The following is a 57,671-nucleotide window of genomic DNA, read 5'->3' as shown; positions in this document are numbered from 1 at the left end:
TCCCTGAATCCATGTATAGCTTAGCCCTGCGCCCCAAAAAACGTGGTGATGAGCAGAAGCTTTCTGATGTTTTGGCTAAGATTGCCGCAGAAGATCCGACACTGAAAATTGAGCATCGCACTCGTACCAATGAAACAGTCTTGAGTGGACAGGGTGAATTCCACCTCAAAATTGCGCTCGAAAAAATGCTTAAAGTGTTTAAGTTGGACGTTGAAACCAGTCAGCCAAGCGTTGAATATTTCGAGACCATAACTAAGCCAGCAGAAGCGCAATATCGTCACAAGAAACAAAGTGGCGGAGCTGGGCAGTTTGGAGAGGTTCAGCTAAAAGTAAAACCGCTAGCAAGAGGCGCAGGATTTAAGTTTGTCAATAAAGTGGTAGGTGGTGCCATTCCAACGGCATTAATCCCTGCTGTGGAGAAAGGCATTCAACAGGCCCTTGAAGAAGGGGCTATTTCCGGTAACCCAATTCGTGATATTGAAGTGACGGTTTTTGATGGCAAATACCATTCAGTAGATTCAAAAGAAATTGCCTTTGTTATCGCAGGTAAGAAAGCCTTTTTGCAAGCGGTTGAAGAGGCAGGTCCAATAGTACTGGAGCCGATTGTGGATTTAACACTTGAGATACCGACTGCGTCAGTAGGTGATGTATCTGGCGACTTGTCCGGCAATCGTGGATTGATTGTTGGCAGCGAACAGGGGGCGTTTGGTAGTACGTTACTGGAAGCCAAGTCGCCAATTAACGAACTACAAGATTACTCGAGACGCCTCAAAGCACTGACGGGTGGCGAAGGGCGATTTAGTATGACGCTTAGCCACTATGAACCGGCACCGCCAACGATACAAAAGAAAGTATGTGAAGGCGCTGATTGATTCTGATATTTCCTAAACGATGAAAAAAAGCCCCGCACCTCGAATGAGGTTGCAGGGGCTTCCAACCGACGTTGTTGTTATTCTTCAAACGCTATAAGTTAGGATCTGTCACTCTCTTGTTGTGATTCTAGTTTAGTTGTAGTTTGGTCATTTTCCGAATCCGTGGCTTGTTCTTGCTGCTCCATCTCTGCGATTTGCTGCTCAAGTTCTTTAATTCGAATTTCTGCTTCAAGCTCGGCAACACGTTTTTCTGATTCGCTGCGCGTATCTTTGTCCAAGCTTTCGGCAAGGATCTCAGTACGCTCGGTTTCTCTCGCTTCTGCGGTATCTTTCATAGAGCCCGATACGCCACCGGCAACCGCACCCATAGTGCCTGCTTTTACTGCGACTTCAGGGCTACCAGTTAAAGCACCTGCTGTGACGCCAATAAGCGCACCACCAATAGCACCACGATTACGCGCTGCATTTCGATTCTCTTCCTCGCCATCCGTAGCCTTATTAGACGCGCATCCCGTTGCGAATATAGCCATAACGATCGCGAGTGCTTTTAAAGAATTAGACTTAAACATAGTTGAGTACCTATTGTGCGGCCACGAGCAAACGTTGCTGCGCAGCTAACGTTTAATGTTGGTTGCTTTGGATGAGTCTTACTATAAAAGCAGAAGAGAGTAGGAGCGATAGAGCGGAGAAGATAGCTGATATTTACTTTGTAAATATCAGCTAAGAGAAAAAATGGTGTTGAATTGGGCTTAGTGGACGGCTTCTTCACTATCAAGGTGGAAAGAAGGCAAACGCCATTTAAACCGAACCGCTGCCATGCGCAGGGTATAACCGATCACTAAGGTAACTATCGTTGTGGTCAAAGTGCTCACACCGTATTCCAGAAGAACAAGGTACAAACAAGCAGCGATGACGGAGATCGACGCGTAAAGCTCTTGGTGTAGTACCAGAGGTGTCTGACGGCAAATCAAGTCACGCAACAAGCCACCAAAAACTCCGGTTACTAATCCGGAAACGATACAGATAAACGGGTGTAATCCCATGCCAAGCCCGACGTTAGTGCCAATGATGGTGAAGACAACAAGACCGAGTGCATCTAAACGAATGAACACCCCTTTGAACTTGATGATCCATTTGGCAAGCCCAGTAGTGAGAACACCTGCCACACAAGTGATGGCGAGAAATTCAGGATGTTTTACCCAACCAAGAGGGTAATGGCCAAGCAGAATATCGCGAACGGTACCACCGCCAATAGCGGTAGCACTCGCTACTAACATAACTCCAAACCAGTCCATATTGCGACGGCCAGCGCTCAGTGCGCCAGTCATTGCTTCGGCGGTAATCCCAATAATATATAAGACACTTAGCAACATGACACGATACTCGAAAATAAAAGATGCGCTAGTGTAGTGGCATAAAGGCGTTGTGACGAATGAAATATTATATAAAGGAAACGTTTTTCTGATTAATAAAACTAATGATACGACTTGTTCCCTCACCTCAAGACTTTACCTCTAGCAAAATTCCATAGACAATACGCCACAATTGTTTTCGCTTAACTGTCACTATGCAGCATCAGTACCAAGATTTAATTACTATTTTTAACCAAACTTTCTATCAGGAATACAACACTAAGCTAGAGCTTGGTGGAGATGAGCCTATCTATTTACCTGCCGACGAAACAACGGAATATCATCGTATTGTCTTTGCACGAGGTTTTTACGCTTCAGGCTTACATGAGATTGCACACTGGTGTGTGGCGGGACCTGAAAGAAGATTATTGGAAGATTTTGGCTACTGGTATCATCCAGATGGGCGTACTCAGGAAGTGCAGAGTGAATTTGAGAAAGTAGAAATTCGCCCTCAAGCTTATGAATGGATTTTATCCGTCAGTGCAGGGTTCCCGTTTACCGTAAGTTGTGACAATCTAAGCGGCGACTTTGAGCCAGATAGAGTGGCGTTTATGAGTAAAGTACATGACGAAGTAATGGCAATACTTTCCGAAGGTATTCCTAAGCGGGTATTGGCACTTTCTCAAGCACTAAGACAGTTTTATCAAATCCCTGAACTTAGCCGTGACCAATTTGCGGTTCGTTAGAGTAAACTAGGAAAAACCTAAACTATGATCATCGAATATGAAGAAAAACTTCTAGAGACCATTGATTCTCGCATCCAAGACGCATCCGAAGATGAGTTGTTTGCTGGTGGGTATCTTCGCGGCCACATTTCGTTGTCAGCGGCTTCTTGTGAGGAAGAAGGGGTGGTGGATTTGGCTGAGTTCAAAACTCGTATTCAGGCTAGTATTGATGAAGCGAAATCTGAATTGTCTCCAGCCGATAGAATCATAGTGAACGATCTTTGGACCGAACTACAAGCCGCGATCTAATCTTGTTCGAAAAAATCGATTGATTTGATTGGTTTTACTCGCTTGTTGAAAACGATGGATAGGTTAACCTTTAAACAACTTCTTAAAACGTTGTCACTAATAAGGAACTTGTCATGAAAGTAATCGCATTCGGAGCCAGCACGAGCAGCACTTCTATCAACAAAGCATTAGCTACTTATGCTGCAAATCTGATCGAAGGCGCGGACGTTGAAGTACTCGATCTTACCCAGTTTGATGTGCCAATGTTTAGCGAAGATAAAGAAAAAGAAATTGGCCAAGCCGAAGGGGCAAAGGCATTCTTAGCGGCTATTCATCAAGCTGATGCTTTGGTGGTGTCTTTTGCTGAACATAACGGCCATCATCCAGCGGCTTATAAAAACCTGTTTGACTGGGCAACGCGCATTGAACGCGAGGTGTTTAAAGGCATTCCGGCGGTTTATTTGGCTACCTCACCTGGTCCAGGCGGAGCAAGTAACGTTCTTGCGGCTGCGGTTAACTCTGCACCTTATTTTGGCGGCAATGTTAAAGCCACAGTCTCAGTGCCAAGTTTCTACGACAACTTTGACTTGGAAGCGGGAAGTCTGCGCAATGTAGAACTGGTTGAGCAAATTCAAACTGCTGTTAAACAGTTATAAGTAAAGGCGCCAAATGGCGCCTTTACTCTATCAGATCGTCTTATATTGATTTAAAACTCGTATGCTGCTGAGATTTTAATGTTGCGTCCAGGCTCATAGTCGTCCAACGTAAACCCTCTTGCAGTTCCAGATCGTGAAGCATGAGAGACGTACTGCTCATTAAAGATGTTATCAATACCAAAGGTTACCGAAAGCTCAGGCGTTTGGTTAGGAACCCATTGTGCGTAGAAATTGTGAACATTGTAACCTTGCTTAATAGGCGCTCCATCCTGAACGTTCGTTTCATCAAGTACCACTATGGATGTCCATCCAATTAGCGTATCAACGGCAAAAATATCATATTCCAAGGTTACGGCAATACTATCCCCAATGTCCGCACTGCGTCCTGCAGCGTTGACTACGGGCCCACCGTTGGTCAAATCTTTGTTGTCCGACTTGGAGTATGATGCTTTCGAGCGGAATGCTTGATAGCTGTATGTACCGCTTAGCTCAAAGCCGCGGTATTGGGCGTCGCCTTTGTTGTAAATGTTGTAAACATATGGGCGACCACTACCTTCTGCGACGATATAGTCATCTATACGAGTATTAAATAGAGTTAAGTTACCGCCAATAAAGTGTTCCGAGATATGTCGATTGAACTTGAGTCCACCTTGAGCGTTGTAACCTGTTTCTGGTTTGATATCGTCGGACAAATAAGCCACATCCTGATATCGAATAAAGGTCTCTAACAGTTCTGGTCCTTTAAAGAGTGTTCGCCCACTGGCAAATAATGTCCATCCATCCACAAATTCCCAATCTGCTGCCAAAGCCCATGTGAAGTCAGAAAATGTCTTGTCGCTGGTTGTGGCTTCACGTTTATAGTTGTCGTAACGACCTCCAAGCGTTACTGCAAACCTATCTGTAGCATAAAACTTGTCTTCGATGAATGCAGCGCTGGAAATAGCGCTTTCATCCATAAATTCGACCCCACCGTAGGCACTTTTTGACTGTTTGTCGACATAATCGACACCGTAAGTGAGTGAGTTGTCGAAGCCAAAGACCGGTAGTTGAGATTGCACTTTAGCGTTGAAGCCCTGATTACGGTTTTCAGCGCTATTGTTGGAATGTCGGTTGCCCGGCCAGCGCCCACTGATGGCGCTCTCATCGCGCTCTATCTTGGTTTTACTGTAAAACGCATTTACCCGACCTATATGTTTCTCTTTGTTGAGTTCGTAATTAAGCGTAATGGTATTACGGTCATAAGTTGTCGGAATGAGATCGTCCTGAGTGAGCCCTATATTGGCGTTTCCACCCATATCAGGGCGAGGGTTGTAATCACCTTTGTCACGATAGTAGTCATAAGCCAGTTCAAAGCGGTGTTCGTGAGTGGGTTCAAATCCTAGTTTACCCAGAATGTTATAAACATCACCTTCGGAGCCATAAGTTTGATTACCATCACCATCTTTAAAATTACCACGGCTTACACCGTGGCCGTATACCATATAATCAACTTTCTCTGACATCAGTCCATAAAGAGTTAGCGAGCCTTGCTTACTGTTGTTGTCAGCATAGCCACCAAACACACGGGCGCCAAACTGATCAGAACCTCGAAGCAAATCCCGTGCATCTTTCGTTTCAAAATAAACCGCGCCACCAATGCCACTTTGAGTAACAGAGTTATTGCCAACTTGAATGTCTACTTGTTTGATGATGTCAGGGTTGAGTGTCAAGTTACCGATGTGATGGAACATATTTGCGTGCTGCGAAGCGCCATCTAAACGAATATCTAAATCAGTTTCACCAAATCCGCGAATATTAATTCGCTGGTTTACCGAGTGCGTACCGCCAACATCGACACCGGGTATATCTCGTAATAAGTCGGACATATGATCGGCTTGGCGTAGTGACATATCTTCAGCAAACACTGACTCCGAGCTACTGGAGACTTTTGCTCCCCAGACCACAACGGTTTCTTCAAGTGGGGTATTTTCGTTATTGATAGCGGTATCCGCTAAAGATTGGGCACTTACTAAAGCAAGAGCCACCGCTAAGCTGGTTTTAGATAAGTCGTGATAGGGCTTTGAGGGTAGACAAACATTCATAAAATTAACCAATGACGTAAATGATAATAGTTTGCATTTATGATAAGTTTGTAATTTGGTCGTGAATAGCAAAAACAATTATGAGAAATCGTCCAACAGTTATGAGTTTTATAAAGAGGAATGGCAGTGGAATTGGCCAATAGTGTTTTTAAGAAAGTGGTAATGACAAAAAGAGTCGCTGACAACGACCTTGAGGCGATTGTTAGTGAGACACCTTCCCGACGTTCGCAATTGGCTAGAGGGGTGTTTATCTCACACCCTTCTACTATTGAGGAAGGGTATGTTCTTCACGGAGGTATCAGTGAAGAATTAATGAATACCAAAGTAGTTTCTGTCGCCACGCCAGCTCTCATCGTAACTGTGCTACTCGAGGGGAGGCTCAGCTTTGGGTACGATGACCTCTGTTTTGATTTATCGGGAACGAATCAATCGCAAGCGATAGCGGTTAATCTGACGAAGCCAGCAAGTTTTCGAAGAGATATCATCAAGCAATCGACATTAAAGAAAATTAACATCTTGTTTTCTCACCAGTGGTTGCAATCTAGGCTGGGGAGCGGGTCTTGTACACTGAATCAATTTCTCAATACTCATAAGGCACATATCGACGTTCATTATTCTGAAGAATTGGATCGGATAGTTCGTAGTCTTATTGAACCAAGACAAAACAGCAATTTTAATGACACGATCTCAAGAGATATTGCGACATTGCAGTTGGTTAAAATCGTCACGGATGAAATTGAGCAGCGTTTACCAATCTCCAACTTGTCACAACAGAAACGGCCAGATAGTGTGGCGCAGTTGATTAAACACATTGAGTACAATTTAGATCAGGATCTAGGTTTGGAAGAACTCGCTCGCTCGATGGCAATGAGTGTTTCTAAGTTACAAAGAAAATTCAAGAATCAGATTGGCATGACGGTCATAAGTTATGTGAGAGCGCGCAAATTGGAGCGCGCTAAGCAGTCTATTGAACAGGGAGGACTATCCATATCCGAAGCTGCATACGAAGCGGGCTATCATCATCCTTCTAATTTTACCTTAGCGTTTCGCAAGCACTTTGGGCAGTGCCCGTCCAAACTGATAGTGGAAGAGGTCGAATAAGGTGAAGCGACGAATCGTGATGTTCTATCAATATTGACGATTTCATTTGATGTTTATCAAGCTGAAGGAGTACCCTAGCAGCAAACTAAAATCATAAGGATGTATCATGATTAAGCTTGCGATAGTAGGAACCAATTGGATTAGTGAGAAGTTTGCTCAGGCGGCACTAGAAAGTGAAAAATTCATCGTGCGTGGCGTTTATTCTAGAGCGTTAGAAACAGCAAAGCGTTTTGGTGAGCCTCTTGGAGCGACGTTGTTTTTTGATAGTTTAGATGAGCTTGGATTATCGACAGACATTGATGCAGTTTATATTGCTTCTCCTAACAGTCTGCACTGCCAACAAGCGATTCAACTTATGCGCGCGGGCAAACACGTGATTTGTGAAAAGCCGTTAGCTTCGAATATTAAAGAAGTTGAGCAGATGTTTGAGGTTGCCAAAGAGAATGGCGTTGTTCTAATGGAAGCCTTCAAAACGGCGTACTTACCTAACTTTATTGAGTTAAAAAAAGCCACGAAGGAATTAGGCCGCCTACATAAGGTTCATTTGACCTATTGCCAATATTCCTCACGTTACCAAAGATACCTTGACGGCGAAAATCCAAATACGTTCAATCCTGAGTTTTCTAACGGCTCTATTATGGATATTGGTTTTTATTCCGTTGCGGCAGCGGTTGAGTTGTTTGGCGCCCCAAACAAGATTCAAGCGTCTGGGCATTTACTGGAGTCGGGCGTTGATGCGCATGGCAGTGTGTTGCTAAGTTATTCGGACTTTGATGTGACGCTGGAGCATTCAAAGGTGAGTAACAGTTACGCGGCGAGCGAGATTCAAGGTGAAGAAGCGAGCTTACTACTCACTCACTTTTCTGAGTGTCTAGGCTTTGAAAAGCGAGAAAGAAGCGGTGAAATCACCAGCGTGTCGCTTCCACAAGTAGAGAACAGCATGATGTATGAAGCTGAGGCGTTTGCTTCTATGATCACTGCGCAAGAAATGGATCCGCATGCGGTGCAGCGTTCATTGGATATTTCGAGAATAATTACCGAAGTACGATTGCAGACCGGTGTGGTGTTCCCGGCTGATAAATAATCGATAGAAAAAGCAAAGGAGCCGATAAGATATCGGCTCCTTTCGTTTATGCTTTCTGATGACTTGAATCAGTTGACGTCGCTAAAGAGCGTTCTATGAGTTTGGATTTTCCAAGGCCAATGAACACCATCACGGTGGCGACGACAATGCAGATAGCACCGACACCGACTTGTCCTTGAAAGTCACCAGTTGCCGTAGCTGACTGGGCGACAATTGGCCCAAGTGCAAGACCTACTGTACCAATCTCTGGCCCGTAGGAACTGAAATACCCTGACTTATCGGTGGTGGCTAATGCGGTGTAGTAACGTGCGTACATCATGTTCCATAGCATGATATAAAATGCTGAAAAACCGAGGAAAGAGGTGGTGTCATTGGTGCTAGCCATACCAAAGCAGACTGCGGCATTGATGATACTTAGCGAGACAATTATCGTGGTATGACTGTACTTTTTATCCACTACAGCCGTCAAAATACCACCAACAACTGCCATTACTGAACCAACCGCTAACACCAAACCAACATCTTCAGTGGAAGCTTGCATATCATCGCCAATAATTTCGATGTACGGGTAAATAATTCCTAGACTCAAACTGTACACAAGAAACGCGCCGCCGACCCATATCATCGGGACGACAAATGTTTTCTTATCCACCTTGCTCTGACTACCCTCTGATATCTCAAGATCTTTGTCGAGACGGCCATTATCTGGGTAGAACCAAAATGCCACTAGACAAAGAGCGGATGCGAACATGAAGAATTGATATAGCGCATTCAAACCATAGGTAGCCATTAACTCTGGAATGAGGATAAACCACGTGATCAGCCATACATTCAGAGCTGCAATCATATAGCCAAAATTCCGACCAGGGTGACGAGTCACACTCATTCCGACAAGACCTAGTGAGTAACCAATACCCTGACCACTACCTGCAATGAGGCGACTTAAGATAAAACTGTCAAAATCTTGTGCCGTCATACTTAAATAGTTGCCCACAATCAATGCAAGTGCAGCAAGGTATCCAATATAGCGCCAATTAGTACGACGAATGAGTAGCAACGAAAAGAGAAGTGATGAAAGGGCGGTGGCTAATAATTCGTACATGGCAATACTTTCGATTTGTGCGTCATTTAATGACATCACTTCGGCCGCACCACCTAGCATAAAAGGTAGAAAGTTAAAGGCATTTGGGGCGAACATTACCAGCATCATGGCTGCAATGATCAGGGCTTTGGAGTCGATAGTCCTAGCGGGGCTCACAAAGTGTTTTAACATAGTTATCTCCTATCCATCCTAGATTAGGGTTGTTAATGATATGTTAATCATGAGTGCTATTGATGAATTACAGTAGTACCCTTATGGGTTACAAAAATGTTGCAATTGTACTTATTGTGTAAATTGCTACTGCCTTCAATATCTGTTTATCGAACACATATTGAAGGCGGGGAGATTTAGAGGGGAGCGCTATCTATTGGCGTGTTATCGTTTAACTCAAAGTGACGATCAACCGAGAACATAGTCTTTAAAGTGATCTCGCAGATCTTTTTTACTGAGTTTGCCAGTGGCGGTGTGAGGAAGTTCGTTAATAAACTCAACGGCGTCGGGGATACAGAACTTCGCCACTTTACCATCGAAGTGAGCCAAGAGCTCTGATTCCGTCACAGTCACATCATGAGTGACTGCAATAAGCAGCGGGCGTTCACCCCACTTGTTGTGCGAAACACCGATCACTGCAGCTTCCTTGATATCAGGGTGCCCTACAGCGATATTCTCCAGTTCAATTGAGCTAATCCACTCGCCTCCTGACTTAATAACATCTTTTGAACGATCGGTGATTTGCATGTAACCATCAGGATCAATGCTGGCTACGTCTCCGGTATCAAAGTAGCCGTTGCTATCAACACTTTCTCCTTGCTTGTAATACCCTGACGCAATCCACGGGCCTCGTACTTTGACCGAACCAAATTGGTGACCATCCCACGGCACCTGATTGCCTTGCCAATCTTCTATTCGCATATCTACGCCAAACACAATGCGACCTTGTTTAAGCTGGTACCCCATCTTTTGTTCATCAGCAAGTGAACGTAGCTTTGGCTTGAGTTTATTGAAGGTACCAAGGGGGCTCATTTCGGTCATACCCCAAGCATGGTGCATCGAGACATTAAATAATTCATCGAACTCCCTTATTAATACTTCAGGACAAGCAGAGCCACCGACGACGATTCGCTTGAGACTTGGTACTTGAAGCTCTGATTGTTTTAAATGCTCCAACAACATCAGCCACACAACAGGCACACCCGCTGTCATGGTCACGCCTTCATTGTTGATAAGCTCAGTCAATGTAGCTCCATCTGCCATTTTGGGGCCGGGCATCACGAGTTTAGTCCCAGTCATCGGGGCACTGTACGCCAGACCCCATCCGTTAACATGAAACATAGGTACGATAGGCATTACGCACTCATCGATGGAAAGCCCAAACGCATCAGGTAGAGCACTGCCTAATGAGTGAAGGACTGTCGACCGGTGTGAGTAAAGCACGCCTTTGGGATGGCCTGTTGTCCCCGAGGTATAGCATAAAGAACTGGCGTCATCTTCTTCTAGCTCGGGCCAAGTAAATACAGTGCTTCGGTCTGCGATAAAACTTTCGTAGTCCAATAGGTTTTCGATTTGAGATTCAGGTAAGTGAGCGTGATCCGTTAGTGCGATGAAGTGGTTAACGGTAGAGAGTTTGCTTTGCAGTTTTTCAATAAGAGGTGTGAAGATGGGGTCAAAGAACACTATGGTGTCTTCTGCATGATTGATGATGTACTCAATTTGTTGTTCAAAGAGTCTAGGATTGACGGTGTGTAATACTCCCCCAGAACAAGAGATGGCGTAGTACAACTCAAGATGTCGGTAGTCATTCCATGCAAGCGTAGCGACGCGCTGACCTTTTTTTAATCCCAGTGATTTGAGTGCATTCGCCAATTGTCGAGTTCGTGAAAAGGCGTCCGACAAGGTATAGCGGTGCCTAGGGTTGTCGTAGGTCACCGAGACTATCTCGGTATCGCCATTGACGCGGTCGGCGTGACGCATGATTTCAGTGATGGTGAGAGGGACGTTCATCATCTGTCCTTTCATTATGCAACTCCATTTGTGTTGATGAAATGTAAACAGTATGTGATCGCTTTCCTTTTGGGTATGTACCCTGATGGGGTTACGTGCTCGAAGTGACTTAAGGGGTCTATGTTCTAACTCGGTTCAATCTGTGATGGTCTTCATCAAAACGCAGGTATTTTACTTTTTATCATCAACAATATTTGCCATCGTGTACTAAATAATGCCCAAAAATAGTCGCAAGTTTGACAAATCGAATAGGTCATTGGGTCATCGTTTGAGATGTTGAATTGGTGGATTTGAGCTAGTGCCCCTGACGTGGTATTTCATCAGGGAGCGATACGTGATAAGGAGTGTCTATGTCAGTTATTATGGACGGGTGGATGGAGTTTAGCCATCGCTATCCTCCTCTTATTGAAGCAATCGGTGAGCAGAGCTTTTTGGAAAAACTGTCTCAGCTCATTACCAACATTGTTGACTATGAAAGTCTAGTGGTTATGGGCTTTAGCGAAGATAAAGCCCCAGTGGTCATCTATAACGATACCAACTTCTTTGCCGAACAGAGCAGAGATAAAGAATTTATGGGGGCGTTAGTTTTGGATCCGTTTTACCAACTGATCCGCAAAGGCGTGAGAGAGGGGGTGTATAAACTGGATGAAATCGCCCCAGATGAGTTTTATAGCAGTGATTATTACCATCAGATATACAAGAAGACTGGCTTACAGCAAGAAATAGGCTTGATTGTTACTTGTACCGAAGGGTTCACTTTGGTGCTTTCTGCTGGGCTGAGAAATAAACAGAGTGTTGATTGTGATGAGAAGCGACGTCTGAATTTGTACTTTGACATGCTTAAATCAGCCATTCGTAAACATTTTGAGTTGGGAAGCCCAGAAGAGAGAACGATTGGGCATCAGCTCAATGACATTTTTAGTAATTTTGGGAAAGACTTCTTAAGTGAAAGGGAATGCCAAGTGACGCAACTGGTTCTGCAAGGCTATTCAACCAAAGCGATTGCTCCATTGTTAGAAGTCAGCACCGAAACCGTCAAAGTGTATCGAAAGCGGATTCATAACAAACTAAAGATATCTTCCCAATCTGAGTTGTTTTCTCTTTTTCTTGAGGCGGCATCAACGGTTCCCGCTGATAGTAATATCGATCCATTGACGGTCTATTTCGGAGGCAAACATGTCCATTGATGATGAGAGTAATGTCACCTCATTGGGGAATTCAATTTCTACCGAAAGCGCGGAACAATGATGATGTTGGAACAGGCAAGCAGCAATCAAGTAGTAGCAATCAAGTTTGCTAGTGACACATCTCCTTATCTGAACTCACGCTTGAGCCGCGTGAAAACATCAGTTTCCCCGACCTCCTGGTAGTCAGAGGTCGGGTCTTTTTGTGATCTCTATCCTAGGGTTTCTGTACGTCATTCACTTGTATGTGATTATGTTCACATTTAGGTTTTTTTTGACATTTGATAATTCTACAGCAAGGGTAGAATGAAAACGAATTGTTAAACTTGATGCTAGATGGTTGGCATAATGTGCTGAATAATCGTTAATAAATAGAACTATCAATATTAATTTCTAGCTATATTTCTCTGAGCAGAGAGAAGTTGTCAATTTACCTTCACATTGCAGTATATTCATCTGATTTTTACCTGTTGTAGGAGAATTATGCCATTTTTGCTACAAAAATATGGCAAATTAGTTCGAAGGTTGGTAATGTGAACCGCAATCTTTGTATGGATTTAGAATTAAATGCTCAAAAAGTGAGCTAAATAAATCTAAAATGCTGTCCGTTCTAGCAATCTTACGAAGAAGTCATGGATGCAAAATTAAAACTTGGAGTTAAATGCATGTATAAGAATAAAATCACGCAAGCCCTTCTTCTAGGTGCTGGCATGGCAGTGGCTGCCACTTCTTTTTCTACTCTTGCCGCAGATGTACCAGCGGGCACTAAACTAGCAGAGAAACAAGAGCTTGTTCGTGGTAACGGTACCGAGGTAGCAACACTCGATCCACACAAATCTCAAGGTGTTCCAGAGTCACACGTAATTCGTGACCTTCTTGAAGGCCTAGTGAACCAAGATGCAAATGGTAAGACTATCCCAGGTGTTGCCGAAACTTGGGAAACGGCAGACAACCAAACTTTCACTTTCCACCTACGCAAAGACGCAAAATGGTCTAACGGCGATCCTGTAACGGCAAACGACTTCGTATACAGCTTCCAACGCGCAGTTGATCCAGCAACAGCATCTCCATACGCTTGGTACATGGAATACACCAAGATGGCAAACGCTAAAGACATCGTTGCTGGCAAGAAAGACAAGAGCGAACTAGGTGTTAAAGCAGTAGATGACTACACGCTAGAAGTGACGCTAGATACAGCAGTACCTTACTTCGTAATGATGATGGGCCACACAACGGTTAAGCCAGTTCACCAAGCGACGGTAGAAAAATTCGGTGACCAGTGGACTAAGCCAGAGAACTTCGTTGGTAACGGTGCGTTTGTTCCTAACAAATGGGTAGTTAACGAGCGTCTAGAGCTTGTACGTAACGACAACTACTGGGATAACGACCATACTGTTCTTAATAAAGTAACGTTCTTGCCTATCGAGAACCAAGTTGCTGAAATGAATCGTTTCCTTTCTGGCGAACTAGATTTCACATACGAAGTACCTAACGAGCACTTCCGTCGTCTACAAAAAGAGTACCCACAAGATGTAAACATCAAGGGTAACCTATGTACTTACTACTATCAGTTCAATGCACAAAAAGCACCGTTTAACGACGTTCGCGTACGTAAAGCAATGTCTTATGCAATGGACCGAGATATCGTTACTAAAGCTATCCTTGGCCAAGGTCAAAAACCAGCTTATTTCCTAACGCCAGAGATCACTGCAGGCTTCGACCCTGTAACTCCTGAGTATGGTCAGCTTTCTCAGAAAGAGCGTATCGCTGAAGCGAAGCGTCTTCTTGAAGAAGCAGGTTACACGAAGAGCAACCCTCTAGAGTTCAACCTACTTTACAACACATCTGAAAACCACAAGAAGATTGCTGTTGCAATCGCCTCTATGTGGAAGAAAGAGCTAGGCATCAACGCGAAGCTTGAAAACCAAGAGTGGAAGTCTTACCTGGACAGTAAAGACACAGGTAACTTTGACGTTGCACGTGCTGGTTGGTGTGGTGACTACAACGAAGCGTCTTCATTCCTAACACTAATGGTTAGTCAAAACACAACGGCGGGTCAGCACTATAAGAGTGCAGAATACGATAAGATCATCGATAAAGCCCTACACTCTACTTCTGAAGAAGAGCGCACTCAGCTATACATCGATGCAGAGAAATTGCTAGCGAAAGATATGCCAATTGCTCCTATCTATCAGTATGTTACAACACGTCTAGTATCACCTCAGCTTGGTGGTTACCCAGAAGGTAACGCTGAAGATAAGATCTACTCAAAAGATCTATACATCAAAGCAAAATAATCCCCTATAAAAAATATAACTAACTAAGACCTGTGTGTGCGTAAGCACACGCGGTGTCTATTTTATTTTAAATTGTCACAGACTGGATGGATGAGTTTATGATTAAATTCATACTTAAACGGATATTTGAAGCGATACCAACACTGTTGGTATTAATTACTGTCTCCTTTTTCCTGATGCGATTCGCACCAGGTAACCCTTTTTCAAGTGAGCGCCCACTTCCACCGGAAGTTATGGCGAACATTGAAGCAAAATATGGCCTTGATAAGCCAGTATTCGAACAGTACACCACGTACTTGACCAACATCTTACAAGGTGATTTTGGTCCATCTTTTAAATATCAAGATTACACCGTAAACGAGCTTATTTCGGTTGCTTTACCTGTATCGGCCAAAGTAGGTCTGATTGCCTTCATCTTTACCGTTATCATGGGGGTAACCGTAGGGACTATTGCTGCTTTACGGCAAAACACTTGGCTCGATTACACGATTATGTCTACGGCCATGCTTGGGGTCGTTATGCCTTCTTTCGTATTGGCACCAGCATTGATTTATCTGTTCTCACTGCATTGGAATCTTTTCCCTGCTGGTGGCTGGCATGATGGTGGCTTTCAATACATCGTGTTACCCGTGATCGCCATGTCACTGCTTTATGTTGCAACGTTTGCACGTATTACTCGTGGCAGCATGATTGAGACATTGAACAGTAACTTTATCCGCACAGCTCGCGCAAAAGGCTTGAGCTATCGTTATATCGTTCTTAAGCACGCTCTTAAGCCTGCACTGTTGCCAGTAGTATCGTACATGGGCCCAGCGTTCGTAGGTATTATTACCGGTTCGGTAGTAGTAGAGACTATTTTCGGATTACCTGGTATCGGTAAGCTGTTTGTAAACGCAGCCTTTAACCGAGACTATTCGTTAGTAATGGGGGTCACCATCTTAATTGGTTTCCTATTCATTCTATTTAACGCCATCGTAGATATCTTGCTTGCGATGATCGACCCGAAAATTCGTTACTAAGGGAGTGTGGTAATGATGCTAACGAAAAAAGAAAACTTGGAAGCGGTAGAGAAGTTTTCCGAGAATTTAGAAATTGAAGGTCGTAGCTTGTGGCAAGACGCGCGTATCCGTTTTATGCGTAACAAAGCTGCGATGGTGAGTTTATTTATTCTAACCCTGATGACATTAGCAGTGATTTTCCTGCCAATGTTTGCTCAATACGCGTTTGATGATACGGATTGGTATGCCATGCATGCTGCACCAAGTGCTGAGCACTGGTTTGGTACTGATAGTCTTGGACGTGACCTTTATGTGCGTACATTAATGGGTGGCCGTATCTCTCTAATGGTAGGGGTTCTAGGTGCATTTGTTGCGGTACTGATTGGTACACTTTACGGTGCAACATCAGGCTTTATTGGTGGTCGTGTTGACCGCGTTATGATGCGTGTACTTGAGATTTTGTACGCTGTACCGTTTATGTTCTTGGTTATCGTTCTAGTAACATTCTTCGGTCGTAACATTGTGCTTATCTTTGTGGCTATCGGTGCGATTGCATGGCTGGACATGGCGCGTATTGTACGTGGTCAAACTCTTAGCTTACGCAGCAAAGAGTTTATCGAAGCGGCACACGTTTCGGGCGTGAGTAATTGGAAAATTATCACACGTCACATTGTCCCTAACGTACTTGGTATCGTAGCGGTGTATTCAACACTACTTATCCCAAGTATGATTTTGACAGAATCTTTCCTTTCATTCCTTGGCCTTGGCGTACAGGAGCCGATGACCAGTTGGGGCGCATTGCTTCAAGAGGGTTCTCAAACAATGGAAGTGGCTATTTGGCAGTTAGTTTTCCCTGCTATTTTCATGGTCGTAACCTTGTTCTGCTTTAACTATGTTGGCGATGGTCTTCGTGACGCGCTGGATCCAAAAGACAGATAAGAACTAGAAGAAAGGATTGAATATGAGCTTATTAGATGTCAAAGATCTGCGTGTTGAGTTCACCACGCAGGACGGTATTGTTACCGCTGTAAACGACTTGAATTTCTCCCTCAACCAAGGCGAAACGCTGGGTATTGTAGGTGAGTCCGGTTCAGGTAAATCGCAAACTGTATTCGCTATCATGGGCTTGTTAGCGAAAAACGGTATCATTTCGGGTAGTGCACAATTTGAAGGGCGTGAAATCCTCAACTTGCCAGAAAAAGAACTGAACAAAGTTCGCGCTGAGCAAATTGCGATGATTTTCCAAGACCCAATGACGTCGCTTAACCCATATATGAAAGTTAGCGACCAACTGATGGAAGTACTTATGCTGCACAAAGGCATGGGTAAAGCGGAGGCATTCGAAGAGTCTGTTCGTATGCTTGAAGCGGTAAAAATTCCAGAAGCGCGCAAGCGTATTACTATGTATCCACATGAATTTTCAGGCGGTATGCGTCAACGTGTGATGATTGCGATGGCGCTATTGTGTCGTCCAAAACTGCTGATTGCTGACGAACCGACAACGGCATTGGATGTAACGGTTCAGGCTCAGATCATGGACCTTCTGAACGAGCTTAAATCGGAGTTCAACACAGCTATTATCATGATTACGCATGACTTGGGTGTTGTTGCAGGTTCATGTGACAAAGTACTAGTTATGTACGCAGGTCGTACGATGGAGTACGGCACGGTAGATGAAATCTTCTATAACCCTAGCCACCCTTATGCGGAAGGTCTGTTAAAGGCAATCCCTCGTCTGGACACGGAAGGGGAGATCCTACCAACGATTCCAGGTAATCCACCAAACTTATTACGTTTGCCACCGGGCTGTCCTTACCAAGAGCGCTGCCACCGTGCAACTCCACAGTGTAGCGTGTCTGCGCCAACACTAGAGAACTTTGGACAAGGTCGTCAACGTGCGTGTTTTTCTGATTGGGAGGCTTGGGCAAAATGAATGCAATGACAAACAACAAATCACTATTACTTGATGTAAAAGAGCTAAAAGTACACTTCAGCATTGCATCGAAATCAGCTTGGCCTTGGTCAAAGCCGGCTCAGCTTAAAGCCGTAGATGGCGTAAATGTTCGTCTATACGAAGGTGAAACACTGGGTGTAGTAGGCGAGTCAGGTTGTGGTAAGTCTACGTTTGCACGCGCCATTATCGGTCTTGTAGAAGCGACAGATGGTGAAGTGATGTGGCTTGGTCAAGATTTGACTAAGATGCAAGCGGTTCAGCGTCGTGACACTCGCAAAGAAATCCAAATGATTTTCCAAGATCCTTTGGCATCACTTAACCCTCGTATGACGGTGGGTGACATCATTGCCGAGCCATTAGAGACCTTTTATCCAGAGCTCTCAAAACAGGAAGTGAAAGATCGCGTCAAAGAAATGATGGCAAAAGTAGGCCTGCTACCAAACGTGATTAACCGTTATCCGCACGAGTTCTCAGGTGGTCAGTGTCAGCGTATCGGTATTGCGCGTGCACTAATCTTACGTCCTAAGATGATTATTTGTGATGAGCCTGTATCGGCATTGGATGTATCTATCCAAGCTCAGGTGGTTAACCTACTGAAAGAGCTGCAAAAAGAGCTAGGCTTGAGTCTAGTGTTTATTGCGCATGACCTGTCAGTCGTGAAGCACATTTCTGATCGTGTTTTGGTAATGTATCTTGGCAATGCTGTTGAGTTAGGTGAGGCAGAAGCATTATTTGCCAATCCGTCGCATCCTTATACTAAAGCGCTAATGTCAGCGGTTCCGATTCCAGATCCAAAAATTGAGCGCACTAAAACCATTCAGATGTTGGAAGGGGATCTACCATCTCCGATCAGTCCTCCATCAGGTTGTGTGTTTAGAACACGCTGCCCACAAGCAACGGAGCAGTGTGCTCAACAGAAACCAACAATTCAGGGAACGGACGTACACGCAGTGTCGTGCCTAAACGTCAGTGTTTAGGGAATCCCACTAACCAGCAAGGAATGGCTCTAGTTGTTTGTGTGTGAATAATTAGAGCCGCTATTTTCAGCCTGTGACGGGCCTAAGCGCGGCAACTTTTTTGGTCGCGCTTTTTTTGTTCTCACCAAAAGATCATTCAAGTTATTCGAACGACTTCTTTCAAACCATCCCCTCAAGTTCTTCATGCTCGCTTCATATAATGTCATCACTAAATGAAGAGAAGGAATGAAAGCATGGGGAAATTGGTTGAAGGTGTTTGGCATGATGTGTGGTACGACACTAAGACGTCTGGCGGTAAGTTTGTGCGTGAAGATGCTGGCTTTCGTCATTGGATAGACAATAGCCCACAAGCAGAATTCCAGCCTGAATCTGGTCGCTATCATTTATACGTATCACTTGCGTGCCCTTGGGCTCATAGAACACTGATCTTTCGCGCTCTTAAAGGTTTGGAACCGCACATTGATGTTACGGTCGTGTGTCCTGACATGCTTTCAGAAGGGTGGTCTTTTGGACTTCCTGAACCTCTATTTGGATTCACCAAACTTCACCAAATTTATACACAAGCTAAACCGGACTATACCGGTCGAGTTACTGTACCTGTTTTGTGGGATAAAAAGACCAACACTATTGTGAGTAATGAGTCATCGGAAATCATCCGAATGTTCAACTCGGAGTTCAACCATCTGACAGGTAATAGTGACGATTTTTATCCGGAGAAATTGCAGTCCGCGATTGACGAGTGGAATGAGTTTATCTACCCAAACATTAACAATGGGGTATACCGTTGCGGTTTTGCAACTACTCAGGAGGCGTATGAAGAAGCTTACAATAGCTTGTTCGATGCTTTGGATAAGGTAGAAGCGCAGTTGGCGACCCATCGATACTTAACGGGTGACCAGATAACGGAAGCTGATTGGCGATTGTTTACCACATTAGTGCGTTTCGATGCGGTGTATGTGGGGCACTTTAAGTGCAACAAAAAACGTATCGCTGATTACGAAAATATCCAAGGTTTCCTCAAAGAGCTATACCAAGTTAAAGGTGTTAAAGAGACCACGGATCTCTACCATATTAAACGCCACTACTACTTCAGTCATACGGGTATCAATCCAACTCAAATTGTTCCTGCTGGCCCTGATTTGGACTTGGATTCGCCTCATGGAAGAGAGCGTTAAATTGCATACAATAAAAAAGCCTCCGATGATGGAGGCTTTTTTCATTCAGTTAAAGGGCAAATTACTTTTGCTCTTGACCTGATTGAATCGCAGTTAGTGCTACTGTGTACACGATATCGTCTACTAGTGCGCCACGAGAAAGGTCGTTAACTGGCTTGCGCATACCTTGCAGCATTGGACCGATAGAAACTAGGTCTGCTGAACGCTGTACCGCTTTGTATGTTGTGTTACCAGTGTTTAGATCTGGGAATACAAATACAGTCGCTTTACCAGCAACTGGAGAGTTAGGTGCTTTAGAAGCCGCTACGTTCTCCATGATCGCTGCATCGTACTGTAGAGGACCGTCGATGATAAGATCAGGACGTTTCTCTTTTGCTAGTTTGGTTGCTTCACGTACTTTATCTACATCAGCACCTTTACCAGACTCACCAGTAGAGTATGAGATCATTGCAACGCGTGGGTCGATACCGAATGCCGCAGCAGAGTCTGCAGATTGAATAGCGATTTCAGCAAGTTGCTCAGCTGTTGGGTCAGGGTTGATTGCACAGTCACCGTACACTAATACTTGATCAGGCAGCAGCATGAAGAAGATTGAAGATACGATAGATGTACCCGGAGCCGTTTTGATGATTTGGAACGGAGGAACGATAGTATTTGCTGTTGTGTGAACAGCACCAGATACTAGACCGTCTACTTCGTTTGCTTCAAGCATCATTGTGCCAAGGTAAACAGAGTCTTGTAGCTTCTCACGAGCCACAACTTCAGTCATACCTTTCGCGCCGCGTAGTTCTACGAGACGAGCAACGTAGTTTTCACGTACCGCATCAGAATCGATGATTGTAACACCTGCACCTAGTTCAACACCTTGTTGTGCAGCTACGCGCTTGATTTCGTCTGGGTTACCAAGAAGCACACATTCCGCGATGCCACGCTCAGCACAGATAGCCGCAGCTTTAACTGTACGAGGCTCATCACCTTCAGGAAGAACGATACGTTTGCCAGCTTTACGAGCAAGTTCTGTTAACTGGTAACGGAATGCTGGTGGGCTTAGCTTACGAGTACCGATAGTACCTTCAAGTAAAGAGTCAATCCATGGACCGTCGATGTGACCAGCAACGTGCTCGTTAACGAACTCGATACGCTCTTTATCGTCTGCAGGTACTTCTAGGCTAAAGCTCTGTAGGTTCAGAGACGTTTGCCATGTGTTACCTTGAGCCTTAAAGATTGGCAGGCCAGTGTCTAGTGCTGGCTTGATTAGGTCAGCAATTTCAACAGGAACATCGTAGCCACCTGTTAATAGGATAGCGCCGATTTCTACACCGTTCATTGCAGCAAGTGCCGCAGCGACGATAACGTCTGGACGGTCTGCTGAAGTAACAAGTAGAGAACCTGGTTTGAAGTGCTCGATCATGTTCGGTAGAGAACGTGCACAGAACGTGATGCTCTTAATACGACGCTTCTCGATATCGCCCGCGTTAATTACTTCGGCATTTAGGTGCTGAGCCATGTCGATTGCACGCGTTGCAATTAAATCGATCTTCCAAGGCACGCAGCCAAGAACGCGGATTGGGCTAGTGTTGAAGATTTGCATTACTTCAAGGTTAGCTTGCTGCGCGGTGTCTGCGTCATCAAAGATTTCAGAAAGATCTGGACGAGTACGGCCTGCTTCATCAACAGGAGCGTTTAGCTTGTTGATGATAACGCCAGAGATGTTCTTGTTTTTAGTACCACCGTAGTTAGTACATGCAACTTCGATACGCTCTTTAAGCTGACTTGGGTTGTCAGTACCTGGCGTTGCTACGAATACGATCTCTGCACCAAGTGTTTTTGCGATTTCTGCGTTAACTGCGTTCGCAAATGGGTGTTTACGAGTCGGTACTAGACCTTCGATAAGCGTTACTTCAGCGTCTTTGCTTACTTGATTGTAACGTTCAACAATTGTCTCAAGTAGTACATCAACTTTTTCGCTACCGTATAGGTTCTCAACGTCAGACATTGGAAGTGGTTGGCCCACTTTCATATCGCTGCTGTTACCAACGATAGTTGAAGTTAAGTCTGGTTGATCGCCACCGTGGCGAGGCTGAGCGATAGGCTTGTAGAACGCAACGTTCACACCTTTGCGCTCCATAGCACGCAATACACCCATGCTAACACTGGTAAGACCTACGCCAGCGCTAGTTGGTACAAGCATAATAGTACGGGACATTCTTTGAGTACCTCAAACTATATGTAGGGAAGAAACTCAGCGTGGTGAACGTCCTTTTAGGAGAAAAACAGACGGTCGGCTGAGCCCAATAAGAAAACTGGCTAACCTAAGTTAGCCAGTTTGAAAATTAAAGACCCGCTAGACGCGCAGTGTCTTCAGCAATTACTAGCTCTTCGTTAGTAGAGATAACCATTGCAGGGATACGGCTGCTTGCAGCAGTGATAGTGCCTTCGCCGCCGAAACGAGCTTTAAGGTTAGCTTCACCGTCAACTTCGATGCCGAATACGCCTAGACGGTTTAGAACCATCTCACGGATTGGTGCAGAGTTTTCACCGATACCACCAGTGAACACGATAGCGTCTAGACGACCGTCAAGAGATGCAGTGTAACCCGCTACGTATTTCGCTAGACGGTGGCAGAACACGTCCATTGCACGAGTTGCTTCTTCTTTCTCACCGTAGTTGTCTTCAACGAAACGGCAGTCAGAAGTCACTTCAGTTAGACCTAGAAGGCCAGACTCTTTAGTTAGCATGTTGTTGATTTGCTCAACAGAGTAACCTAGTGCGTCGTGTAGGTGGAAGATGATCGCTGGATCGATATCACCACAACGAGTACCCATTACTAGTCCTTCAAGAGGAGTTAGACCCATTGAAGTATCTACAGATTCGCCGTTCTTGATAGCGCAAACAGAAGCACCGTTGCCTAGGTGGCAGTTGATGATGTTCAGTTCGTTAGCTGGCTTACCAAGTAGTTCAGCTGCTTCACGTGCGATGAATAGGTGAGACGTACCGTGCATGCCGTAGCGACGGATGCCGTGCTCTTTGTACAGGTTGTACGGTAGAGCGTATAGGTAAGACTCTTGAGGCATAGTTTGGTGGAACGCAGTGTCAAATACTGCTACGTTCTTAAGCTCTGGGAAGTTGTGCTTCGCCGCTTCGATACCGATGATGTGAGCTGGGTTGTGAAGAGGTGCAAATGTTGCAGAGTCTTCGATACCTTTAAGTACATCGTCTGTAATTAGCGCAGAAGATGTGAATTGCTCACCACCGTGAACGATACGGTGACCGATAGCGCCTAGGTTAGCTTTTAGCTCAGGTTTAGAAGCAAGGATAGTTTCTACCATGAATGCTAACGCTTCTTCGTGAGCAGCGCCGTCGCCTAGTTGAGCTTCGTGTTTACCATCAAGTTTCCACTTGATACGAGCTTCTGGAAGGTGTAGACATTCAGCAAGGCCTGTTAGGTGCTCATCACCGTTTTCTGCATCAACGATGGCGAACTTAAGAGAAGAACTACCGCAGTTTAAAACTAAAACCAGCTTAGACATTAGAGGTTACCTGTATTTTATTGATCATGGATCATTGGGGTATAAAACGTATCTCAAGGCTGAGAAGGTACAAAAGATTTACCATTCAGTCTTGGTCAAAAATTCATCAATTGCCGTATAATAATATGCGATTTCTTCATTAAAATCACATTTGCGTCCTTGCGACGTTCATCTCTTGGTTGCCTTATTTGTAAATAAAGACAACAATGAGATTGAGGAAACGCAAAGAATAACGATAATGACAGAAGATAACAAAATAAATTTGAAAGAATATTAACTTCAGTCAATATTTTGCTGATTTAGTTGAAGAGTTCAACTTTTTTTTAGTGAGGTTGCCTATGAGCGAGCGAGTAAGTCTGACTCAGAGTATAAAAAATGGCCAAAAGTACATGGAGCTGTGGCCAATGAGAAAGGAACTCACACCATTGTTCCCAGAGCAGCGCATAATCAAAGCAACAAAGTTTGGTATCAAAGTCATGCCTGCGGTTGCCGCTATTAGTGTGTTAACGCAAATGGCGTTTAGCAATGCTCAAGCCATGCCACAATCTATTGTTATCGCGTTGTTTGCTATCAGCTTACCAGTTCAAGGTATGTGGTGGCTTGGAAACCGCTACAACACACAACTACCTCCAGCACTTGCGTCTTGGTATCGAGAGCTGCATCAAAAGATCATTGAGACGGGCTGTGCGATGGAGCCAGTTAAGGCCAAGCCCAAATATAAAGAACTCGCTGTCACTCTAAATAGAGCGTTTAGACAGCTCGATCGCAGCGATTTTGACCGTTGGTTCTAATTTAATTGGCTTCAAAACAAAACCCCGCATTAATGCGGGGTTTTGTTTTATAGAGGCTTGTCTTAGTAACCGCTATTCATAGGCACGACGGATCTTGTAGACGGTGCCACTGTCTGTCGTAAACCATACGTTACCCGCGGCATCAGAAGTGATATCGCGGATACGTTCGCCCAGCTCTTCATAATAACGGCGTTCTTCGAGTACTTGGCCTGCTTCATTGACATCGAGGACGTTCATATGAGTGAGCTTTAATGCGCCAATCAGAAGTATGCCGTTTAATCGAGGGAACTTCTCTCCTTGATAAAGGTGTAGTGAACCAGGTGCGATAGAGGGGATGTACACTTTCTTCGGCGACTCTATTCCATCTTTTTCTTGAGCTTCACCCGCATTAATCGGCCCCCAATATTCCTTTCCATGAGAAGTAATTGGCCAGCCATAGTTTGCCCTAGCTTTGATTAAGTTGAGCTCATCTCCACCTCGTGGTCCGTGTTCAATGGCCCAAAGCTGTTTTCTATTGCTGTCGTAGATTATGCCCTGTGGGTTTCGGTGACCATACGAGTAAATCTCGGGGGCAAAGCGCTTGTTATCAATAAATGGATTGTCTTTAGGCACGCTGCCATCTTGATTAAGCCGAATTATAGTGCCCGCGTGATTGTCGGTTTGCTGCGCATTATCTCGCTCCCCTGCGTCTCCGATGGTCATGTAGATATAGCCTTCATCATCAAAAGCAAGACGACTGCCAAAATGTCGCCCCGAGGTGACGACAACGTTGCTGGAGAACAAGTCCTGCCATGATTCTATTGTTGACCCGTTTAAACGCGCTTTGGCAAGTGTCGGGGTGCCACCTTTACCATCGGGTTTGGCATAAGTGAAATAAAAAACATTTTTGTCTTTAGGACTAGCGATGATGTCCATTAAACCGCCTTGACCCGACGAATACACATTTGGCACACCGGAGACAGCAGATACCTTTCCGGTCTCCCCATCAAGGATAACAAGACTGCCTTGGCGTAAAGCTATCAAAAAACGTTTGTTATCAATTGGCTCTATTGACCACGGTACGCCATCAATGACGGCAACTTTCTCAAGCTTGCTGCTTTCCAATTCCCTCGCAAACCCGAATGCAGAGAACACACAAATTAGAGATATGAATAAAGCTTTTTGAATATGTAGGTTCATGAAGGTCTTCCTTGGTAACTATCGGGAGCGAGCATATATGAAGCTGAACGCTATCTGTATGAATATAGACACCTTTCACAAAAAATCACTCACAATCCTTCACTTTTGTCAAAAATGCATTACGCTAAGATTTGACCAAATATTAGTCGCATGTATCGTATAGTGTACATCCTGATTAAAATGTATGTCATTAAATCAATCTTTCAGCACGTTTATCTGGTCGGATTGTTAATATTATCTTTCAATTTGGTAAGCTTACTGGTAGAAATAGCAGTAAGTCGAAAATTAAATAAATATTCGACATTTAATGTAAAACAATAATTACACCTAATTTCCTCTCGAGTGAGAGCTTTCTGCCTCACAAGGAAAAATTGCTGAATCAAGGAGTGAAGATGAAAGCAAGCAAGTTACTTGTCACAGCAGCACTAACTGGCGTGGCTCTATTATCGTCTACGAGCATTATGGCAAAGACGGCAAAAGTGGCAGTATCCCAAATCGTTGAACACCCAGCGCTTGATGCGACTCGCCAAGGCTTAGTGGATGGTTTAAAAGCGAAAGGGTATGAGCAAGGAAAGAATCTAGAATTTGACTATAAAACGGCGCAGGGCAATCCAGCTATTGCGGTACAGATTGCACGCCAATATGTAGGTGAGCGCCCTGACGTTCTTGTTGGTATAGCAACTCCAACGGCTCAGGCTCTGGTATCAGCAACGCGCGATATCCCGGTTGTTTTCACTGCCGTTACTGATCCAGTGGGAGCGAAGTTAGTGAAGCAGCTTGAGCAACCAGGTAAAAATGTAACGGGTCTGTCTGACCTTTCTCCTGTTGATCAACACGTTGAATTAATTCAAGAAATCATGCCAGATGTAAAAAGTATTGGTGTGGTTTATAACCCAGGTGAAGCTAACGCGGTTAGCCTTATGAAGCTGCTTAAAGAGAGCACTGATAAGCGCGGTATTGAATTGGTAGAAGCGACGGCACTTAAAAGTGCTGATGTACAAACTGCGACTCAAGCAATTGCTGCTAAATCAGACATCATCTACGCACTTATCGATAATACGGTTGCTAGTGCGATTGAAGGCATGATTGTTTCTGCAAATCAAGCGAAGAAACCGGTATTTGGTGCAGCAACGTCTTATGTTGAGCGTGGTGCGGTAGCAAGTCTTGGGTTCGACTACTACCAAATTGGTGTCCAAACCGCAGACTACGTAGCCGATATCCTAGATGGTAAAGATCCAGGCCAAATGGATGTCAAAGTTGCGAAAGGCTCTGACTTGGTTATCAATGCAACAGCAGCTAAAAAATTGGGTTTAGCGATTCCTAAATCAGTGATGGATCGTGCAACAAGCGTAAAGTAACGCACGAGTGATAGTGGCTGGGCTTTGTGATTTAAGGCCCAGCTTTTTTATTAAGCAGAAGAGGAGTTGTTATGTCTGCTTTCGCTTTTTTCGGCGCTCTAGAAATCGGTCTTATCTACGGACTGGTCGCGTTGGGTGTCTATCTCACCTTCCGAGTTCTTGATTTTCCAGATCTTAGTGTTGATGGCAGTTTCCCTATGGGAGCGGCCGTTGCAGCGACCGCTATTGTGGCTGGAATCGACCCTTGGATTGCAACGGGGATGGCTATCGTTGCTGGTGCAGCAACGGGTTGGGTGACAGCATTCTTAGCCGTTAGGTGTGGCATTCTTCATCTTCTAGCATCTATCTTGACTATGATCGCGGCGTTTTCGATCAATATTCGAATCATGGGACGCCCAAATATTGCACTACTTGGTGAAGATACTATTTTAACTCCATTTGAAATGATGGGTGATGCCATGTACATCAGGCCTTTAGTGGTCGGTGTACTCGTTCTGGTGTCGGCATGGTTTGTTGTTCGCCTTCTTAATAGTGATTTCGGTTTGGGGCTACGAGCGACTGGTGTCAATGCGCGCATGGTTAAGGCTCAAGGTGCAAGCACATCGTTTTATACCTATTTTTGTCTTGCTTTATCCAACGGTTTCGTAGGTTTCGCTGGTGCGCTGTTCGCTCAGACCAATAGCTTTGCGGATGTGACTTCTGGTGTGGGTACGATCGTGGTTGGCCTTGCTGCTGTTATTCTGGGTCAGACCTTGATTCCGGGTAAAAAGATTTGGGTAGCGGTGACCGCGGTGATTGTCGGTTCCGTCTTGTATCGTCTAGCTGTGGCGTTCGCATTAAGTTCTGGCATGTTTGGATTGCAAGCATCGGACCTTAACTTGGTGACGGCGGTCTTGGTAGCCATCGCACTGATTGCTCCGAAACTAAAAGGAAACCTCAAAGCAAAAAAGGGCGTTAAGCCTGTAAAGAGTCAAGCAGTATCTAATTCAGGCAAAGCGGGGAAAGTAGCATGATTCGTTTAGAAGATATTCAAGTTACCTTCAACCCAGGTACTATCCTAGAAAACCAAGCATTGAAAGGCGTTAATCTAGAGGTTCCGGAACATCAGTTTCTAACGGTGATTGGTTCAAATGGAGCGGGTAAATCTACGTTACTTGGCGCTGTTACTGGTGAAACACCTATGATTGGCGGTCGAGTGCTCATTGACGAAATGGACGTGACCAGACAAACGGTAGATCAGCGAGCAAACCAATGTGCTCGTGTATTCCAGGACCCCTTAGCAGGAACGTGTGGTGACCTTTCTATTGAAGAAAACATGGCGCTGGCATATATGCGTGGTAAAAAACGGGGCTGGAGTTTGTCGCTATCGTCAAAGCGTCGCAAGCTATTCCAAGAGCGCATTAGCATTCTTGGTTTAGGCCTTGAAGACCGATTGAGTGACAATATTGGGTTACTTTCAGGTGGTCAGCGCCAAGCGGTAAGTTTGGTGATGGCAACGCTGTCAGATAGTAAGCTGTTACTGCTTGACGAGCATACAGCGGCACTTGACCCACGTATGGCAGCTTTTGTTATCGACTTAACTAAAAAGGTGATCAAGGAGTTTAACCTTACGGTAATGATGGTAACGCACTCGATGAAAGATGCGCTGGCCTGCGGTGATCGAACCGTAATGCTACACCAAGGAGAAATTGTCTTGGACGTAGAAGGGGAACAGCGCGCAAATATGCAAGTTCCAGATCTATTAGAAATGTTCTCAAAAGTTCGTGGTGAAGAACTGGCGGATGACAGTTTGCTATTGAGTTAACTGTCTATTCTCAAACATCAATAATCGAGCTGTTTCTAAGCCTCAGTGCTACGCCTACAGACTGTGATCCCTCTTCAATTTGAAGGGGGATTTTTTATTGCGGTTATTCAACTAAGATAACGTAATCTCGTTCCCTCTATTTAAAGAAGAATAACAATGAAACAGCCTTTTTTATTTCATCCACAGACTCATGATGGGGTGGTGCGCGTCGAAGATAAGCTAACCATTACTTTGTTTGCTGAAGCAAAAGATTATGAGTCGGTAAGCCTTCGTCATGAGCCTGACAATGAAGAGTACATAGTCCCTATGTCTAAGGTGGGCACGAAAGGACGACTTGATATTTGGCAGGCGACGCTTCCTCTTAGCGAAGATAAAGATGTTACTTACTACGTGTTTAAGGCTCTAACGCAAACGGATCAGTACTGGTTAGATGCCCGCGGTGTTCAAAAACGTATGCCCGGGCGAGAGTACCATTTTAAGTACAATCGCTGTCATCAGCCCCCAAGTTGGGTAGCAGAGCAAGTTTTCTACCAAATCTTCCCTGAACGTTTTTGCAACGGTGACCCAGACTTAGCGGTGGAAACGGGTGAATATCAATACCCTGCTCGGAATAGACAGTCTGTGAAAAAACAGTGGGGAGAAAGTGTTGGTACTCATGGTGATACTGGTGCAGTAGAGTTCTTCGGTGGTGACCTTGCGGGCATCGAAAGTAAACTCGACTATCTTCAAGATTTAGGTATCACTACGCTTTATCTGAACCCAATATTCACGTCATACTCTAACCATAAATACGATACCGTTGATTACTACTCAATTGATCCAAAATTTGGCACTAATGAACAATTTGCCCAATTGACGGATAAGCTTCATCAACGAGGCTTGAAAGTAGTGCTAGATGCAGTACTCAATCACACATCCACCTCACATTCATGGTTCGATATCCTTAGTCACGGCAATGGAGCTTATACATCGCAAGATAGCCCATATCGTGATTACTACTTTTTTGAAGCTGACTCAGATAGGTACGTTGGCTGGAAAGGGATTGACACGTTACCAGTATTGAATTTCCACAACCAAGAAGTATGCAACCAGATCTATCTGGACGAAAGCTCAGTCATCAAGTACTGGCTAAAGCCCCCATATAATATCGATGGCTGGCGTTTTGATGTGATTCATATGTTAGGTGAAGGAGAGGGAGCAACCAATAATGCGCATTATGTGAAAGCATTCCGTGATTCGATGAAGTCGGTGAACCCAGATTCTTATATGCTCGGAGAGCATTTCTTTGAGGCGACTCAGTGGCTACAGGGTGATCAAGAAGATGGAGCGATGAACTATTATGGATTCGCGCATCCAGTTAGGGCTTTGCTAGCAAGCAAGGACATTCAATTTGATCCAATTAACATTGACTGCCATGACTTTCTTGAGTGGCTTCAGGAAGCAAGTGCAAAGGTTCCATGGAACAACCAGCTGTCACAGCTCAACCAGTTAGATAGCCATGATACTGAACGCTTTATTACAACACTTAGTGGAGACAAAGCGAAGTTTGCTATCGCGAACCAGCTATTGATGTCTTTTGTGGGGGCGCCTTGTTTGTATTACGGTGCCGAGATTGCTCTAGAAGGCTCTCACGACCCAGACAACCGTCGTTGCTTCCCTTGGGAACAGATTGAGCACAGTGAATGGCTACCGTACTTTAAAAAGATGATTGCCATTCGTCGGCGCTCGAAGGCACTGCAAAAAGGTAGCTTTATGCCTTTGTATGTTGATGACGCTTGTTTGGTATTCGCTCGCCAACTCGATAGCGAAGTGGTGATAAGTGGATTCAATCTAGGAAAACAATCTAACCAAGTAGAATTGCCCGTTTGGAAGCTGGGGATTGAACAGGGAGCGTTTCGTTGTCCAATTACCGAAAAGATGATCTCTGCTAACAAAGGAATGCTCACCGTCTCGATAGAAGGCGAACATTCACTGCTTCTAACCCTTTAGCCTGAGTAAACTACTGTGGCAATGTCTCAAGTACATTGTCACGGTAGTTCTGTATACGCTCAACGATAGGTGCAGCCTTATTGAAAGTGCGTATTTCTCGGAACAACTCGTTCGCTTGAGGATATTGTTGACGAAGATATGAGAACCATTGTTTTACTCGGTTAGGGTAGTACAGTCCTTTGTCGCCTTTGATTTCATAAGTCGAATAGACCAGCAACAAATCAACCACGTCTTGCCATGGCATCACGGTGTGGTTATGTTTCACTACATTGCCGAGGTTAGGGACATTAAACGCGCCACGGCAGACCATGAGTGAATCAACACCGGTAGTTTCTATACAGCGTTGACCATCTTCAAAGTTCCAGATTTCACCGTTGGCAATTAAGGGAACTGATGTTTTCTTGCGGATCTCATTGATATATTCCCACTTGATCTCGCTTGCCTTATAGCCACCAGTTTTGGTTCTAGCATGAACGGTTAACTCGTTGGCTCCAGCTTGCTCTATCGCATCGACAATCTCAAAGCAATCATCCGGGTTTTCCCAACCTAGGCGGATTTTCGCTGTCACCGGAATATTGCGGTCAACAGCTTCACGACACGCTTTAACGACGTTATGAATAAGCTCGGGATGTTGCAATAGGGCAGCGCCCCCTTTGCTTTTGTTAACCAGTTTTGCGGGGCAACCAAAATTAAGGTCGATACCTTTAGCGCCAAGGCTCGCCGCTCTTACCGCATTTTCTGCCATCCAGCGAGGGTCTTGACCCAGTAATTGAATATGAACGGGTGTACCGGATTTGGTCATTGAACCTTGCGCTAACTCAGGGCACAGTCGGTGGAATACGTGATCGGGTAGGGTTTGGTCAACGACACGAACAAACTCAGTCACACAGAGATCGTAATCGTTGATCTCTGTAAGAATCTCTCGCATTAGATGATCTAAAACGCCCTCCATTGGGCCCAAAACAACACGCATACCAGTTCTCACTATACTCAGGGAGCGGGGATTCTACCTGTTATAGGGTAAAGAATCGACCATTGAGTTCAGCGACGTAGCCAAATATACTTGCTGCAAATTTTTAAGATAAAAGATCAACGTATGAAATTCATCGAGCTACCTGCTGATTGGACAGGTGAGTCTAGTGCATTTATTGAAGGCGCAATCTTGGCGGCAAACTTTGCGGTCGAACCATTAAAGCCGGAAAGCTGGTTAGCTAATGTGGTCGGCGACTATTCGGCTGACCAAGAAGCATGGATTGTAGATCATCTAAATGCCCAATACGCCCAATTGAAGACCGCTCATTACCATCTTACGGATTTTATTGGCAGTAATACTGAGCAGTTAGCAGACGTAGCCGAAGGGTTTATGACTGTGTGGCCTACTGTTGAACAGCAATGGATTAACAAGCAGTTTGCAGATGGCACGCAGCGCATGCTTCAAGCGCTGTTAACTACGTTTATGCTGGCTATTGATGAAGAGCAGACGCATAACGAAATGCGTCAAGCAGGGTATGAAAAGCTACCACAACTAACGGAATTTCTACCACAGTTAGATGCGATGATACACGAAGTAGGTATGGCGGCTGATGAAATGATGATTGGACATCAATCTCAAACCGTTAACCCGTTTAAAGACGTGGGCCGTAATGACACTTGTCCTTGTGGTAGTGGCAAAAAGTTCAAGAAGTGCTGTGGTCAGTAATCGCTTACAACCATAAGAAACAAAGCCTCCAATTTGGAGGCTTTGTTTTATCAATTAGTTACCGAAAAGCGTTACTGAAAACCACGAGCTCTGGAGCCAGACAGTTTTGCGCTTTGGGAGATAATGATGATGGCCAGTGCAACTAAGTTACCTGCAAAGATAATCACCAGCCATTGTGGCATTGATAGTGTCAGGAACTGCCATACGACTTTAGAACAGTCACCGTAGGCTTCAAATAACCAAGGAGCCCATTGATTTAAAGGTGCCCAATCTGGGAAGGTGACGAACAAATCACAGGTCTTGAATGGTGATGGATTGAACTGATAGTCCACGTGTTCAAGCGCCAATGTTAATCCTTTGATTGCCGAAGCACCCCAAGCACCAAATCCAATCCAACGCATTACCGTATTTTTCGGATTGATCATACCTATTAGCGCAGCACCGGTAATACCAAACATGGCAACCCGTTCATAAATACACATCACGCATGGACCAAGCTGCATAACATGTTGGAAGAATAAGGCACAAAGCTCGAAGAAAATGGTGCAGATAAAAAGCAGGCCCCAAGACAAACGAGTTTTGGAAAATGCTTTGATGTTGGAAAGAACCGTCACTGATACGTCCTTGTTGAAATAAAAAAGCTCTGAATACTCAGAGCTTTTTAACGCGGATTAGTTTCACAATCAACTAAAAATTAGTGCCCAGATGAGACACTCGCCTCAATTACCTTGCCTGTGGCTTCGGTAATCCAGCCTAGATCGTAGAATATCGCGGTCATTGGCTCTAAGAGATAAACAATACCAAATAAGCCGACCAAAGCGAGAACGATAGTGTATGGCAGGGCCATGACTACCATCTTGCCATAAGACAAACGAATAAGTGGTGCCAAAGCAGACGTAAGCAGGAATAAGAAGGCTGCTTGTCCGTTCGGTGTTGCTACTGAAGGTAGGTTAGTACCTGTGTTGATAGCGACGGCCAATAAGTCAAACTGCGCTCGGTCAATGACACCCTCGACCAATGCTGTTTTCACTTCGTTAATATATACCGTACCAACGAAGACGTTATCAGATACCATCGACAACAGACCGTTCGCAACATAGAACAGCGCCAACTGAGTACCTTTGTCTTCGATATGCAGTACAGCATCAATGATTGGCTTGAACAGCCCTTGGTCAATAATTACAGCAACAATTGAGAAGAACACTGCAAGTAGTGCCGTGAATGGTAGTGCCTCTTCAAACGCTTTACCCATTGAGTGCTCTTCAATAACACCGGTAAAAGACGTTGCAAGAATAATCACAGACAGGCCAATAAGACCGACAGCGGCCAAGTGCATTGCAAGAGCAACAATCAACCAAACTGCGATAGCACCTTGAATCCAAAGCTTAGCAACATCTTGTTTAGTACGTGTTTTACGTTCTTCGCGGTCGAAATCAACAAGGATTTGACGAACGTTGTCTGGTAGCTTGGCGCCATAGCCAAATACCTTGAATTTCTCAACAAGTGCACAAGTAATAAGGCCACAAACGAATACTGGCGCAGTAACTGGCAGCATTCGCATGATGAACTCACCGAACAGCCAACCTGCTTGATCGGCAATAATCAGGTTCTGTGGCTCACCAACCATGGTCATTACGCCACCCAGTGCGGTACCAACACCAGCGTGCATAAGTAGCGAGCGTAGGAACGCGCGGTAATCTTCTAAGTCATCACGAGTTAGTTCAGATAAGTGTTCATCTTGAGTATGGTCATGAGAAGAACTGCTAGGTTGACCAGACGCGACTTTGTGATAAATCGAGTAGAAACCTACAGCTACGCTGATAACAACAGCGATAACGGTCAGAGCATCTAGGAACGCAGACAGAAAAGCGGCTGCGAAACAGAATGCGAGAGACAACATTGTTTTAGAGCGGATACCGAGAAGTATTTTGGTAAAGATGAACAGCAAAAGCTGCTTCATAAAGTAAATACCGGCAACCATAAACACTAAAAGCAATAGAACTTCAATGTTGTTGACGATTTCATGCTTCACCATACCCGGGCTGGTCATCCCAATTGCAACGGCTTCGATTGCAAGTAGGCCACCAGGCTGTAATGGGTAGCATTTTAGCGCCATAGCAAGCGTGAAAATGAACTCAATGACCAACAGCCAACCAGCGGTAAACGGGTCAATGAAGAAGAAAACGATAGGGTTGATAATTAGGAAAGCGATGATCGCTACTTTATACCAATCGGGAGCCTTACCAAGAAAGTTCTTGATAAAAGCATTTCCTAAAGACATCGGCATAGTAATACTCTTATGTTGTTATTAATCGACAAATGCAAGGGTACGAGAGTATTTGAGAGGGCTTCCAAAATATCTAACTTAAAAAACTTAGTAAACGAACAATGCTTACATGGAGTGGAGATCATTGTTCACTTGCCAAGTCCCTCAGTTGCTAAGCACTCCTTGCTTCGCCCGAAACTCTACTCTTCGGTAAGATATAGTCAACAAAAATTACAAATTCAGATTGGTAAATTTCTACTTTTTGTTAAAAACGCGATCTATGTGTAATAAGCAAAACATAGACCTATACAATAGTTGCGTTTTTAGCCTCTAGGTGGCTGACCACCTAAAACATGACTCATGGATAGTATTCGAAACATAGCCTTCAAAAAAGTATGTTTTTTAGCGTGATTTGCGCCTAATACTCGATAAAAACGTATTGATTAGTTTTGGCTATGATAGGTTGAATAACCATAATCTATAAGGGGTTTGAGGTTAATAGAACATTAATATATATGTAATACTTATGCCTCGTACCTATAAATGGTTATGCTGAGAAAATTGTTAAAATGGAATATTTACTCTATTTTGGTATTGTTACAGATATAAGTAGTGTAGGTTTACCAAATTCTCGAAGTAGTGGTATGATGAGTTCTATACACGAATAAATAAAATGATTGGATACACCCCATAATGGTAATTAAGGCGAAGAGCCCAGCAGGGTTCGCTGAAAAGTATATTATTGAGAGCATCTGGAATGGCCGTTTTCCTCCTGGCTCCATTCTTCCAGCTGAACGAGAGCTATCTGAACTAATTGGGGTAACAAGAACCACGCTTCGAGAAGTACTACAGCGCCTAGCAAGAGATGGTTGGTTGACGATCCAACATGGCAAGCCAACAAAAGTGAATCAATTTATGGAGACGTCTGGTCTTCATATCCTAGATACGCTGATGACTCTTGATGCGGATAACGCGACTTCTATCGTAGAAGATTTGTTAGCAGCGAGAACGAACATCAGTCCAATCTTCATGCGCTATGCGTTTAAAGCTAATAAAGAGAATTCTGAGCGCACGATTGAAGGTGTGATTGATTCTTGTGAGAGTCTGTTGAAAGCGGAGTCGTGGGACGAGTTTGTTGCTTCTTCCCCATACGCTGACAAGATCAAACAGAACGTAAAAGATGAAGGTGAGAAAGATGAAGCTAAGCGCCAAGCCATGCTGGTAGCTCGCACTTTCAACTTCTATGATTACATGCTTTTCCAGCGCCTAGCATTCCATTCTGGGAACCAAATCTATGGTTTGATATTTAACGGTCTTAAGAAGCTTTATGATCGTGTAGGTAGCTACTACTTCTCGAATCCAGAAGCACGTGCCTTGGCTCTTAACTTCTATAAAGAGCTTCTAGATGTTTGCCAAACGGGTAATAGAGACAAATTACCGTTGGTTATTCGTCACTATGGTATTGAGAGTAGTCAGATCTGGAATCAGATGAAGACCACTCTTCCGACGGATTTTACCGAAGACGACAGTTAAAAATGAAAAGGCCACAATCGTGGCCTTTTTTGTGAGTGCAAGTCTAGCTTCAGACGATGACCGAATTGGGAATCGGCTGGTATAGTTCTTCTGCTAGCTCTTTAATGATGCCATCGTAGTTGGTGAATATAAGTTCAGAGAGCTCCGACATGAGCTGATACATAAATTCTTTATCGAGCTCGGCTTTCGGATGGTCAATCAACGCCTCTATTTTCCCTATGGCAGTGCTGTACATAGGAGAGGGAATAGACAGCGGACCTACTAAGCTAAGTTGGTTAACCTTGCGATGGATTTGATTGCAGTAATGCAAGGCGCGTTGTTTGCCGAGCTCAGAGTCAATGCTATCTATACAAAGTCTTAACTGAGTTAGGCAATCAAGCGAGTCAATAACACTTTGCCATAGAGTACGATACTCTTGTTCTAAGTCCTCTCTTTCTACAGCCATCAACCAAGCAACCAGAATGTCATCAATCAGCAGTAATGTCTGGCGGATGAGCTTGCCATGTACAATTTGGTTTTTGTTGACGCTGTGTTTCTTCCAAGAACGACTTAATAGCTTAATATTGCTGTGCAGCACACGGTACATAGGCTTGTTGTCGAAGTGAGCAATGTCAGTCAATGCAAGACAGCACTCTTCCATTGCGACTTCAATTTTCTGTAGCTGCTTATTCTTCTTCTGCTCAAACATCAATGTGTAGTGAGTAGCGGTACGGTGCTGTCTGACTAATGTGACTAACTCACGTAAATGAACGATGAGTTGATATTTACGCTCAGTTTTTGCCTCGGTGACTTTGGCATATCGATAGATAGCTGCAAGAATGGCTAAAGATAGAAGTAGAGACAGTAATACAAACATAACGACCTCCTTTGTCGAACAATATCTACTGTCTATGTCTCAGCAAGCTCAATGCCAATTGATTATTCATTTAAAAACAATGAGTTATATATAAGCCAGTCAATGGGAGTGCGACTAATTGGTGCAAATGCACATTTTGTGTGAATTCTGTCACAAAAAAAGCCAGCGCGAAGGCTGGCTTTTAGTCATAAAAGAGTCGGTTACATCACTCGCATACCTGGCTGTGCGCCTTCATGCGGTTCAAGTATCCAAAGATCGCTGCCACCTGGTCCTGCAGCCAAGATCATGCCTTCAGACATGCCAAATTTCATCTTGCGAGGTTTTAGGTTTGCAACCATCACGGTTAGCTTACCCTCAAGCTCTTCTGGCTTATACGCGGACTTAATTCCTGAGAATACTTGACGCGTTTCACCACCAATATCAAGCTGGAATTTCAATAGCTTGTTTGCTTTTGGCACTTCTTCGCAGGAGATGATACGAGCAATGCGCATGTCAACTTTAGCAAAAGCATCAAACTCGATCTCTTCTGCAATTGGGTCTTTGCTTAGTTCAGTTTCAGTCTTAGCCGCTTCCGCTTTTTCCTTCGCAGCTTGCTCTGCCGCTGCGTCTTCTTTAGACGCTTCGATCATTGCTTCTACTTTCTTAGGATCAATACGGTTGAACAGAGCCTTGAACTTAGTGATCTCATGAGCAGTGAGTGGCTGCGCAATGCCATCCCATGATAGCTCTTCGTTTAGGAAAGCTTCAGTGCGAGCAGCAAGAGCAGGCATTACAGGCTTGAGATAAGTCATCAGCACACGGAACAAGTTGATACCAACAGAGCAGATATCTTGTAGCTCTTGGTCTTTGCCTTCTTCTTTCGCGACAACCCATGGTGCTTTTTCATCAACATATTGGTTTGCTTTGTCAGCAAGTGCGGTGATTTCACGAATTGCACGACCAAATTCGCGAGCTTCATACAACTCGGCAATGCGATCAGCAGCGGCTACAAATTCATTGTATAGCTCTGGCTCAGCGAAGTTTTCAGAAAGTTTGCCTTCGAAACGCTTAGTAATGAAACCTGCATTACGTGAAGCCAAGTTAACAATCTTATTCACCACATCGGCATTTACACGTTGCGTAAAGTCTTCAAGGTTAAGGTCAAGATCGTCGATACGGCTGTTCAGTTTTGCAGCGTAGTAGTAACGTAGACATTCTGGGTCTAGGTGGTCAAGGTAAGTGCTTGCTTTCACAAATGTACCTTTAGACTTAGACATTTTCGCGCCGTTAACCGTTACGTAGCCGTGAACGAATACGTTGTTTGGTTTGCGGAAACCAGAACCTTCAAGCATTGCAGGCCAGAACAAGCTGTGGAAGTAAACAATGTCTTTACCAATGAAGTGGTAAAGCTCAGTGCTACTGTCTTTGTTCCAGTACTCTTCAAAGTCTAAGTCGTCGCGCTTGTCACATAGGTTTTTGAATGAACCCATATAACCGATAGGTGCATCTAGCCACACGTAGAAGAACTTGTCTTTTTCGCCAGGGATTTCGAAACCGAAATACGGTGCATCGCGAGAGATGTCCCACTGTTGTAGACCAGATTCAAACCACTCTTGCATCTTGTTTGCAGTTTCAGTCTGAAGTGAGCCAGATCGAGTCCACTCTTTCAACATGCTTTCAAATTGAGGCAAGTCGAAGAAGAAGTGCTCAGAATCCTTCATGATTGGTGTTGCACCGGATACCGCAGACTTAGGGTTGATAAGTTCTGTTGGGCTATATGTTTCACCACAGTTGTCACAGTTATCACCGTATTGGTCTTCAGACTTACACTTAGGGCAAGTACCTTTAACAAAACGGTCTGGGAGGAACATCTCTTTCTCTGGGTCAAACAACTGAGAAATAGTGCGGCTAGAAATAAAGCCGTTCTTTTTCAATTCCAGATAGATGTGAGATGCAAGCTCGCGGTTCTCTTCTGAGTGCGTGCTGTGGTAGTTATCAAAACTGATATCGAAGCCAGCGAAATCTTTTTGGTGCTCTTCGCTAACTGCAGCGATCATTTCTTCTGGCGAGATCCCCATCTGCTGAGCTTTCAGCATGATTGGTGTGCCGTGAGCGTCATCAGCACAAATGAAGTTTACTACGTTGCCACGTAGACGTTGGTAGCGCACCCAGATATCCGCTTGGATATGCTCAAGCATATGTCCTAAGTGAATAGAACCGTTAGCGTACGGTAGCGCGCAAGTGACCAACAGTTTCCTTGAGTTAAGGTTTCTTGGATCGGTTGCCATACTTTAGTTTCGCTTTCTTTATTCAGAGTAAAATATTCGCTAATACTACATGATGACTGTCATGACTCCAAGGTATCCAGAGTCAATCCCCATAACTTTTTTGGGGTTCTGGTTCTGGCGACGTAATGCTAATCTTAACAGGACTAAAAAATAATAAGGAAAGCAAGATGCGCACGTTCGAATCAAAACAAGATTTTTGCCAGTGGCTCGGGGAGTTTCACGGGGAAAACCTAAAACTGGGTTGGAGCGAGTCACCGGATGTAGTGTCTGTATCGGCATCTGGTGAATTTCAGATTACGTTACCTTTCGCTAATCAATCACTGATTTCAGAGCTGACGACTTGGATTAAAACGCAGCAACAATCAAACCAAGTGGCAGCATTTGAGTTTTCTGTATCAAGCCAAGTGAAAGCACTAGAAACTACGGTGGCGTCAGAAATCAAAGGCGTGAAGAACGTCATAGCGGTCACGTCCGCAAAAGGAGGGGTCGGGAAATCGACAACAGCGGTCAACCTAGCGCTTGCCATCAGCAAGCTTGGGGCGAAGGTAGGTATTCTCGATGCCGACGTCTACGGGCCATCTATTCCGATGATGTTTGGGCAAATCAATGCGCATCCCGAAGTCCGTGACGGAAAGTGGATGCAACCAATTGCGGCGCACGGCATCTATACTCAATCTATCGGTTACCTTATTAGCTCTGATGATGCGGCGATTTGGCGCGGTCCGATGGCATCCAAAGCGTTAGCTCAGCTGCTTAATGAAACCGAATGGCCAGAACTTGATTATCTGGTGATTGATATGCCGCCAGGGACTGGCGATATCCAACTCACCCTGTCTCAACAGATCCCGGTGACTGGCGCATTGATTGTCACCACCCCACAAGATTTAGCGCTAGCAGATGCTATCAAAGGTGCCGCTATGTTTGAAAAAGTGTCTGTTCCTGTGGTGGGTATCGTCGAAAATATGAGTTATCACATTTGTAGCCAATGTGGCTCGAAAGAACATATTTTTGGCGCAGGTGGTGCTGAATGGATGGCTTCGAAATTCGGTCTTAACCTGCTGGGCCAAGTTCCGCTTCATATTGATATTCGAGAATCCATTGATAATGGTGCGCCAACTGTGGTGTCTAACCCAGAAGGTGAACATGCTCAAATCTACACACAATTGGCTGAAAGAGTATGTGCAGACCTGTATTGGAATGGAAAAGCTAAACCGGAATCCATCTTGTTCAAAATGGTGGAATAACGGAGAAACCGAGCTAGTTGTGAGCTCGGTTTCTTATTGCCTTCTACTTTGTAAAATGAAGTAATCGATTGCAATTTCCTATTTCTTGAGCGAGGGCAAAATTGGGCATCAAATAAGTGAGATCTCGACTAGTATCTAAGGGTTGATGTCCATATAATTACCCGGTTTTGTCCTCACCACCATATATGTACTAGGTGCAAAGAATGTCTGATAATAATCAATGTGTCATCGTAGGTATCGCTGGCGCTTCTGCTTCCGGAAAAAGCCTCATTGCGAGCACAATCTATAACGAACTTCGCGAGAAGGTAGGCGACCATCAAATCGGAGTGATCACGGAAGATTGTTACTACAATGACCAAGGTCATTTGAGTATGGAAGAGCGTGTAAAAACGAACTACGACCACCCAAGTGCACTGGATCATGACTTGCTTTGCGACCATCTTGAAAAGCTGATTCAAGGCGAAGCGGTAGAAGTGCCAGAATATAGCTACTCCGAACATACTCGCACTGATAACACTACGTCGATGACACCAAAGAAAGTCATCATCCTTGAAGGTATTCTTCTTCTGACTGATCCTCGTCTTCGCAAGCTAATGCATGCGACGGTATTTATGGATACTCCGCTTGATATCTGCCTACTGCGTCGCGTTAAACGTGATGTTGAAGAGCGCGGACGTACCATGGAATCCGTTCTTCAGCAGTACCAAAAAACGGTTCGTCCTATGTTTATGCAGTTTATTGAGCCGTCAAAACAGTACGCTGATATTATCGTTCCACGTGGCGGTAAAAACCGTATTGCGATCGATGTACTCAAAGCACACATCGCAAAGCTGTTAAAAGCGTAATCCTTACAATATTCGGATTGAATTCTTACGTTATAAGTAACCAAACTGTTCTATACTGAACGGGTGCACGTATAACGTTTAAATTGCTTTATTTTTTAATAGATTAGTGGCACTTTATGTGCCACTTTTTGTTTTCCGCTTTGCAAGGAAGATGCGAATGAAAAAACTACTCCTTATCTTGGCGATCCCGATTGTGCTTATCGTCGTCGCTATCGCCGCCTTGGTGATGTTTGTAAACCCTAATCAGTTCAAACCTATGATAACTGAGCAGGTTCAGGCACAAACTGGTCTAGAACTTGAAATAAGCGGTGACATCAGTTGGCAGTTCTTCCCTTCACTTGGATTTGAACTTGGTCAAACAAATCTTAAGAATCCTCAGGGCTTTAAGAATCCCAATCTATTCAGTGTCAGCCAAGTGGGCGTGAGTGTTGGGGTGATGCCTCTGCTCGATAAAACCCTAGAAATTGGTTCTGTGACGCTTGATGGTGCGCAAGTTCATTTAGAAACATTAAAAGACGGAACGTCTAACTTGGACGCGTTGACTGCGGCTAGCAAAGAGGCTGAATCTGCAACCCCAGCCGATAAGGCAGCGACCGAGCCTGAGACTACGTCGTCCGCGTCTGCCGCACAAGGTTGGAGCATTTCACTTTCTGGTGTGACGGTGTCCAATGCGTTACTTGAGATTTCTAACGAAGAAACAGGGTCATTCACCAAGCTTTATGATGTCGGTTTAAATGTCTCTCAGTTCGCAGCAGACCAATGGACTACAGCCGACTTTGATTTGAAAGGTCAAAACAACGACCAGAGTTTTACTGCTAAAGGTACTGCAGACTTTAAGTTGAGCAAGGACTTTGCTGAGTACGCACTGAAAAACATCAAGTTCGATGCTACATATCAAGATACGGTTAATAATGTTGAGCAAGCTCAACTTACGGTAGCGACATTCGAATTTGATAAACCAAACAGTATTGAGTTTGCGGTTAAAGGTAAAACGCCAGATCTTAGTTTCGATGCCAAAGGTGGTACATCATTTGAAATTGATAAAGCGATGACCATGCTTAAGTTAAGCGCGTTGACACTTGACTCTACCTTAGAGGGTAAACCACTACCTCAGTCTCCAATGAAAGTTGGTATGTCATCAGATCTTAGCTTTGATCTTAAGAAGAGCTTCTTGAACTTTGTGCTTCAAAAACTATCACTCAATAAAATGGAGCTAGATGGGAAGGCGACGGTTCAATTGGCTGATATCCCGAAAGTTCGCTTCTCACTACATAGTCCTAATATTGATCTTGATGAGTTCTTAGGATTAAACCAAACTCAGACCGGCAATAAAACAGCCAATGCTGGTGGCCAGCCAACCGCTTCTTCAGGCAAATCTGCACCTGTGAAAGAGGTAGAACCTGACTTAAGTGCACTTAAAGGCTTGGATGTAAAAGGCAGTGTAACGATTGATAAGTTTAAAGCGGCTAATGCGCACATGCAGAAAGTAAAAGCCGACTTTTATGTTAATCGTGGCGTAGCAGAACTAACGTCATTTAGTTCTCAACTGTATAGCGGATCAATTACAGCAAAAGCAAAACTGGATGCGCGTAAATCACCAGCGTCTTACAGTGCCGTGAAGCGCATTAAAGGCGTAAAAGTACAACCGCTTTTAAAAGATGTTGCTAACAACGACATGCTCGAAGGCACCGGCAATATCGATGTGAATGTTACAGGTAGGAGCTTGACCCCAACGGGTATTAAGAAAAATCTAGCGGGTACGGTGAAGATCAATTTTGCTGATGGTGCCGTCAATGGTATCAACGTTGCACAGATTATCAGAGAAAATTACGCTCGCTTTAAAGGTCAGTCAGTTGAAGCTGAAAAAGGGCCTAAGAAAACCGACTTTAGCGCGATGAAAGCTACACTCAAGCTAGCCAAAGGTGTCGTATCCACCAAAGATATGTCAGCAGAATCGCCGCTATTGCGTATTCAAGGTGAAGGATCTGCGAATTACATTAATGAGACGGTCGACTTTTTGGTGCGCACTTCTATCGTAGGGACATTGGAAGGGCAAGGTGGTCAAAGCATTACGGAGCTGCGTGATGTTACGATTCCAATCAAGGTGACCGGCGCTTGGACTGATCCAAAGTTCGCTCTTGTATTTGACGATGTGTTGAAACAGAAAGCTCAAAAAGAAGTAGAACGCGCGACTGAGCGTCTTGGTATTAAAGATGAAAAGACCAAGAAAGCCGTCGATGGGCTACTAAAAGGGCTGTTTAACTAAACTAGCCAGCTACAAGTAAAGCCAATGCCAGTGTGTATCACGCTGGCATTTTTCGTATTGGCGGAACGAATTACGTTAGAGATGTTGCTACCAATGGTAGTCAAGATCTTGCTCTTCTTCGAGCTCCTCAACTGCTAGAAGCTGCCATGATTCTATAAGTGCTGTGGCAGCGGCCATTGTGATAGTTTTGTATAAGTTGTGAGTAGCATGGGTAGGCAAGCCGTCATGTTGCAGAGTAATCGAATAGCTACTCTCATGTTGGCTCTTTTCGATATTTTCCCAGTCTTGCTTTAACTGTTTGATAGGTTGAGTTGAACTTTGGCCAAGTATAAATCGGTGCTCATTACTACCAATCCATAGGATCAAACGACCACTTTCCATGAAACCCTCCTTGTTATCAAGATGTTGTGTTTGTGTTAATTTAACCAATTGTGACGACAGTTTCACGCCAAGTTGATTGTCTGATTGTACCTAAATGGGGTGACAGAGTGTTGTTGCTGGGAGAGGAGTCAGTAAGAATTAAGGCGAGGATAGCAGATTTAAAGTACTAACAAGCTGACACTTTAAACTGCTACCCTGAAGATAGTTTTACCTTGCGTTAAAGCGCAATGAAAATGCCCGCTAAACAAGCACTCATTAGGTTGGCTAACGTACCGGCTAGCACGGCTTTAAGGCCCAGGCTTGCCACGTCAGAGCGGCGCTCCGGTGACATTACACCAATAGACCCTAGCTGAATGGCAATAGAGCCAATGTTGGCGAAACCGCAAAGAGCGAATATAACGATAACTTGGCTGTGCTCCGATAAGCTAGCTTGATGCTGAATGAAGTCGATGAAAGCAACAAATTCGTTCATGACTACCTTTTGGCCGATAAATGACCCTGCCATCAGCATCTCACTTTGATCGACACCAATAAGCCAAGCTACTGGAGCGAAGAGGTAACCGAATAGCAGTTGTAATGTGATTCCTTGCGCACCAAACAGCTCCGCTATGGATTCAATAGCGGCGTTAGCCATCGCAATAACACTGACAAAAGCGATAAGCATCGTACCCACTGCGACCGCAACTTTTACTCCGTTCATTGCCCCCGCTGCTAAGGCATCGATCACATTACTTTGATCGCCAGTATCTAAGTCGACAGAGTCATGAGCTACCGGAGTTTGTTGCTCAGGTACGATAAGCTTAGCCATCATTAGGGATCCTGGCGCAGCCATAAAACTTGCGGCGATTAAGTACTTTAGCTCTACGCCTAACCCGGCATAGCCACCAAGAACACTACCTGCCACAGACGCCATTCCGCCCGCCATGACTGCGAACAGTTCCGAGCGTGTCATAGTTGCAAGGAAAGGACGAATAAGCAGTGGGGACTCACCTTGTGATAGGAATATGTTGCCGGTTGCCACCAACGATTCCGCTTTGCTTGTTCCCAAGAACTTCTGAATTAAACCACCGAGTACGCGGATAACCGCTTGCATGATGCCAAGGTAGTAAAGTGCCGAAATAAGAGCGCTAATAACGATGATGATAGGAAGAACACGGATGGCAAAAATAAAGCCTTCAGAAGCTAAATCACCAAATAGAAATTGAATACCAACGTCGGAGAAGCTAAGTACTTTGGCAACACCAGAACTCATCGCGCCAAGAACATGTTGACCAAAAGGAATGTAAAGAACAAAAGCAGCAAACAATGTTTGAAGGAGGAGTGCGCGTAATACGGTATTCCAGTTAATTGCTTTACGGTTTTCGGAGAAAATAAAACCGATAGTTAACAGCGAGATAATGCCTACAAAACCAAACAGGATAGTCATTAACATTGGGTCACCTCACCGTAGCTTAGACAGTTAAGCATGGAATACGATGACCAAGAGGAAACAGCGGAAAGCTGAGGAAACCACTGATTGTGGTAACTGAAGATAAATTTGCCCATTTTTATACCCTTTACAAGCGTGGAGATTGCAGCTGGTCCAAATCCTTGGGTCGTTCACAGTTCCTTGGTGACGGCTTGTATTGGTGTATAGCTAGAAGATTACGCAACAATGCGAAGTGCCCTAGCAAACGGGAGGGCAGTATACAGTAAAAAATGAGACTTACATCTCATTTTTTACTCTTTTGGTTCGATTGGCTAGAACATCACCAATCAACACCTTTTAGTGCTTTTACGCCTGATTCGAAGGCGTGTTTGACATTTTTAACCTCTGAAACGGTATCTGCAATGTCAATGAGAGTTCGGTGAGCACCGCGACCGGTGATAATGACAGACTGCATTTTTGGTCGGTTGGTTAACGCTTCTACCACTTCTTCCAAATCGATATAGCCGTAGCTCACCATGTAGGTCAGTTCGTCAAATAGAACCACATCAAGTGATTCGTCTTTAAGCATGCGTTTACATTCTTGCCAAACTAACTGAGCTGCTTCCGTATCAGCGGTTTTGTTTTGGGTCTCCCAAGTAAAGCCTGTTGCCATCACTTGAAACTCAACACCTAACTTCTCGAGTAGGTTACGTTCGCCGTTATCCCATGTTCCTTTGATAAACTGAGCAACCGCGCACTGCTTTCCATGACCAACGGCTCGAGCAATGGTACCAAAGCCAGATGTTGACTTGCCCTTACCGTTTCCGGTGATGACTAACAACAAACCTTTTTCTTCTTGAGCGTTGGCGATCTTTTTATCTACGTTTTCTTTTACTTTCTGTTGTCGTGCTTTATGACGATCCTGTTTTTGCTCTTCGGAGAGTGACATGGTGATTCCTTATGTTTAGCTGCTAGTCCTCTGTGTTCGGTATATGATAATGAAATAGAAACAGAAAAAAACAAGACAAAGTTCAGGGGTAATAGGATGAAAAAGATATTGGTGGTTTGCATGGGCAATATTTGTCGCTCGCCAACGGGTGAAGCGGTATTACGCTCTAGAGCAGCGAATCAAGGGGTTGAGGTCCTTATCGATTCAGCAGGGACGATTGGCTACCATCACGGTGACGCCCCTGATAAGCGAGCGCAAGCCGCTGGCGAAGCTCGTGGTTACTCGTTTTCGGGAATAAAAGCGCGACAAGTGACAGATGAAGACTTTGAGATCTTTGACATGATTCTAGCCGCAGATAAGGATAACTTGGCCGACCTTAAACAACGTTGTCCTCAACATCTCAAATACAAACTTTCGTTGTTTCTTAGCCATGGCTCTTCATCCTATAGTGAGATCCCAGACCCTTACTATGGAGGGGAGCAGGGCTTTGAGTTGGTGTTGGATCTGATTGAAGAAGCGGCCGATGCAGTGTTAGCCAAAGTCTAATGGCAAAAAACGCAGCTTAGCTGCGTTTTTAAAACGATCAATAGTAAGGATTTATTTACTCATTTCACCACGTAGCACTTCTAACATTTGGGCTTTAACTTCTTCGTAGCCCAAGTTTTGGCTAAGTAGGTAATGTAGCTTGGCTAGAGCCGCTTCTGGGGTCATGTCAAAACCACTGATAACTCCGGCATCGGCTAGGGCACAGCCAGTGGCATAACCGCCCATATTAACTTTACCTGCTAGACATTGGGTAAGGTTGACCACAATCACGCCACGTTCAGAGGCTTCTTTTAGGTGTGCGAGAAGCTCAGGGTTTTGTGGTGCATTACCTACACCGAAAGTAAGCAATATCATAGCGTTAACAGGTTGAAGTAGCGTGTTACGAATCACTTCATGTGAGATGCCTGGGTACATAGTAATGACCCCAATAGGCTGTGGTGTGATGTCGTGTACTTTAAACTTGCCCTCAGGCATTTTGTTCAGTTCTACACCACTACCTAACTGAATATTGATACCCGCCTCTAAAATCGGCGGCATGTTTGGAGACGTAAACGCGTTGAAGCCATCGGCGTGAGATTTGGTACTGCGGTTACCGCGCATTAGTTGATTATTGAAGAACAGTGTGACTTCGTTAATCGGATAGTTAGCCGCAATGTGCAGTGCATTCAAAAGGTTAGCTTGTCCATCAGAACGTAGCTCCGCTAAAGGAATCTGTGATCCGGTGACAATGACTGGCTTACCTAGATTTTCTAGCATAAACGATAGTGCTGATGCGGTATACGCCATCGTATCGGTGCCATGCAGAATAACGAAGCCGTCATAGTTGTCATAGTTATCACGAATATCGTCAGCAATCTGTTGCCAATCTGCAGGTGTCATGTCTGAAGAGTCAATCAACGGTTCGTATTCGTGAATAGTAAACTCTGGCATTTCAGGGCGATGGAATTCCGGCATACTAGCCAGTTGCTTTTCCATAAAACCGGCGACGGGAATATAGCCGTGATCGGACTTTTGCATGCCGATGGTGCCGCCAGTGTACGCAATATAGATGTGTTTTCTTGTCATGCCAGGGATCGCTTTATTATCAAGGGGAACAGATGCAGGCGATTATAACCAAATCAAATAAAAGAGCCACCGATTGGTGGCTCTAGATAAATGAATTTGTTAGCTCTGCATGCCTACTGGATATTACAGGTCAAGCACAGTACGTACTGGCCTTTTGGGTCATTAAAGCTTTCCAGCAAACTGGCTTGTTGTTGCAACTGAGTCGCGACAGGCAGTAAGCTTTGTGGGACCCAAGCAGATATGTCGAGTCCAAGACTCACTTTTACCTGCTGCATAATATCTTGGACGAACTGTTGCGCTGGGCTTAGCGGTTCTTCGACCCAATAGATATCGTACTTCTCCATACCTCCGAGTTCAGCAGCGAGAGCGACAGCATCATCAAAATCGCCAATCTGGTCAACCAAGCCTCGCTCTAATGCGTCTTTACCGGTCCATACTCGACCTTGCGCGACGGAGTCGACATCCGTGACAGACATGTTGCGGTTATTCGCGACTAACGTAATGAAGCGCTTATATCCATTTTCGATGCCGATTTGGAATGCTTTTGACGCGCCTTCACTGATGCCTGTGGTTACACCAACGCCTGAGAAGGGTGATGTACCAACGCCATCGGTATTAATCCCAATATTGTTTAACCCTTTCTCGAAGGTTGTTACCACACTAAAGATACCGATTGAACCAGTGATGGTCGTTGGCTGTGCCATGATCTTATTAGCGTTCATAGAAATCCAATAACCACCGGAGGCAGCAACACTCGACATGGACACTACGACAGGCTTACCAGCATCGCGCAGCGCTTGAACCTCGTTGCGAATCACTTCTGAAGCAAACGCACTTCCACCTGGGCTATCAACACGCAATACCACTGACTTAACGGAGTCGTTTTCACGAGCCTGTTTGAGAAGGGCTGCTGTTGTATCACCGCCGACAGTACCACGCGGTTGCTCACCATCCATGATGGTGCCGCTCGCTACGATGACGGCAACTTGGTTATCTGGCTGCTTTGGTAGGTCATATGGAATGGATGCCAAGTACTCGTAATAACCCACAGCGTTAAAGCCACCATCGCCGTCGCTACCAAATGCCTCGACCATAGCCTGATTGACTTGCTGTTTGGTAACAAGTTCGTCGACCAATCCTAGTTGCTTAGATAACGCGGCTAAATCGCCGTCAGCAGCTTCTAGTTCTTTAAGAAATTCATCCATGGTTGGCGTTAAAACGCTGGTTTCGATTTGACGGTTAGAGGCAACATCATCTACGTAAGCGCCCCATAGCTGTGAAACCCAGCGAGTGGCAGACTCTTTCGCTGCATCAGACATGTCATCACGAAGGAATGGCTCGACCGCGGATTTGTAAGTACCGACTCTGAATACATGAGTTGTCACATCGAGTTTTTCGAGTAACGTCTTGTAGTACATTGAGTACGCGCTGTAGCCTTTGATAAGTACCGCACCATCAGGAGCAAGGTAGACTTTGTCGGCATAGCTAGCCAGATAGTATTGACTTTGATTGTAGAAAGCACCGTAGGCATAGATAGGCTTGCCTGTCGCCTTAAACTCATTCAACGCTTTAGCAATGTAGCGAAGTTTGGTTAAACTAGTTTCCGGCATGTCTCTCAACGATAGCACTAATCCTTTTACAGAATCATCAGTCGATGCGTGGCGGATTGAATCTACTATATCAAACAGAACGTTTTCTTTTGGAAGGTCGCGCCCGAACAGTGATCCAGTGACAGAATCCATAGGATTCACATAACTGCTTTGCTCGACGATAGGCCCAGAAATGTTCAGGACTAACGCTGACTCTTTTTTGACGGTAGCTGGCGCAGGTTCGACTTGAGTGAAAGCAAAATAGATCATTGCAATCACAGCAAAGAAGAGCAGGTTAATAATGGCAAGTCTGGTAAAGTTAATGACTTTCCAGAACCCTTTGAAGATCAAACCGATAAATCGAAATACTTTTTTCATCATCTCTCCACATCACCAATTGGTGAGTGTTTTTGTCCCTAAACATCAATTACTAGTGTAGCGTTGGCGTGGCAGATTCGCTGTATGAATAATGTAATTGTACGTGCTTGTTGCCACTATCACTCAATCAAGGTTTTAAGTGAATAAAAATTAAAGACTTAACATACTAGATTAAGTTCAAATATTCAGGAAAAAATTTTTAATAATGTTGAGAAAATGTAAACGCTAGTTTGATTTTTTAACCTTTACATAATATTCTGGTCAGACCACAACTATAACAACGGAAGTGAAGTCTGCTATGTACCCGAACTTACTTAAGCCTCTGGATTTAGGATTTACCCAACTACGTAATCGTGTGCTGATGGGATCGATGCACACAGGTCTTGAAGAACACAAGGAAGGACTGCATAAGCTTGCTGCATTTTATGAAGAGCGAGCCAAAGGAGGAGTAGGCTTGATTGTCACTGGCGGATTTGCGCCAAACCTTCGCGGACGTCTTGCCCCTTTTGCTGCTGAATTTAGCAAGCCAAAACATGCCAAAGCGCATAAAGTTGTTACTGAGGCTGTGCATAAGCATGGCGGTAAAATCGCATTGCAAATTCTTCACGCTGGTCGTTATGGTTACCACCCGTTTTCACAAAGCGCATCGAAAATAAAATCACCTATTTCTCCTTTTGCACCTAGTGAAATGAGCAGCCGTCAAATCTGGAAGACTATCGACGCTTATGCAAACAGTGCATCACTGGCGCAAGAAGCAGGGTATGACGGTGTTGAAATCATGGGTTCGGAAGGTTACTTCATCAACCAGTTCATCTGTAAGCGCACCAATGTTCGCTACGATGAGTGGGGTGGTAGTTATGAAAACCGTATCCGCTTACCGTTAGAAATCGTTAAAGCAGTAAGAGCGGCTGTGGGTAAAGAGTTTATTATCATTTTCCGACTCTCGATGCTGGATCTGGTCGAGCAAGGCAGTACTTTTGAAGAAGTGGTACAGCTTGGCCAGGCGCTTGAGCAGGCTGGCGTAACGATAATCAATACTGGTATTGGTTGGCACGAAGCGAAAGTACCGACGATTGCCACTCAAGTTCCTCGCGGTGCTTTCACCTGGGTAACCGAAAAAATCCGTCCTTATCTCAATGTGCCTGTTATCACGACTAACCGAATAAATACACCGGAAGAAGCCGAGCGGATACTTTCATCAGGGCACGCTGATATGGTCTCGATGGCGAGACCTTTCTTGGCCGACCCAAACTTTATCGCGAAGGCAGAGCAAGGCAAGTCACAACTAATCAATACGTGTATAGGTTGTAACCAAGCGTGCTTGGATAATGCATTCAAAGGCAAGCGCGCCACTTGTTTGGTCAACCCTCAAGCGTGTTATGAAACGGACTTAATCGTCAAGAAGGCAGTAAATAGTAAGACCATTGCCGTTGTAGGTGCCGGGCCTGCAGGATTAGCGTGTGCGACCATGTTGGCGGAAAAAGGCCATTCTGTGGATCTTTTCGAGAAGAGTGACCGCATTGGTGGCCAGTTCCGTTTAGCGATGCAAATCCCAGGTAAAGAAGAATTCAGAGAAACTATCCGTTACTTTGCCAACCGTATTGAAGAGACCGGCGTCAAGCTACATCTTGACACCGAAGCGACGTCTGACCTGCTACGCGAATATGATGAAGTAGTGATGGCGTCCGGTGTTCAGCCAAGAATGCCCAAGCTTGAAGGTATCGATAACCAAGATAAAGTCATCGACTATCAAACATTGATTCGCGATAAGACACCAGTAGGTGACAACGTGGCGATCATGGGGGCAGGCGGTATTGGGGTCGATGTTGCGAGCATGATTACTGAACCTCATGGTCAGACGTTAGATGACTGGTTACACGAATGGGGCATCGACAAAACCATCGAGCATCCAGGTGGTCTATTCCCATTCCCGGAAGAAGTGACCGATACCAATGTCTGGGTAATGCAGCGTAAAGAAGGCAGAGTAGGTAAAGGCCCGGGTAAAACGACAGGCTGGATCCACAAGAAAACCCTTGAAAAGAGAGGTGTACATCTTTTAGGTGGTGTGACTTATAACAAGATTGATGATCAAGGTCTGCACATTACTGTCAAAGGTGAAGAGCAATTGATACCCGCAGATAAAGTGGTCATCTGCGCTGGACAAGAGTCTGTAAAACCATTCGAAGAGCAGTGGCAAAGCTTTGGTGACAAATTGCATGTTATTGGTGGTGCTGACTATGCTGGTGAACTGGACGCGGTTAGAGCGATTCGCCAAGGTGTCGAATTAGCTGCCAAGCTATAAAGTACATTGAGAACAGTTCTCACTTTTGCTGTCATGACGTTAACGTTTTGTTATAATGAGCGTTATTACAACAAACAAAAAGGGAAGTGTTATGGATGCCCTAGAACTGTTACTCAATAGGCGTTCGATTGCTCGACTATCAGAACCGGCTCCTGAAGGAGAAGCGTTAGAAAATATTATTAGAGCGGGCCTACGTGCTCCGGATCATGCAGGACTTACTCCTTGGCAGTTTGTGCTGGCGCAAGGTGATGGCAGACAGAAACTGGCTGATATCCTAAGTGATGCCGCTGCTCAAGCGGGCAGTGAGGAGGCGGTGATTGAAAAAGCTAAGAAAGCCCCTTTTCGTGCTCCTCTAGTCATCACCGTCATTGCGAAAGTGATGCAACATGACAAGGTACCCGCAATCGAGCAGCATCTTTCTGCTGGCTGTGCAGTTCAAGCAATGCAAATGGCAGCTGTGGCTCAAGGCTTCCAAGCATTTTGGCGTTCGGGCAAATGGATGTTTGATGAACACGTTCGTCGGGCGTTTGGCGTTGAGGGTGATGATCAAATCGTTGGCTTTCTCTACGTCGGTACGCCCGGATGTACACCAATGAAAGCGCCAGAGCGTGATTTAAATAAATACGTTAAGTTTCTATAACGGAATATTTACCTGGCTATTTATACAGTTTTTCTTGATTCTTAAAGGTAAGCTTAGTTAAGCTTACCTTTATTTTTTCAGATACCTGTGACCTTCTCTATGACTCGTCTCTTTATTGCCGAAAAACCCAGCTTAGGGCGTGCTATTGCCGCCGCTTTGCCAAACCCTCAAAAGAAAGGCGACGGATACATCCAATGTGGAAATGGTGATGTGGTCACATGGTGTATTGGTCATCTGCTTGAGCAGGTAGAGCCTGATGCCTACGATGAGCGTTATAAAAAGTGGAATCTGAATGATCTGCCTATCGTGCCAAATCAGTGGCAACTCAGACCTCGAAAAAGTGCTTCAAAACAGCTCACTGCGGTAAAGAAACTACTAAAAACGGCGACCAGTATTGTTAACGCGGGAGACCCAGATAGGGAAGGGCAACTTCTGGTTGATGAGGTGATCGACTACTGTAAGGTTCCGAAAGCCAAGAAAGATACTGCTCAGCGTTTGTTGATTAGCGATTTAAACCTTCCGGCGGTAAAAAAAGCGCTCAATTCTATGCGCATGAATCAAGAGTTTATTCCACTTTCGGTATCGGCATTAGCACGTTCACGAGCGGATTGGCTTTATGGGATGAATATGTCTCGGGCCTATACGCTTCTCGGACAAAAGGCGGGTTATCAAGGTGTGTTATCTGTTGGGCGAGTACAAACACCCGTGTTGGGATTGGTGGTTCGTCGTGATGAAGAAATCGAGAACTTTGTTCCCAAAGACTATTACACTTTACACGCCTTGATTCCTTACCAAGATTCGCACGCGGCCTTTGACATTCGTGCCAAATGGAAACCAAGTGAAGCCTGCCAACCATGGCAAGATGAAGAAGGAAGAGTGCTGAATAAAAAGCTGGTGGAAAATGTCGCGAGTCGAATTCAAGGACAGCCAGCAAAAGTCACTAAGTCAGAGCATAAGTCGACAAAACAGAATGCGCCTTTACCGTACTCTTTGTCTGCTTTACAGATTGATGCGGCCAAGCGTTTTAATATGAGCGCGCAACAAGTGTTGGATGTTTGTCAGGCTCTGTACGAGAAGCACAAACTTATTACCTATCCACGTTCTGATAACCGATATTTACCTAAAGATCATTTTTACCAAGCGAATGATGTCCTAAGTGCAATAAAGAACAATAGCAGAGAGCATGCTCAGGCGGTTGATGACGCGGACAGCAGTCGTAAGTCTAAAGCGTGGAACGACAGCAAAGTGGATGCACACCACGCTATTATTCCGACACCAAAGAAAACCAGCAGTGTGCTATCTGGGTTTGAAGAGAAAATCTATGGGTTGATCGCGCGTCAGTATTTAATGCAGTTTTATCCAGCCGCGGTTTACGCCGAAGCCATGTTAGAGTTCGATATTCAAGGTGGCTGTTTTATTGCTAAAGGCAAGCGCTTGCAGCAACCTGGTTGGCGAGTCTTGTTAGGGAACTCTGCTAACGAACAAGAGGATGGCGTAGATGCCGTTCCGCCTTTGGAAGTCGGTACCGAACTCATCTGTCGCGAAGGTGTAATCGCAGAGAAGAAAACCGAGCCACCAAGACATTTCACCGAGGCAACATTACTTCAGGCGATGACCGGGATCAGCCGATTCGTTGAGGATAAATCGCTGAAGAAAATCCTACGTGATACCGATGGTATCGGAACAGAAGCAACGCGTGCGGGTATTCTTGATACACTTTTTAAACGCAAGTTGCTTAATCGTCAGGGCAAGTCAGTTATTAGCACTTCTGCAGGAAGAGGTTTAATTCATGCGCTACCTGATGAATCGACCTATCCTGATATGACAGCCCACTGGGAGTTTCAGCTGCAAGGCATGGCTGAGAAAACGCAGTCCTATACGCCATTTATGGCTGAGCTCAATAACCGCCTTGAACAGCTTATGCAACAAGTGAAGTCAGGCCCTGTGCCGGATTCTCTCAAAAATTTGCCCAAAGTTGAGAGACCGGCATTTAAGAAACGACGTTTTAGTAAAGGAAAAAAAGCGCCTAGTAAGACCAAGAGCCGCAGCTAATATCGAATGACTAATGATCTACCAAGGAAGTGGTTGACCGTTGAAGTTAATAAATTGGCCTGACTGGTTGGAGTCAGCGTTTTCGATGACCTTGAACAAGCCAGATGCTGATTCTGTGGTTGAGATAAGAGCATTTGGACCGCCCATCTCGGTTTGAACCCAACCCGGATGTAATGCCAGAACGGTAATACCTTCTTGGCTTAAATCGTTACTCAAACTCTTAACTACTGAGTTCAGTGCGGCTTTTGAGGAGCGATAGATGTACCCACCACCTGATGTGTTTTCTGTCATGCTACCAACTTTAGAGGATAAGCACGCAATTTTCCTAACCGCGGAGCGTTGAATTTTGGGATACAGCGCTTCCACCAATTTAAGCGGAGCGATGGTGTTAATTTCTAACACCTTGCGCCACTCATCGATGTCTGTATTGCCGAAACCGTAGCCTTTGGGGCCATAATAGCCTGCATTATTGATTACTATATCTAGGTTGGGTAACTGTGCGAGAAGTTGCGGATAGGTTGGATAATCGGTGACGTCAAAGCAGTATGTAGACAGGTTTGACTCACTTACCTCCAGAGACAGCAGCTCCTTAGCGCTGCATGCACTGCGATAAGTGGCGTGTACTTGGTAGCCAGATTGAAGGTATCTTTTGGTAAGAGCAAGACCAATACCTCGATTTGCCCCTGTAATGAATACGGTTTTCATATGTGCTCCCTAACGATAAGATGCTCCCATTATAAATGAAATCTAGAGCGTCTGATGCACAACAACGTTGTTCCTTTGATTTATCACCCTATCTATTCTGATTTACCATTGCCAGAAGGACATCGTTATCCTATCAACAAATACCGTTTGCTGTATGAAGAGGTTGAGCGAAAGTATTTACGCTTGGCCGAATCTCCTTTTGTCATAAAAACACCTAGCCCGTTGACGGTAGAGCAAGTGCAACAGGTTCACTGTAGAGACTATGTTGAGGGTTTGGTCACAGGAAGCTTACCTGCAGCGAAGATAAGAAGAATAGGCTTTCCTTGGACAGAGCAGCTTATTCAACGAACACTGATCTCAGCTGGTGGGACGTGTTTAGCAGCACAACAAGCGATGGAGTATGGTTTAGCGATTCACTTAAGTGGCGGTTATCATCACGCCCATTACGATTTTGGTAGTGGTTTCTGCTTGTTCAATGACCTTATTATCGCCGCGCAAAATGCAATAGAGCATGGGATGGAGAAAGTACTGATTGTTGATAGTGATGTACATCATGGCGATGGAAGTGCGACCCTTGCCGCAGGTACTGATCAAATAGTGACTCTATCACTTCATTGCGAAAAGAACTTTCCCGCGAGAAAGCCGTTATCTGATATGGATGTGCCTTTAAGTCGAGGTGCGAGTGACAAAGAGTTCTTGGCAAGCTTCAAGCAAGTGGTTGAACTAGCAATACGACTGCATCAACCCGATCTGATTATTTATGACGCGGGTGTAGATATTCACGAGGACGATGAACTAGGCTATCTACAAGTGACCTTGGACGGAGTATGCCAGCGTGATTTATGGATGCTGGACTACTGTCGAAATAAAGGTATCCCTGTCGCTTGTGTCGTTGGTGGTGGTTATCGAACAGAGCATAGCGATTTAATTCCTATTCACATGTCACTTATCGATGCGGCATACCAGCAAAGGAGCGGCAAATGAAGCACAGAATAAGAGCGGCAGGTATCGCGTTACAAAATAATAAGATACTAATGCTTCGTGTGCGCGACCAATACTCAGGAGAATACTGGATTCCACCGGGTGGTGGCCTTGAGGATTCGGATGTGTCTTCCAAGCAAGCGTTAGTGCGAGAGTTTCGTGAAGAGACTGGGCTTGATGTGACCGTCGGGCCGTTATTGTGTGTACGGGAGTTTCATGAGACCTCATCCGATCGCTACCACGTTGAGTTGTTTTATTTAGTTGAGTCATGGAGAGGAGAGCTTTCTCTAGTTAACCTAGAGGGACTTAATGACTCTGAGTACATTCAACAAGTAGCTTGGGTTGATGTTGAAGATCTCAATCAATACAAAGTCTTTCCAGCTGACATTGTGTCTACGGTACTTCCACTGATTCAAGCCAAGCAGTTTGCGACCCATTTAGGAAGTTATGTCCAAGGAGAGAATGACGATGTGAACCACCTAGATTAACGGCAATAACCTCTGTATGATGCACGACCAACACAGAACCAATGAGTACCTGCGATGAACCGTAAGAAAAAAATCAACCAGATTCATAAAGCGCGAATGAAAAAAGCGAACGCTAAAAAGAATGGCGCAGGGAAGAATAAACCGCGTTACATATCTAAAGCCGAACGTGCGAAGATGGAAGCGGAGCAAGAAGCACAAAATAACAATGAAGTGTTAGATGCGCCTGAACAGGCAACATCATAATGTTTAGCAAGTCTGGTTGAGCAGTTTAAAACCGCTCAACCCCAACCATATCAATTACTTCAACTTCAGCTTCTTCTCAAGCACTGCGCAGTGCAAAAAGTATCACCAGAAACTCTTAAGCCAAGATTCCTTATATAAGACGCACAATTTCATGTGAGCGTTTTCAGGGAAAGGAATCGCTATGACCTTAAATCGACATACTTATTTTATTAATACTAGCTTTACGCCATGACTCGGCTGCGTAGTCAGTATAAACCATCATTTCTTTACGTTTGTAGGTAAGCACACTGCGGATATTTGATAAGTGTTGTTAAGTAGGTGTATAGAAACGTTAGATGCAAAAAAGCCGCTACTTAGTAGCGGCTTTTTCTGAATGTGGCGGAGAGATAGGGATTTGAACGCTACGCCTAAAAACTAAAACTGCTTATTTTACAATGAGTTGTCTAGATTTCTAGAAAATCAATTTGTTG

49 protein-coding genes (1 of these 49 running past the window's edge) are annotated in these 57,671 nt (G+C 44.7%); 30 read left to right on the top strand and 19 right to left on the bottom strand.

Annotation, left to right across the window (positions count from 1 at the left end; all coding sequences use genetic code 11):
• On the top strand, positions 1-872 hold the final stretch of the coding sequence (gene fusA / locus L2W36_RS20435) for an elongation factor G (RefSeq protein ID WP_006070009.1). It extends 1,144 nt beyond the left edge of the window; only the last 872 of its 2,016 coding nucleotides appear in the window; its start codon lies off the left edge, out of view; it ends in the stop codon at positions 870-872.
• Positions 873-970: 98 nt separating this feature from the next.
• Here fusA and L2W36_RS20430 read toward each other — a convergent pair whose 3' ends face one another.
• Entirely contained in the window at positions 971-1,441 is a 471-nt protein-coding gene (locus L2W36_RS20430) for a hypothetical protein (protein ID WP_006070010.1), read from the bottom strand.
• A gap of 180 nt (positions 1,442-1,621) precedes the next feature.
• On the bottom strand, positions 1,622-2,245 hold the full coding sequence (locus tag L2W36_RS20425; protein ID WP_006070011.1) for a trimeric intracellular cation channel family protein: 624 nt from the start codon (positions 2,243-2,245) through the stop codon (positions 1,622-1,624).
• 194 nt (positions 2,246-2,439) lie between these two features.
• Here L2W36_RS20425 and L2W36_RS20420 point away from each other — a divergent pair, with 194 nt between their 5' ends.
• From L2W36_RS20420 to L2W36_RS20410, 3 genes are all read left to right on the top strand, one after another.
• Positions 2,440-2,970: an elongation factor P hydroxylase gene (locus tag L2W36_RS20420; protein ID WP_236111368.1), complete on the top strand. Its 531-nt coding sequence runs from the start codon at positions 2,440-2,442 to the stop codon at positions 2,968-2,970.
• A 24-nt stretch (positions 2,971-2,994) separates the two neighbouring features.
• A complete protein-coding gene (locus tag L2W36_RS20415; protein WP_006070013.1) occupies positions 2,995-3,258 on the top strand; it encodes a YfcL family protein in 264 nt (87 codons plus the stop codon).
• A gap of 113 nt (positions 3,259-3,371) precedes the next feature.
• Entirely contained in the window at positions 3,372-3,893 is a 522-nt protein-coding gene (locus tag L2W36_RS20410) for an NADPH-dependent FMN reductase (RefSeq protein WP_236111366.1), read from the top strand.
• A gap of 50 nt (positions 3,894-3,943) precedes the next feature.
• Here L2W36_RS20410 and L2W36_RS20405 read toward each other — a convergent pair whose 3' ends face one another.
• Positions 3,944-5,974, bottom strand: a complete 2,031-nt coding sequence (locus L2W36_RS20405; RefSeq protein ID WP_006070015.1) for a TonB-dependent siderophore receptor — start codon at positions 5,972-5,974, stop codon at positions 3,944-3,946.
• A 162-nt stretch (positions 5,975-6,136) separates the two neighbouring features.
• On the opposite strand from L2W36_RS20405, the gene L2W36_RS20400 reads away from it, so the two are divergent.
• Together L2W36_RS20400 and L2W36_RS20395 are read left to right on the top strand one after the other, a co-directional pair.
• Entirely contained in the window at positions 6,137-7,075 is a 939-nt protein-coding gene (locus tag L2W36_RS20400) for a helix-turn-helix domain-containing protein (RefSeq protein WP_236111358.1), read from the top strand.
• A gap of 106 nt (positions 7,076-7,181) precedes the next feature.
• Positions 7,182-8,159 (top strand): Gfo/Idh/MocA family protein, encoded by a 978-nt coding sequence (locus tag L2W36_RS20395; RefSeq protein WP_236111356.1) that lies wholly within the window; start codon positions 7,182-7,184, stop codon positions 8,157-8,159.
• Positions 8,160-8,205: 46 nt separating this feature from the next.
• On the opposite strand, the gene L2W36_RS20390 is transcribed toward L2W36_RS20395, so the two are convergent.
• Together L2W36_RS20390 and L2W36_RS20385 are read right to left on the bottom strand one after the other, a co-directional pair.
• Positions 8,206-9,432, bottom strand: a complete 1,227-nt coding sequence (locus L2W36_RS20390) for an MFS transporter (protein ID WP_124940088.1) — start codon at positions 9,430-9,432, stop codon at positions 8,206-8,208.
• A 228-nt stretch (positions 9,433-9,660) separates the two neighbouring features.
• A complete protein-coding gene (locus L2W36_RS20385) occupies positions 9,661-11,277 on the bottom strand; it encodes a long-chain-fatty-acid--CoA ligase (RefSeq protein ID WP_236111354.1) in 1,617 nt (538 codons plus the stop codon).
• 335 nt (positions 11,278-11,612) lie between these two features.
• Between L2W36_RS20385 and L2W36_RS20380 the strand changes: the two genes are divergently transcribed.
• From L2W36_RS20380 to L2W36_RS20350, 7 genes are all read left to right on the top strand, one after another.
• Positions 11,613-12,449, top strand: coding sequence for a helix-turn-helix transcriptional regulator (locus tag L2W36_RS20380; RefSeq protein ID WP_236111344.1), 837 nt, complete (start codon positions 11,613-11,615; stop codon positions 12,447-12,449).
• A gap of 662 nt (positions 12,450-13,111) precedes the next feature.
• Complete coding sequence (locus L2W36_RS20375; RefSeq protein ID WP_038221884.1) at positions 13,112-14,743, top strand: ABC transporter substrate-binding protein; 1,632 nt, start codon at positions 13,112-13,114, stop codon at positions 14,741-14,743.
• Positions 14,744-14,841: 98 nt separating this feature from the next.
• The gene (gene oppB, locus L2W36_RS20370) at positions 14,842-15,762 is read left to right on the top strand and encodes an oligopeptide ABC transporter permease OppB (RefSeq protein ID WP_006070023.1); all 921 of its coding nucleotides are present in this window, start codon (positions 14,842-14,844) and stop codon (positions 15,760-15,762) included.
• 15 nt (positions 15,763-15,777) lie between these two features.
• Positions 15,778-16,680: an oligopeptide ABC transporter permease OppC gene (oppC, locus tag L2W36_RS20365; protein WP_031493371.1), complete on the top strand. Its 903-nt coding sequence runs from the start codon at positions 15,778-15,780 to the stop codon at positions 16,678-16,680.
• 22 nt (positions 16,681-16,702) lie between these two features.
• Positions 16,703-17,674 (top strand): ABC transporter ATP-binding protein, encoded by a 972-nt coding sequence (locus tag L2W36_RS20360; protein WP_006070025.1) that lies wholly within the window; start codon positions 16,703-16,705, stop codon positions 17,672-17,674.
• A gap of 5 nt (positions 17,675-17,679) precedes the next feature.
• Positions 17,680-18,672 carry a murein tripeptide/oligopeptide ABC transporter ATP binding protein OppF gene (gene oppF / locus L2W36_RS20355; protein WP_038221908.1) on the top strand — a complete coding sequence of 331 codons (993 nt, stop codon included), beginning with the start codon at positions 17,680-17,682 and terminating at the stop codon, positions 18,670-18,672.
• 233 nt (positions 18,673-18,905) lie between these two features.
• Positions 18,906-19,847 carry a glutathione S-transferase family protein gene (locus tag L2W36_RS20350; RefSeq protein ID WP_236111342.1) on the top strand — a complete coding sequence of 314 codons (942 nt, stop codon included), beginning with the start codon at positions 18,906-18,908 and terminating at the stop codon, positions 19,845-19,847.
• A gap of 61 nt (positions 19,848-19,908) precedes the next feature.
• On the opposite strand, the gene pta is transcribed toward L2W36_RS20350, so the two are convergent.
• Together pta and L2W36_RS20340 are read right to left on the bottom strand one after the other, a co-directional pair.
• Positions 19,909-22,053 carry a phosphate acetyltransferase gene (pta, locus tag L2W36_RS20345; RefSeq protein WP_006070028.1) on the bottom strand — a complete coding sequence of 715 codons (2,145 nt, stop codon included), beginning with the start codon at positions 22,051-22,053 and terminating at the stop codon, positions 19,909-19,911.
• A 127-nt stretch (positions 22,054-22,180) separates the two neighbouring features.
• Positions 22,181-23,377, bottom strand: coding sequence for an acetate kinase (locus L2W36_RS20340; RefSeq protein ID WP_006070029.1), 1,197 nt, complete (start codon positions 23,375-23,377; stop codon positions 22,181-22,183).
• Between the two features lie 338 nt (positions 23,378-23,715).
• Between L2W36_RS20340 and yfbV the strand changes: the two genes are divergently transcribed.
• A complete protein-coding gene (gene yfbV / locus L2W36_RS20335) occupies positions 23,716-24,168 on the top strand; it encodes a terminus macrodomain insulation protein YfbV (RefSeq protein WP_006070030.1) in 453 nt (150 codons plus the stop codon).
• Between the two features lie 72 nt (positions 24,169-24,240).
• On the opposite strand, the gene L2W36_RS20330 is transcribed toward yfbV, so the two are convergent.
• On the bottom strand, positions 24,241-25,347 hold the full coding sequence (locus L2W36_RS20330; protein ID WP_236111340.1) for a PQQ-dependent sugar dehydrogenase: 1,107 nt from the start codon (positions 25,345-25,347) through the stop codon (positions 24,241-24,243).
• 392 nt (positions 25,348-25,739) lie between these two features.
• Between L2W36_RS20330 and L2W36_RS20325 the strand changes: the two genes are divergently transcribed.
• From L2W36_RS20325 to malZ, 4 genes are all read left to right on the top strand, one after another.
• Positions 25,740-26,705 (top strand): ABC transporter substrate-binding protein, encoded by a 966-nt coding sequence (locus L2W36_RS20325; protein WP_006070032.1) that lies wholly within the window; start codon positions 25,740-25,742, stop codon positions 26,703-26,705.
• Positions 26,706-26,776: 71 nt separating this feature from the next.
• Positions 26,777-27,718, top strand: a complete 942-nt coding sequence (locus tag L2W36_RS20320; RefSeq protein ID WP_006070033.1) for an ABC transporter permease — start codon at positions 26,777-26,779, stop codon at positions 27,716-27,718.
• On the top strand, positions 27,715-28,509 hold the full coding sequence (locus tag L2W36_RS20315) for an ABC transporter ATP-binding protein (protein ID WP_006070034.1): 795 nt from the start codon (positions 27,715-27,717) through the stop codon (positions 28,507-28,509). The genes L2W36_RS20320 and L2W36_RS20315 overlap by 4 nt, the downstream gene beginning before the upstream one ends.
• Positions 28,510-28,665: 156 nt before the next feature.
• Positions 28,666-30,498 carry a maltodextrin glucosidase gene (malZ, locus tag L2W36_RS20310; protein ID WP_236111339.1) on the top strand — a complete coding sequence of 611 codons (1,833 nt, stop codon included), beginning with the start codon at positions 28,666-28,668 and terminating at the stop codon, positions 30,496-30,498.
• A gap of 10 nt (positions 30,499-30,508) precedes the next feature.
• Here malZ and dusC read toward each other — a convergent pair whose 3' ends face one another.
• On the bottom strand, positions 30,509-31,471 hold the full coding sequence (dusC, locus tag L2W36_RS20305; protein WP_236111331.1) for a tRNA dihydrouridine(16) synthase DusC: 963 nt from the start codon (positions 31,469-31,471) through the stop codon (positions 30,509-30,511).
• A gap of 123 nt (positions 31,472-31,594) precedes the next feature.
• Between dusC and L2W36_RS20300 the strand changes: the two genes are divergently transcribed.
• Positions 31,595-32,197: a YecA family protein gene (locus tag L2W36_RS20300; RefSeq protein ID WP_236111329.1), complete on the top strand. Its 603-nt coding sequence runs from the start codon at positions 31,595-31,597 to the stop codon at positions 32,195-32,197.
• A gap of 71 nt (positions 32,198-32,268) precedes the next feature.
• On the opposite strand, the gene dsbB is transcribed toward L2W36_RS20300, so the two are convergent.
• Together dsbB and nhaB are read right to left on the bottom strand one after the other, a co-directional pair.
• The gene (gene dsbB, locus L2W36_RS20295; RefSeq protein WP_006070038.1) at positions 32,269-32,811 is read right to left on the bottom strand and encodes a disulfide bond formation protein DsbB; all 543 of its coding nucleotides are present in this window, start codon (positions 32,809-32,811) and stop codon (positions 32,269-32,271) included.
• Between the two features lie 80 nt (positions 32,812-32,891).
• The gene (nhaB, locus tag L2W36_RS20290; RefSeq protein WP_038229448.1) at positions 32,892-34,484 is read right to left on the bottom strand and encodes a Na(+)/H(+) antiporter NhaB; all 1,593 of its coding nucleotides are present in this window, start codon (positions 34,482-34,484) and stop codon (positions 32,892-32,894) included.
• A 672-nt stretch (positions 34,485-35,156) separates the two neighbouring features.
• On the opposite strand from nhaB, the gene fadR reads away from it, so the two are divergent.
• Positions 35,157-35,996, top strand: coding sequence for a fatty acid metabolism transcriptional regulator FadR (gene fadR, locus L2W36_RS20285; RefSeq protein ID WP_006070040.1), 840 nt, complete (start codon positions 35,157-35,159; stop codon positions 35,994-35,996).
• A gap of 49 nt (positions 35,997-36,045) precedes the next feature.
• Here fadR and L2W36_RS20280 read toward each other — a convergent pair whose 3' ends face one another.
• A complete protein-coding gene (locus L2W36_RS20280) occupies positions 36,046-36,852 on the bottom strand; it encodes a hypothetical protein (protein ID WP_236111327.1) in 807 nt (268 codons plus the stop codon).
• A 200-nt stretch (positions 36,853-37,052) separates the two neighbouring features.
• Positions 37,053-39,119 (bottom strand): methionine--tRNA ligase, encoded by a 2,067-nt coding sequence (gene metG / locus L2W36_RS20275; RefSeq protein WP_062457845.1) that lies wholly within the window; start codon positions 39,117-39,119, stop codon positions 37,053-37,055.
• 167 nt (positions 39,120-39,286) lie between these two features.
• Between metG and apbC the strand changes: the two genes are divergently transcribed.
• The 3 genes from apbC (at position 39,287) to L2W36_RS20260 (ending at position 43,474) form a co-directional block, all read left to right on the top strand.
• Complete coding sequence (gene apbC, locus L2W36_RS20270; protein WP_006070043.1) at positions 39,287-40,363, top strand: iron-sulfur cluster carrier protein ApbC; 1,077 nt, start codon at positions 39,287-39,289, stop codon at positions 40,361-40,363.
• Between the two features lie 203 nt (positions 40,364-40,566).
• A complete protein-coding gene (udk, locus tag L2W36_RS20265; protein WP_006070044.1) occupies positions 40,567-41,208 on the top strand; it encodes a uridine kinase in 642 nt (213 codons plus the stop codon).
• A 157-nt stretch (positions 41,209-41,365) separates the two neighbouring features.
• On the top strand, positions 41,366-43,474 hold the full coding sequence (locus L2W36_RS20260) for an AsmA family protein (RefSeq protein WP_236111325.1): 2,109 nt from the start codon (positions 41,366-41,368) through the stop codon (positions 43,472-43,474).
• Positions 43,475-43,561: 87 nt separating this feature from the next.
• On the opposite strand, the gene L2W36_RS20255 is transcribed toward L2W36_RS20260, so the two are convergent.
• The 3 genes from L2W36_RS20255 to cobO all read right to left on the bottom strand — a co-directional run bounded on the left by L2W36_RS20255 (position 43,562) and on the right by cobO (position 46,212).
• Entirely contained in the window at positions 43,562-43,855 is a 294-nt protein-coding gene (locus L2W36_RS20255) for a hypothetical protein (RefSeq protein WP_236111323.1), read from the bottom strand.
• A gap of 217 nt (positions 43,856-44,072) precedes the next feature.
• Positions 44,073-45,281 carry a NupC/NupG family nucleoside CNT transporter gene (locus tag L2W36_RS20250; RefSeq protein WP_038229686.1) on the bottom strand — a complete coding sequence of 403 codons (1,209 nt, stop codon included), beginning with the start codon at positions 45,279-45,281 and terminating at the stop codon, positions 44,073-44,075.
• A gap of 322 nt (positions 45,282-45,603) precedes the next feature.
• Positions 45,604-46,212 carry a cob(I)yrinic acid a,c-diamide adenosyltransferase gene (cobO, locus tag L2W36_RS20245; protein ID WP_038229460.1) on the bottom strand — a complete coding sequence of 203 codons (609 nt, stop codon included), beginning with the start codon at positions 46,210-46,212 and terminating at the stop codon, positions 45,604-45,606.
• Positions 46,213-46,308: 96 nt separating this feature from the next.
• On the opposite strand from cobO, the gene L2W36_RS20240 reads away from it, so the two are divergent.
• A complete protein-coding gene (locus L2W36_RS20240; protein ID WP_006070049.1) occupies positions 46,309-46,758 on the top strand; it encodes a low molecular weight protein-tyrosine-phosphatase in 450 nt (149 codons plus the stop codon).
• A gap of 51 nt (positions 46,759-46,809) precedes the next feature.
• Here the strand turns inward: L2W36_RS20240 and ansA are convergent, their stop codons facing one another.
• Both ansA and sppA read right to left on the bottom strand, forming a co-directional pair.
• A complete protein-coding gene (gene ansA / locus L2W36_RS20235) occupies positions 46,810-47,823 on the bottom strand; it encodes an asparaginase (RefSeq protein ID WP_031493949.1) in 1,014 nt (337 codons plus the stop codon).
• 113 nt (positions 47,824-47,936) lie between these two features.
• Positions 47,937-49,790: a signal peptide peptidase SppA gene (gene sppA, locus L2W36_RS20230; RefSeq protein ID WP_236111322.1), complete on the bottom strand. Its 1,854-nt coding sequence runs from the start codon at positions 49,788-49,790 to the stop codon at positions 47,937-47,939.
• A gap of 298 nt (positions 49,791-50,088) precedes the next feature.
• On the opposite strand from sppA, the gene L2W36_RS20225 reads away from it, so the two are divergent.
• The 3 genes from L2W36_RS20225 (at position 50,089) to L2W36_RS20215 (ending at position 54,784) form a co-directional block, all read left to right on the top strand.
• Positions 50,089-52,092, top strand: coding sequence for an NADPH-dependent 2,4-dienoyl-CoA reductase (locus tag L2W36_RS20225; RefSeq protein ID WP_236111321.1), 2,004 nt, complete (start codon positions 50,089-50,091; stop codon positions 52,090-52,092).
• Positions 52,093-52,183: 91 nt separating this feature from the next.
• A complete protein-coding gene (locus tag L2W36_RS20220) occupies positions 52,184-52,732 on the top strand; it encodes an NAD(P)H nitroreductase (RefSeq protein ID WP_236111320.1) in 549 nt (182 codons plus the stop codon).
• Between the two features lie 99 nt (positions 52,733-52,831).
• The gene (locus tag L2W36_RS20215) at positions 52,832-54,784 is read left to right on the top strand and encodes a DNA topoisomerase III (protein ID WP_171389956.1); all 1,953 of its coding nucleotides are present in this window, start codon (positions 52,832-52,834) and stop codon (positions 54,782-54,784) included.
• A gap of 18 nt (positions 54,785-54,802) precedes the next feature.
• On the opposite strand, the gene L2W36_RS20210 is transcribed toward L2W36_RS20215, so the two are convergent.
• Entirely contained in the window at positions 54,803-55,489 is a 687-nt protein-coding gene (locus L2W36_RS20210; RefSeq protein WP_236111319.1) for an SDR family oxidoreductase, read from the bottom strand.
• Positions 55,490-55,543: 54 nt separating this feature from the next.
• On the opposite strand from L2W36_RS20210, the gene L2W36_RS20205 reads away from it, so the two are divergent.
• Genes L2W36_RS20205 through L2W36_RS20195 form a run of 3 tightly spaced genes read left to right on the top strand, consistent with a single transcriptional unit; the run spans position 55,544 to position 57,201 of the window.
• Complete coding sequence (locus tag L2W36_RS20205; RefSeq protein WP_031494006.1) at positions 55,544-56,473, top strand: histone deacetylase family protein; 930 nt, start codon at positions 55,544-55,546, stop codon at positions 56,471-56,473.
• Positions 56,470-56,958: an NUDIX domain-containing protein gene (locus L2W36_RS20200; protein ID WP_006070057.1), complete on the top strand. Its 489-nt coding sequence runs from the start codon at positions 56,470-56,472 to the stop codon at positions 56,956-56,958. Before L2W36_RS20205 ends, L2W36_RS20200 begins: the two co-directional genes overlap by 4 nt.
• Positions 56,959-57,012: 54 nt before the next feature.
• A complete protein-coding gene (locus L2W36_RS20195) occupies positions 57,013-57,201 on the top strand; it encodes a DUF2986 domain-containing protein (protein ID WP_006070058.1) in 189 nt (62 codons plus the stop codon).
• Positions 57,202-57,671 lie beyond the last annotated feature (470 nt).

Origin of the sequence: Vibrio sp. McD22-P3 (genome assembly GCF_021568915.1) — a bacterium.
In the GTDB taxonomy this organism is placed as follows: domain Bacteria; phylum Pseudomonadota; class Gammaproteobacteria; order Enterobacterales; family Vibrionaceae; genus Vibrio; species Vibrio mediterranei.
Note: the sequence above shows the minus strand (reverse complement) of the source record. Positions and strands in the feature narration are given on the sequence as shown.

Bases quoted from the DNA above. Each gene is read 5' to 3' on its own strand.
- L2W36_RS20325 (WP_006070032.1), top strand. From the start codon at position 25,740: ATGAAAGCAAGCAAGTTACTTGTCACAGCAGCACTAACTGGCGTGGCT.
- L2W36_RS20320 (WP_006070033.1), top strand. From the start codon at position 26,777: ATGTCTGCTTTCGCTTTTTTCGGCGCTCTAGAAATCGGTCTTATCTAC.
- L2W36_RS20255 (WP_236111323.1), bottom strand. From the start codon at position 43,855: ATGGAAAGTGGTCGTTTGATCCTATGGATTGGTAGTAATGAGCACCGA.
- L2W36_RS20415 (WP_006070013.1), top strand. From the start codon at position 2,995: ATGATCATCGAATATGAAGAAAAACTTCTAGAGACCATTGATTCTCGC.
- nhaB (WP_038229448.1), bottom strand. From the start codon at position 34,484: ATGCCGATGTCTTTAGGAAATGCTTTTATCAAGAACTTTCTTGGTAAG.
- fadR (WP_006070040.1), top strand. From the start codon at position 35,157: ATGGTAATTAAGGCGAAGAGCCCAGCAGGGTTCGCTGAAAAGTATATT.
- L2W36_RS20420 (WP_236111368.1), top strand. From the start codon at position 2,440: ATGCAGCATCAGTACCAAGATTTAATTACTATTTTTAACCAAACTTTC.
- sppA (WP_236111322.1), bottom strand. From the start codon at position 49,790: ATGAAAAAAGTATTTCGATTTATCGGTTTGATCTTCAAAGGGTTCTGG.
- L2W36_RS20380 (WP_236111344.1), top strand. From the start codon at position 11,613: ATGTCAGTTATTATGGACGGGTGGATGGAGTTTAGCCATCGCTATCCT.
- L2W36_RS20300 (WP_236111329.1), top strand. From the start codon at position 31,595: ATGAAATTCATCGAGCTACCTGCTGATTGGACAGGTGAGTCTAGTGCA.
- L2W36_RS20195 (WP_006070058.1), top strand. From the start codon at position 57,013: ATGAACCGTAAGAAAAAAATCAACCAGATTCATAAAGCGCGAATGAAA.
- L2W36_RS20375 (WP_038221884.1), top strand. From the start codon at position 13,112: ATGTATAAGAATAAAATCACGCAAGCCCTTCTTCTAGGTGCTGGCATG.
- pta (WP_006070028.1), bottom strand. From the start codon at position 22,053: ATGTCCCGTACTATTATGCTTGTACCAACTAGCGCTGGCGTAGGTCTT.
- L2W36_RS20280 (WP_236111327.1), bottom strand. From the start codon at position 36,852: ATGTTTGTATTACTGTCTCTACTTCTATCTTTAGCCATTCTTGCAGCT.
- yfbV (WP_006070030.1), top strand. From the start codon at position 23,716: ATGAGCGAGCGAGTAAGTCTGACTCAGAGTATAAAAAATGGCCAAAAG.
- L2W36_RS20215 (WP_171389956.1), top strand. From the start codon at position 52,832: ATGACTCGTCTCTTTATTGCCGAAAAACCCAGCTTAGGGCGTGCTATT.
- oppC (WP_031493371.1), top strand. From the start codon at position 15,778: ATGCTAACGAAAAAAGAAAACTTGGAAGCGGTAGAGAAGTTTTCCGAG.
- metG (WP_062457845.1), bottom strand. From the start codon at position 39,119: ATGGCAACCGATCCAAGAAACCTTAACTCAAGGAAACTGTTGGTCACT.
- L2W36_RS20250 (WP_038229686.1), bottom strand. From the start codon at position 45,281: ATGACTATCCTGTTTGGTTTTGTAGGCATTATCTCGCTGTTAACTATC.
- L2W36_RS20400 (WP_236111358.1), top strand. From the start codon at position 6,137: ATGACAAAAAGAGTCGCTGACAACGACCTTGAGGCGATTGTTAGTGAG.
- L2W36_RS20240 (WP_006070049.1), top strand. From the start codon at position 46,309: ATGAAAAAGATATTGGTGGTTTGCATGGGCAATATTTGTCGCTCGCCA.
- ansA (WP_031493949.1), bottom strand. From the start codon at position 47,823: ATGACAAGAAAACACATCTATATTGCGTACACTGGCGGCACCATCGGC.
- malZ (WP_236111339.1), top strand. From the start codon at position 28,666: ATGAAACAGCCTTTTTTATTTCATCCACAGACTCATGATGGGGTGGTG.
- udk (WP_006070044.1), top strand. From the start codon at position 40,567: ATGTCTGATAATAATCAATGTGTCATCGTAGGTATCGCTGGCGCTTCT.
- L2W36_RS20395 (WP_236111356.1), top strand. From the start codon at position 7,182: ATGATTAAGCTTGCGATAGTAGGAACCAATTGGATTAGTGAGAAGTTT.
- L2W36_RS20410 (WP_236111366.1), top strand. From the start codon at position 3,372: ATGAAAGTAATCGCATTCGGAGCCAGCACGAGCAGCACTTCTATCAAC.
- L2W36_RS20260 (WP_236111325.1), top strand. From the start codon at position 41,366: ATGAAAAAACTACTCCTTATCTTGGCGATCCCGATTGTGCTTATCGTC.
- L2W36_RS20205 (WP_031494006.1), top strand. From the start codon at position 55,544: ATGCACAACAACGTTGTTCCTTTGATTTATCACCCTATCTATTCTGAT.
- apbC (WP_006070043.1), top strand. From the start codon at position 39,287: ATGCGCACGTTCGAATCAAAACAAGATTTTTGCCAGTGGCTCGGGGAG.
- L2W36_RS20220 (WP_236111320.1), top strand. From the start codon at position 52,184: ATGGATGCCCTAGAACTGTTACTCAATAGGCGTTCGATTGCTCGACTA.
- L2W36_RS20340 (WP_006070029.1), bottom strand. From the start codon at position 23,377: ATGTCTAAGCTGGTTTTAGTTTTAAACTGCGGTAGTTCTTCTCTTAAG.
- L2W36_RS20350 (WP_236111342.1), top strand. From the start codon at position 18,906: ATGGGGAAATTGGTTGAAGGTGTTTGGCATGATGTGTGGTACGACACT.
- cobO (WP_038229460.1), bottom strand. From the start codon at position 46,212: ATGTCACTCTCCGAAGAGCAAAAACAGGATCGTCATAAAGCACGACAA.
- L2W36_RS20200 (WP_006070057.1), top strand. From the start codon at position 56,470: ATGAAGCACAGAATAAGAGCGGCAGGTATCGCGTTACAAAATAATAAG.
- L2W36_RS20385 (WP_236111354.1), bottom strand. From the start codon at position 11,277: ATGAAAGGACAGATGATGAACGTCCCTCTCACCATCACTGAAATCATG.
- L2W36_RS20360 (WP_006070025.1), top strand. From the start codon at position 16,703: ATGAGCTTATTAGATGTCAAAGATCTGCGTGTTGAGTTCACCACGCAG.
- oppB (WP_006070023.1), top strand. From the start codon at position 14,842: ATGATTAAATTCATACTTAAACGGATATTTGAAGCGATACCAACACTG.
- L2W36_RS20330 (WP_236111340.1), bottom strand. From the start codon at position 25,347: ATGAACCTACATATTCAAAAAGCTTTATTCATATCTCTAATTTGTGTG.
- L2W36_RS20210 (WP_236111319.1), bottom strand. From the start codon at position 55,489: ATGAAAACCGTATTCATTACAGGGGCAAATCGAGGTATTGGTCTTGCT.
- L2W36_RS20315 (WP_006070034.1), top strand. From the start codon at position 27,715: ATGATTCGTTTAGAAGATATTCAAGTTACCTTCAACCCAGGTACTATC.
- dusC (WP_236111331.1), bottom strand. From the start codon at position 31,471: ATGCGTGTTGTTTTGGGCCCAATGGAGGGCGTTTTAGATCATCTAATG.
- L2W36_RS20430 (WP_006070010.1), bottom strand. From the start codon at position 1,441: ATGTTTAAGTCTAATTCTTTAAAAGCACTCGCGATCGTTATGGCTATA.
- L2W36_RS20390 (WP_124940088.1), bottom strand. From the start codon at position 9,432: ATGTTAAAACACTTTGTGAGCCCCGCTAGGACTATCGACTCCAAAGCC.
- L2W36_RS20225 (WP_236111321.1), top strand. From the start codon at position 50,089: ATGTACCCGAACTTACTTAAGCCTCTGGATTTAGGATTTACCCAACTA.
- oppF (WP_038221908.1), top strand. From the start codon at position 17,680: ATGACAAACAACAAATCACTATTACTTGATGTAAAAGAGCTAAAAGTA.
- L2W36_RS20405 (WP_006070015.1), bottom strand. From the start codon at position 5,974: ATGAATGTTTGTCTACCCTCAAAGCCCTATCACGACTTATCTAAAACC.
- L2W36_RS20425 (WP_006070011.1), bottom strand. From the start codon at position 2,245: ATGTTGCTAAGTGTCTTATATATTATTGGGATTACCGCCGAAGCAATG.